Source organism: Sandarakinorhabdus limnophila DSM 17366 (assembly GCF_945882885.1).
Classification (GTDB): domain Bacteria; phylum Pseudomonadota; class Alphaproteobacteria; order Sphingomonadales; family Sphingomonadaceae; genus Sandarakinorhabdus; species Sandarakinorhabdus limnophila_A.
This window is the reverse complement of the sequence record NZ_CAMCWT010000001.1, coordinates 1-56001: the sequence shown is the minus strand read 5'-3', so window position 1 is coordinate 56001 and position 56001 is coordinate 1. Positions and strand designations below refer to the sequence as shown.

The 56001-nt window shown below is 65.1% G+C and carries 55 protein-coding genes (1 of these 55 only partly in view); 24 read left to right on the top strand and 31 right to left on the bottom strand.

All coding sequences use genetic code 11. The features are described from left to right. Window positions 1-350 carry the 5' portion of a GNAT family N-acetyltransferase gene (locus Q7O19_RS00275; RefSeq protein WP_303807911.1) on the bottom strand. Its footprint begins 154 nt before the window's first position, so only the first 350 of its 504 coding nucleotides appear in the window; it begins with the start codon at window positions 348-350; the stop codon falls past the left edge of the window. Between the two features lie 93 nt (window positions 351-443). Here Q7O19_RS00275 and Q7O19_RS00270 point away from each other — a divergent pair, with 93 nt between their 5' ends. After that, window positions 444-968, top strand: coding sequence for a GNAT family N-acetyltransferase (locus Q7O19_RS00270; RefSeq protein ID WP_273435117.1), 525 nt, complete (start codon window positions 444-446; stop codon window positions 966-968). Here Q7O19_RS00270 and Q7O19_RS00265 read toward each other — a convergent pair. The 3 genes from Q7O19_RS00265 to acs all read right to left on the bottom strand — a co-directional run bounded on the left by Q7O19_RS00265 (window position 952) and on the right by acs (window position 5090). Next, on the bottom strand, window positions 952-2787 hold the full coding sequence (locus Q7O19_RS00265) for a TonB-dependent siderophore receptor (RefSeq protein ID WP_303807910.1): 1836 nt from the start codon (window positions 2785-2787) through the stop codon (window positions 952-954). The genes Q7O19_RS00270 and Q7O19_RS00265 overlap by 17 nt on opposite strands. Before the next feature lie 12 nt (window positions 2788-2799). Then, complete coding sequence (locus Q7O19_RS00260; RefSeq protein ID WP_303807909.1) at window positions 2800-3045, bottom strand: hypothetical protein; 246 nt, start codon at window positions 3043-3045, stop codon at window positions 2800-2802. 92 nt (window positions 3046-3137) lie between these two features. After that, window positions 3138-5090, bottom strand: coding sequence for an acetate--CoA ligase (acs, locus tag Q7O19_RS00255; RefSeq protein ID WP_303807908.1), 1953 nt, complete (start codon window positions 5088-5090; stop codon window positions 3138-3140). Between the two features lie 46 nt (window positions 5091-5136). Between acs and Q7O19_RS00250 the strand changes: the two genes are divergently transcribed. Then, the gene (locus Q7O19_RS00250; protein ID WP_303807907.1) at window positions 5137-5592 is read left to right on the top strand and encodes a nucleoside deaminase; all 456 of its coding nucleotides are present in this window, start codon (window positions 5137-5139) and stop codon (window positions 5590-5592) included. Between the two features lie 52 nt (window positions 5593-5644). Next, entirely contained in the window at window positions 5645-6982 is a 1338-nt protein-coding gene (locus tag Q7O19_RS00245) for an APC family permease (RefSeq protein ID WP_303807906.1), read from the top strand. Here the strand turns inward: Q7O19_RS00245 and Q7O19_RS00240 are convergent. From Q7O19_RS00240 to Q7O19_RS00230, 3 genes are all read right to left on the bottom strand, one after another. After that, window positions 6948-8813: a ferrous iron transporter B gene (locus Q7O19_RS00240; RefSeq protein ID WP_303807905.1), complete on the bottom strand. Its 1866-nt coding sequence runs from the start codon at window positions 8811-8813 to the stop codon at window positions 6948-6950. The genes Q7O19_RS00245 and Q7O19_RS00240 overlap by 35 nt on opposite strands. Next, window positions 8810-9064, bottom strand: coding sequence for a FeoA family protein (locus tag Q7O19_RS00235; RefSeq protein ID WP_303807904.1), 255 nt, complete (start codon window positions 9062-9064; stop codon window positions 8810-8812). Before Q7O19_RS00235 ends, Q7O19_RS00240 begins: the two co-directional genes overlap by 4 nt. A gap of 62 nt (window positions 9065-9126) precedes the next feature. Next, entirely contained in the window at window positions 9127-9777 is a 651-nt protein-coding gene (locus Q7O19_RS00230; RefSeq protein ID WP_303807903.1) for a COQ9 family protein, read from the bottom strand. A 198-nt stretch (window positions 9778-9975) separates the two neighbouring features. On the opposite strand from Q7O19_RS00230, the gene rpsU reads away from it, so the two are divergent. Both rpsU and Q7O19_RS00220 read left to right on the top strand, forming a co-directional pair. Beyond that, window positions 9976-10182, top strand: a complete 207-nt coding sequence (rpsU, locus tag Q7O19_RS00225) for a 30S ribosomal protein S21 (RefSeq protein WP_303807902.1) — start codon at window positions 9976-9978, stop codon at window positions 10180-10182. Window positions 10183-10310: 128 nt separating this feature from the next. Beyond that, complete coding sequence (locus Q7O19_RS00220; RefSeq protein WP_303807901.1) at window positions 10311-10829, top strand: FKBP-type peptidyl-prolyl cis-trans isomerase; 519 nt, start codon at window positions 10311-10313, stop codon at window positions 10827-10829. 167 nt (window positions 10830-10996) lie between these two features. Here Q7O19_RS00220 and lepB read toward each other — a convergent pair whose 3' ends face one another. From lepB to rpsD, 7 genes are all read right to left on the bottom strand, one after another. Then, on the bottom strand, window positions 10997-11812 hold the full coding sequence (lepB, locus tag Q7O19_RS00215) for a signal peptidase I (RefSeq protein WP_303807900.1): 816 nt from the start codon (window positions 11810-11812) through the stop codon (window positions 10997-10999). Further along, on the bottom strand, window positions 11809-12228 hold the full coding sequence (gene acpS, locus Q7O19_RS00210) for a holo-ACP synthase (RefSeq protein ID WP_303783918.1): 420 nt from the start codon (window positions 12226-12228) through the stop codon (window positions 11809-11811). The genes lepB and acpS overlap by 4 nt, the downstream gene beginning before the upstream one ends. Window positions 12229-12236: 8 nt before the next feature. Continuing rightward, entirely contained in the window at window positions 12237-12986 is a 750-nt protein-coding gene (locus Q7O19_RS00205) for a pyridoxine 5'-phosphate synthase (RefSeq protein ID WP_303783906.1), read from the bottom strand. Further along, on the bottom strand, window positions 12983-14014 hold the full coding sequence (locus Q7O19_RS00200; RefSeq protein ID WP_303807899.1) for a serine hydrolase: 1032 nt from the start codon (window positions 14012-14014) through the stop codon (window positions 12983-12985). Before Q7O19_RS00200 ends, Q7O19_RS00205 begins: the two co-directional genes overlap by 4 nt. Beyond that, window positions 14011-14592 (bottom strand): orotate phosphoribosyltransferase, encoded by a 582-nt coding sequence (gene pyrE, locus Q7O19_RS00195; protein ID WP_273463469.1) that lies wholly within the window; start codon window positions 14590-14592, stop codon window positions 14011-14013. Before pyrE ends, Q7O19_RS00200 begins: the two co-directional genes overlap by 4 nt. Window positions 14593-14649: 57 nt before the next feature. Then, entirely contained in the window at window positions 14650-16752 is a 2103-nt protein-coding gene (locus Q7O19_RS00190) for a bifunctional (p)ppGpp synthetase/guanosine-3',5'-bis(diphosphate) 3'-pyrophosphohydrolase (protein ID WP_303807896.1), read from the bottom strand. A 128-nt stretch (window positions 16753-16880) separates the two neighbouring features. Beyond that, window positions 16881-17492 carry a 30S ribosomal protein S4 gene (gene rpsD / locus Q7O19_RS00185; RefSeq protein ID WP_273463471.1) on the bottom strand — a complete coding sequence of 204 codons (612 nt, stop codon included), beginning with the start codon at window positions 17490-17492 and terminating at the stop codon, window positions 16881-16883. Window positions 17493-17738: 246 nt separating this feature from the next. Between rpsD and rpoZ the strand changes: the two genes are divergently transcribed. After that, the gene (gene rpoZ / locus Q7O19_RS00180; protein WP_303783914.1) at window positions 17739-18080 is read left to right on the top strand and encodes a DNA-directed RNA polymerase subunit omega; all 342 of its coding nucleotides are present in this window, start codon (window positions 17739-17741) and stop codon (window positions 18078-18080) included. Between the two features lie 188 nt (window positions 18081-18268). Here the strand turns inward: rpoZ and Q7O19_RS00175 are convergent, their stop codons facing one another. Next, window positions 18269-20467: a S9 family peptidase gene (locus Q7O19_RS00175; protein WP_303807895.1), complete on the bottom strand. Its 2199-nt coding sequence runs from the start codon at window positions 20465-20467 to the stop codon at window positions 18269-18271. Between the two features lie 476 nt (window positions 20468-20943). On the opposite strand from Q7O19_RS00175, the gene Q7O19_RS00170 reads away from it, so the two are divergent. From Q7O19_RS00170 to Q7O19_RS00145, 6 genes are all read left to right on the top strand, one after another. Continuing rightward, a complete protein-coding gene (locus Q7O19_RS00170) occupies window positions 20944-23409 on the top strand; it encodes an Rne/Rng family ribonuclease (protein WP_303807894.1) in 2466 nt (821 codons plus the stop codon). A 68-nt stretch (window positions 23410-23477) separates the two neighbouring features. Next, window positions 23478-24248: a uroporphyrinogen-III C-methyltransferase gene (gene cobA, locus Q7O19_RS00165; RefSeq protein WP_303807892.1), complete on the top strand. Its 771-nt coding sequence runs from the start codon at window positions 23478-23480 to the stop codon at window positions 24246-24248. Further along, the gene (locus tag Q7O19_RS00160) at window positions 24233-24520 is read left to right on the top strand and encodes a DUF2849 domain-containing protein (protein ID WP_303807891.1); all 288 of its coding nucleotides are present in this window, start codon (window positions 24233-24235) and stop codon (window positions 24518-24520) included. Before cobA ends, Q7O19_RS00160 begins: the two co-directional genes overlap by 16 nt. Then, complete coding sequence (locus Q7O19_RS00155; RefSeq protein WP_303807890.1) at window positions 24520-26151, top strand: nitrite/sulfite reductase; 1632 nt, start codon at window positions 24520-24522, stop codon at window positions 26149-26151. Before Q7O19_RS00160 ends, Q7O19_RS00155 begins: the two co-directional genes overlap by 1 nt. Continuing rightward, window positions 26144-26572: a DUF934 domain-containing protein gene (locus tag Q7O19_RS00150; RefSeq protein WP_303779000.1), complete on the top strand. Its 429-nt coding sequence runs from the start codon at window positions 26144-26146 to the stop codon at window positions 26570-26572. Before Q7O19_RS00155 ends, Q7O19_RS00150 begins: the two co-directional genes overlap by 8 nt. After that, window positions 26569-27306, top strand: a complete 738-nt coding sequence (locus Q7O19_RS00145) for a phosphoadenylyl-sulfate reductase (protein WP_303807888.1) — start codon at window positions 26569-26571, stop codon at window positions 27304-27306. Before Q7O19_RS00150 ends, Q7O19_RS00145 begins: the two co-directional genes overlap by 4 nt. On the opposite strand, the gene Q7O19_RS00140 is transcribed toward Q7O19_RS00145, so the two are convergent. Together Q7O19_RS00140 and Q7O19_RS00135 are read right to left on the bottom strand one after the other, a co-directional pair. Further along, window positions 27303-29294, bottom strand: coding sequence for a DUF2075 domain-containing protein (locus Q7O19_RS00140; protein WP_303807886.1), 1992 nt, complete (start codon window positions 29292-29294; stop codon window positions 27303-27305). The two genes, Q7O19_RS00145 and Q7O19_RS00140, sit on opposite strands and share 4 nt — an antisense overlap. An 86-nt stretch (window positions 29295-29380) precedes the next feature. Then, window positions 29381-30988 (bottom strand): phosphoenolpyruvate carboxykinase, encoded by a 1608-nt coding sequence (locus tag Q7O19_RS00135; RefSeq protein WP_303807885.1) that lies wholly within the window; start codon window positions 30986-30988, stop codon window positions 29381-29383. 203 nt (window positions 30989-31191) lie between these two features. Here Q7O19_RS00135 and Q7O19_RS00130 point away from each other — a divergent pair, with 203 nt between their 5' ends. From Q7O19_RS00130 to Q7O19_RS00105, 6 genes are read left to right on the top strand one after another with little or no spacing between them, the layout of a single operon-like run. Continuing rightward, the gene (locus tag Q7O19_RS00130) at window positions 31192-31935 is read left to right on the top strand and encodes a response regulator transcription factor (protein WP_303807884.1); all 744 of its coding nucleotides are present in this window, start codon (window positions 31192-31194) and stop codon (window positions 31933-31935) included. 6 nt (window positions 31936-31941) lie between these two features. Beyond that, on the top strand, window positions 31942-33495 hold the full coding sequence (locus Q7O19_RS00125; RefSeq protein ID WP_303807883.1) for a cell wall metabolism sensor histidine kinase WalK: 1554 nt from the start codon (window positions 31942-31944) through the stop codon (window positions 33493-33495). Between the two features lie 3 nt (window positions 33496-33498). Beyond that, the gene (gene rapZ / locus Q7O19_RS00120) at window positions 33499-34857 is read left to right on the top strand and encodes an RNase adapter RapZ (protein ID WP_303807882.1); all 1359 of its coding nucleotides are present in this window, start codon (window positions 33499-33501) and stop codon (window positions 34855-34857) included. Next, a complete protein-coding gene (locus tag Q7O19_RS00115; RefSeq protein ID WP_022680747.1) occupies window positions 34854-35255 on the top strand; it encodes a PTS sugar transporter subunit IIA in 402 nt (133 codons plus the stop codon). Before rapZ ends, Q7O19_RS00115 begins: the two co-directional genes overlap by 4 nt. Then, window positions 35252-35530, top strand: coding sequence for an HPr family phosphocarrier protein (locus Q7O19_RS00110; RefSeq protein ID WP_303782425.1), 279 nt, complete (start codon window positions 35252-35254; stop codon window positions 35528-35530). Before Q7O19_RS00115 ends, Q7O19_RS00110 begins: the two co-directional genes overlap by 4 nt. 31 nt (window positions 35531-35561) lie before the next feature. Next, window positions 35562-37070 (top strand): M28 family peptidase, encoded by a 1509-nt coding sequence (locus tag Q7O19_RS00105; protein WP_303807881.1) that lies wholly within the window; start codon window positions 35562-35564, stop codon window positions 37068-37070. 2 nt (window positions 37071-37072) lie between these two features. Here Q7O19_RS00105 and Q7O19_RS00100 read toward each other — a convergent pair whose 3' ends face one another. From Q7O19_RS00100 to argH, 7 genes are read right to left on the bottom strand one after another with little or no spacing between them, the layout of a single operon-like run. After that, entirely contained in the window at window positions 37073-37405 is a 333-nt protein-coding gene (locus tag Q7O19_RS00100) for a GNAT family N-acetyltransferase (protein ID WP_303807880.1), read from the bottom strand. Window positions 37406-37450: 45 nt separating this feature from the next. Beyond that, window positions 37451-37849 carry a hypothetical protein gene (locus tag Q7O19_RS00095; RefSeq protein ID WP_303807879.1) on the bottom strand — a complete coding sequence of 133 codons (399 nt, stop codon included), beginning with the start codon at window positions 37847-37849 and terminating at the stop codon, window positions 37451-37453. Between the two features lie 26 nt (window positions 37850-37875). Next, a complete protein-coding gene (locus Q7O19_RS00090) occupies window positions 37876-40044 on the bottom strand; it encodes a penicillin acylase family protein (RefSeq protein ID WP_303807878.1) in 2169 nt (722 codons plus the stop codon). Continuing rightward, window positions 40041-41318: an MFS transporter gene (locus tag Q7O19_RS00085; protein ID WP_303807877.1), complete on the bottom strand. Its 1278-nt coding sequence runs from the start codon at window positions 41316-41318 to the stop codon at window positions 40041-40043. The genes Q7O19_RS00090 and Q7O19_RS00085 overlap by 4 nt, the downstream gene beginning before the upstream one ends. Beyond that, window positions 41309-42574 carry a diaminopimelate decarboxylase gene (gene lysA / locus Q7O19_RS00080; protein WP_303807876.1) on the bottom strand — a complete coding sequence of 422 codons (1266 nt, stop codon included), beginning with the start codon at window positions 42572-42574 and terminating at the stop codon, window positions 41309-41311. The genes Q7O19_RS00085 and lysA overlap by 10 nt, the downstream gene beginning before the upstream one ends. Window positions 42575-42577: 3 nt before the next feature. Then, on the bottom strand, window positions 42578-42790 hold the full coding sequence (locus Q7O19_RS00075) for a hypothetical protein (protein ID WP_303807875.1): 213 nt from the start codon (window positions 42788-42790) through the stop codon (window positions 42578-42580). 26 nt (window positions 42791-42816) lie between these two features. Next, window positions 42817-44184, bottom strand: coding sequence for an argininosuccinate lyase (argH, locus tag Q7O19_RS00070; protein WP_303807969.1), 1368 nt, complete (start codon window positions 44182-44184; stop codon window positions 42817-42819). A 219-nt stretch (window positions 44185-44403) separates the two neighbouring features. On the opposite strand from argH, the gene Q7O19_RS00065 reads away from it, so the two are divergent. After that, window positions 44404-44967: a TlpA disulfide reductase family protein gene (locus tag Q7O19_RS00065; protein ID WP_303807874.1), complete on the top strand. Its 564-nt coding sequence runs from the start codon at window positions 44404-44406 to the stop codon at window positions 44965-44967. An 11-nt stretch (window positions 44968-44978) separates the two neighbouring features. On the opposite strand, the gene Q7O19_RS00060 is transcribed toward Q7O19_RS00065, so the two are convergent. The 3 genes from Q7O19_RS00060 to Q7O19_RS00050 all read right to left on the bottom strand — a co-directional run bounded on the left by Q7O19_RS00060 (window position 44979) and on the right by Q7O19_RS00050 (window position 48465). Next, complete coding sequence (locus Q7O19_RS00060) at window positions 44979-46691, bottom strand: amidohydrolase (RefSeq protein WP_303807872.1); 1713 nt, start codon at window positions 46689-46691, stop codon at window positions 44979-44981. A gap of 58 nt (window positions 46692-46749) precedes the next feature. Then, complete coding sequence (rho, locus tag Q7O19_RS00055) at window positions 46750-48006, bottom strand: transcription termination factor Rho (protein ID WP_273434825.1); 1257 nt, start codon at window positions 48004-48006, stop codon at window positions 46750-46752. A 138-nt stretch (window positions 48007-48144) separates the two neighbouring features. Then, on the bottom strand, window positions 48145-48465 hold the full coding sequence (locus tag Q7O19_RS00050; RefSeq protein ID WP_022680736.1) for an alkylphosphonate utilization protein: 321 nt from the start codon (window positions 48463-48465) through the stop codon (window positions 48145-48147). 81 nt (window positions 48466-48546) lie between these two features. Between Q7O19_RS00050 and Q7O19_RS00045 the strand changes: the two genes are divergently transcribed. Further along, window positions 48547-48924, top strand: a complete 378-nt coding sequence (locus tag Q7O19_RS00045) for a histidine triad nucleotide-binding protein (protein ID WP_303807870.1) — start codon at window positions 48547-48549, stop codon at window positions 48922-48924. Here Q7O19_RS00045 and Q7O19_RS00040 read toward each other — a convergent pair. Both Q7O19_RS00040 and Q7O19_RS00035 read right to left on the bottom strand, forming a co-directional pair. After that, on the bottom strand, window positions 48921-50300 hold the full coding sequence (locus Q7O19_RS00040; protein WP_303807868.1) for a protein adenylyltransferase SelO family protein: 1380 nt from the start codon (window positions 50298-50300) through the stop codon (window positions 48921-48923). The two genes, Q7O19_RS00045 and Q7O19_RS00040, sit on opposite strands and share 4 nt — an antisense overlap. 29 nt (window positions 50301-50329) lie before the next feature. Continuing rightward, a complete protein-coding gene (locus Q7O19_RS00035) occupies window positions 50330-51037 on the bottom strand; it encodes a TetR/AcrR family transcriptional regulator (protein WP_303807866.1) in 708 nt (235 codons plus the stop codon). A gap of 69 nt (window positions 51038-51106) precedes the next feature. Between Q7O19_RS00035 and Q7O19_RS00030 the strand changes: the two genes are divergently transcribed. From Q7O19_RS00030 to Q7O19_RS00020, 3 genes are read left to right on the top strand one after another with little or no spacing between them, the layout of a single operon-like run. Next, window positions 51107-52030, top strand: a complete 924-nt coding sequence (locus tag Q7O19_RS00030; RefSeq protein ID WP_303807865.1) for an alpha/beta fold hydrolase — start codon at window positions 51107-51109, stop codon at window positions 52028-52030. Beyond that, window positions 52027-53037, top strand: coding sequence for an NADP-dependent oxidoreductase (locus Q7O19_RS00025; RefSeq protein WP_303807864.1), 1011 nt, complete (start codon window positions 52027-52029; stop codon window positions 53035-53037). The genes Q7O19_RS00030 and Q7O19_RS00025 overlap by 4 nt, the downstream gene beginning before the upstream one ends. After that, window positions 53034-53396, top strand: a complete 363-nt coding sequence (locus tag Q7O19_RS00020) for a hypothetical protein (protein ID WP_303807862.1) — start codon at window positions 53034-53036, stop codon at window positions 53394-53396. The genes Q7O19_RS00025 and Q7O19_RS00020 overlap by 4 nt, the downstream gene beginning before the upstream one ends. Before the next feature lie 6 nt (window positions 53397-53402). On the opposite strand, the gene Q7O19_RS00015 is transcribed toward Q7O19_RS00020, so the two are convergent. Next, entirely contained in the window at window positions 53403-53621 is a 219-nt protein-coding gene (locus Q7O19_RS00015) for a hypothetical protein (RefSeq protein ID WP_303807861.1), read from the bottom strand. 36 nt (window positions 53622-53657) lie between these two features. Beyond that, window positions 53658-53873: a hypothetical protein gene (locus tag Q7O19_RS00010; RefSeq protein ID WP_303807859.1), complete on the bottom strand. Its 216-nt coding sequence runs from the start codon at window positions 53871-53873 to the stop codon at window positions 53658-53660. Window positions 53874-54052: 179 nt separating this feature from the next. On the opposite strand from Q7O19_RS00010, the gene dnaK reads away from it, so the two are divergent. Next, window positions 54053-55966, top strand: a complete 1914-nt coding sequence (gene dnaK / locus Q7O19_RS00005) for a molecular chaperone DnaK (protein ID WP_303807857.1) — start codon at window positions 54053-54055, stop codon at window positions 55964-55966. Window positions 55967-56001: the final 35 nt, after the last annotated feature.

Here is a 56001-nt window from a genome sequence, read left to right as displayed (position 1 = left end):
AGCCAGCGATCGGTGGTGAGTGACAGACGCGCGCAGCGGAGTGCGGGCGCGGCCGCAATCGCGGCCTGGAGCAGGGCTGCGCCCAGCCCGCGGCCTTGGGCATCGCGCGCCACCGACAATTCCTGGATGTGCAGCCAACCCGCAGTGGCAGCGGCCAGCAGGAAGCCACAGGGCTGGGGCGCTGCTGCCACCCAAAGGCTGTGTGCCTCCAACCCCGCCAACAGCGCCTTGGCCGGCGTCGTCGGCCCATCCACCACATGGGCCATGGCGGTGCCGGCAAACAGCGTGGTCGCCGAGACTACGATGGCAGGCAGCAGCGGCAGATCAGTAGGGCGGGCAAGGCGGATCACGTTGTATTGGCTATCACGCTGGCCCCCGCCTGCAACAGCCTGTCATAAAGCGGTTACTGGAAGTTGGCATGGCCTGTGCCTATGCTAAGCGCCATGACCGAACGTCCCGTCCTCTCGTCCGAACGGCTTCTGCTGCGTCCACACCGGCTGGCGGATTTCGAACGGCTGGTCTCACTGTGGTCGCACCCGGTGGTGGTGACGCATTTTGGCGGCAAGCCTTTCAACCGGGAAGACAGCTGGAACCGGCTGCTGCGCTATGCCGGCCACTGGCAGTTGATGGGCTATGGCATGTGGGCCGTGACGCGGCCGGGGGAAGATATTCATCTTGGCGATGTCGGCTTCCTGCACGCTGAGCGCACCGGGGTGGAACCCTTTGGTTGCCCGGAAGCGGCCTGGGCCTTTCATCCCGAAGCGCAGGGACAAGGCTATGCCAGCGAAGCGGTGGCTTGTGCGCTGGAATGGGCCGACACGCGCTTCGATCGCACTGTCGCCATGATCAACCCGGCCAACGCCACCAGCATCTCAGTCGCTCGCCGCTGCGGCTTCAGCATCTTTGGCGAAGCCACCTACAAGGCCGAACCGGTGGGCCTGTGGGAACGCCTCAGAAGTTCGTCCTGATCGTCAGCCTGGCGGTGCGCGGTGTACCGGTGCTGATATTGTTGTCGGTGTGCGCGGTCGGGAAATAGCCTTTGTTGAAGATGTTTTCGACATTGAGCTGCGCGCTCACGTCCTTGGCCAGCGTCACGAACAAGGCGCCATCCACCCGCGTATAGGCCGGCAACCGCACCGCGTTGCTGATGCTGGTGAAGCTGGCGCCCTGGTGCAGGATGCCGACGCTCACGCCCACCGGCTCGGCGATCTGGAAACGTTGCCACAGGCTGGCCTGGAATTCTGGCACCAGCGGCACATGGCGGCCGGCGGGTGCGGCGTTGGTAGTGCTGGTGATGCGGGCGCTCTGCACAGCAAGGCCGGCCTGCACCTGCCGCCATTTGGCAATCTGGCCATCCAGGCCAAGCTCGATGCCGCGGCTGCGCTGGCGGCCGGTAAGTTCGACCGTGCCGGCTACGGCGCCGGGCGCGCGCGTGTTGGTGCGTTCGAGCACATAGGCCGCCACGTTGATGTTGAGCGTGGGCGTGATGTCCCACTTGGCGCCGATTCCGCGGTTGAGGAAGCCTTCCGGTTCCAGCGCGGCCAGGCGGGCATCAAGGCTGGTGAATTGGTCACCCGATTGCGGCAAGAACGAGCGGCTGAAGCTGGCATAGAGCGAGGCGGTGGCCATCGGCTTTACCACCAGGCCCAAGCGGGGCGACCACAAGTAATCAACGCGGGCAAAGCGAGCGCCGGAGAACAGATTGTCCACGGCAAGTTCGAAACGGTCATAACGCAGGCCGCCGAGCAGCTCGACATGATCACCGATCTTCACCTGATCCTGCACGAACAGCGCGGCCACCTCGGCCTGGGCGCGGATGGAGCGGTTGCCCGGCCCGGCGCGGAAGGTCGCCAGCGGCGGGCGGACGCTGTCGGCCAGGGTGACGAAGGCGCGCGTGGCGCCCGGAATGATGCCATCGAAGAAGCCGTTGATGCGCTGGTTGCGCGTCACCTGGCGGCCCAGTTCGAAGCCTGCAAGGATATTGTGCTGGGTGCCGGCGATCGCGGTTTTCCAGTTCAGGTCGGTCTGGCTGAACAGATTGTGGCGGCGCGTGGGGTCGGCATAGGCATCCACCCCGATGCGGCCATCGGCGGCCAGCGGCGTGGCCGCATAGACGTTGCTGTAGACCTTGTCGTAATCGGCCCAGCGCGTGCGGTGGCGCAGGGTGAGGCTGTCGGCCAAGCGGTAATCGGCGGTCAGCGACAGCGCATCGACATCCACACGGCTGCGATTGAGCGCCGGATCGCCCACGACCAGATTGCGCGAGACCGGCGCCGGCCGGCCAGCCTGTGAAGGGATGCCGCGATCGGCCGTGCGATCATCCGCGGCATGTTCATAGCCCAGCACCAGATTGCCGCGACCGCCCAGATCAAGGCCGAGGGTGGGGTTCACTGCCCAGCGCGTCAGGCCATAGAAGTCGCGATGGTTGCTGGCTTCGTCATAAAAGCCATTGAGGCGGGCGGCGATGCCGGTGGCCAGCGGCTGGTTGAGATCGGCGGCGACGCGCCAGCTGCCCCATGTATCGACCGCGGCATCGGCGGCAATCAGCTGGGCGGCAAGATCGGGCGTCTTGATGACGCGGTTGATGACGCCGCCGCCACCACCGCGCCCGAAGATCATGGCGTTGGCACCGCGCAGGATTTCCAACCGATCCAGATTGTAGAAATCGCGGAAATACTGGACGTCGTCGCGCACACCATCGACGAAGAAATCGGCGGTGCTGTTGTTGCCGCGCAGCACGATCTGATCGCGATTGCCTTCGCCCTGTGCGCCGACAGCACCCGGCACGAAGCGCAGCGCCTACTGCACGGACAGAATCGCCTGATCGTCCAGCCGCTGCTTCGTGAACACGGTGACGGCCTGCGGCACATCGAGCAGCGGCGTGTCGGTGCGGGTGGCGGAACTGATGCTGCTGGCACGATACGGGGCTTCCCGCTGGCCGGTGACCACAATGGTGCCGGCGTCATCATCCATCGTTTCGGCCTGTGCGGCACCGGGCAGAGCGAAGAGAAGGGCCGACGACAGCAGCAAAGCGACACGCATCATAAGATACTGCGAATGACCATCAATATCGCTTCTTATTGCGATTGACTCGCAGGAGGCAAGGAAAAAATGCGAATGGTTCGCAACAAACTCCGTTAGCGGTTGAGCCGGCCTTCGACCAACGCATCGACCACCGACGGATCGGCCAGCGTCGACGTGTCACCCAGGCTGCCATGCTCGTTCTCGGCGATCTTGCGCAGGATGCGGCGCATGATCTTGCCGCTGCGGGTCTTGGGCAGGGCCGGCGTCAGGTGGATATGGTCGGGGATGGCAATGCCGCCGATCTCGGCGCGCACAGTGGCTTTCAGGGCGGCCACCAGGTCTGGGCTGGCCTCCACGCCAAGGTTGAGCGTCACATAGGCATAGATGCCCTGGCCCTTCACGTCGTGCGGAAAGCCGACGACGGCGGCTTCGGCCACGTGTGGGTGTGCGACCAGCGCCGATTCGACCTCGGCGGTGCCCATGCGGTGGCCCGACACGTTGATCACGTCGTCCACACGGCCTGTGATCCACCAATAGCCATCGGCATCGCGGCGGGCGCCGTCGCCGGTGAAATAGCGGCCGCGATAGGTGGTGAAATAGGTTTGGGTGAAGCGTTCGTGATCACCGAACACCGTGCGCGCCTGGCCGGGCCAGCTGCGTAGCAACACGAGGTTGCCGCTGATTTCCTGGCCGGGTTGCCATGGGATGATGGTGCCGTCGGCTTCCACCAGCGCCGGCTCGATGCCGAAGAAGGGCCACGATGCGCTGCCGGCCTTCAGCGGCGTGGCGCCGGGCAGCGGAGTGATCAGCGCGCCGCCGGTTTCGGTCTGCCACCAGGTATCGACGATCGGCAGCTTCTCCTTGCCGACGACGCGGTGATACCAGTTCCAGGCTTCCGGGTTGATCGGCTCACCCACCGTGCCGAGCAGCCGCAAGCTGGTCAGGTCGTGGCGGTTCACCGGTTCATCACCGTCGCGCATGATGGCGCGCAGGGCGGTGGGCGCGGTGTAGAAGATGTTGACCTTATGCTTGTCGATCACCTGCCAGAACCGGTCGTTTGCCGGGAAGCTGGGGATGCCTTCGAACATCAGCACGGTCGCCCCGGCCGACAGCGGCCCATAGACGATATAGGAGTGCCCGGTGACCCAGCCGACATCTGCGGTGCACCAGAACACTTCGCCAGCGCGATAATCGAACACGGCTTCAAAAGTGAGATTGGCCCACAAGAGATAGCCGGCAGTGGAGTGGAGCACGCCCTTGGGCTTGCCGGTGGAGCCGCTGGTGTAGAGGATGAACAGCGGATCTTCGGCGTTCATCGGTTCCGGCGTGCAGGAGTATGGCACCTCGGCGCGGATATCGTGCCACCAATGGTCGCGGTCTTCGACCATGGCGATTCGGCCGCCGGTGTGGCGGATGACCAGCATGGCTTCGACGTTGACGCCGGCGACTTCGGCCTTGTCGCAGGCTTGGTCGGCGATGGCTTTCAAGGGAATGGGCTTGCCACCGCGTCGGCCTTCGTCGGCAGTGATGATGAAGCGGCTTTGCGCGTCTTCGATGCGCCCGGCCAGGCTTTCGGCCGAGAAGCCGCCGAACACCACCGAGTGAACGGCGCCGATGCGAGCGCAGGCCAGCATGGCCATCGCGGCTTCCGGGATCATCGGCATGTAGATGGTGACACAGTCGCCCTTGTCGACGCCCAGCGCCACCAGTGCATTGGCCATGCGCGCCACCTCTTCGCGCAACTCGCCATAGCTGATGCGGCGGCCGTCAGCTTTGGGATCGTCGGCTTCCCAGACGATGGCAGTGCGCTTGGGATCGGCTTCGGCCCAGCGATCGAGGCAGTTCCAGCTGGCGTTGATGACGCCATCTTCGAACCACTTGATGTCGACCGGGTCCCATGACCAGTTGCCCATGGTGGTGGGCGCCTTGTACCAATCGAGCCGCCCGATCTGGTTGCGCCAGAAGCCATCGGGATCGGCGAGGCTCTGCGCGTAAAGCGCATGATACTGCTCCGCCGTGGTGCGGGTGATTGCGAGGGCCTCTGGGGTGACGGGGTGCATGCTCATGCGCGCCAGACTAGGCCGCAGCGCCGCTTGCCGCTAGAGGCTGTGCATGGCCTTTCCCCCCTCCAAAGCGATGGCATGCGCGCTGGATGAAGCCCGCGCGGCCGCCGCGCGCGGCGAAGTGCCGGTGGGCACGGTGATCACCGACGCCGCCGGAGGGGTGATCGCACAGGCTGGCAATCGCACCCGCGAGCTCAACGACCCGACGGCCCATGCCGAGATGCTGGCGATCCGCGCCGCCTGTGCGGCGCTGGGAAGCGAGCGGCTGATCGGCTGCACCCTCACCGTCACGTTGGAGCCTTGCGCCATGTGTGCGGCGGCCATCGCGGCGGCGCGGCTGGAGCGGGTGGTGTATGGCGCGTCCGATCCGAAATCCGGCGGGGTGGAGCATGGCGCCCGCGTGTTCAGCCACCCGCAGGCCCATCACCGGCCCGAAGTGGTGGCCGGCGTGGCGGAAGCGGAAAGCGCGGCGCTGTTGAAGGACTTCTTTGCCGGGCGGCGTTGACGGGGCGAACTGCCCCCTTGCCGCCAGCCAACGGCCCGGCCACGCTGCCGGCATGACCACCACCGCTCCCCGCCGTGTCTTAGGGCCGTTCGCCGCCGCCTCCGTTGTCGTCGGCATGGTTGTCGGGGCGGGCATCTTCCGCTCGGCCAGCCTGGTCGCGGCCAATCTGCAGAATGACATGCTGGTGCTGGCCGCATGGGCGCTGGGCGGGCTGTTCGCGCTGTGCGGCGCGCTGGTCTATGCCGAATTGTCCAACGCCTTCCCGCATCCGGGCGGTGATTATCGCTTCCTGAAACTCGCTTATGGCCCGCTGGTGGGCTTCCTCTTCGCCTGGTCGCGTTTTGCGGTGATCTTCTCCGCCTCTGCGGCGATGCTCGCCTTTGTGGCGGCGGATTATCTGGCGGAACTGGTGCCGCTTTCGGGGCTGGCGCGCGGCGGGGTGGCGGGGCTGGCGATTGTCGTGCTCACCGGGTTCAATCTTGCCGGGGTCAAGCGATCGACCAATGGCCAGATCTTGCTGGTCAGCGCCGATGTGCTGGCGCTGCTGGTGCTGGGTATCGCTTCCGCCAGCCTGATCGCGTCCGGCACGCCGCCGCTCACGCCCACGCCGGTGCCGCAGCCGTTTGGCGCTGCGGCTTTCGGACAGGCGATGGTGTTCGTCATGTTGGCCTTTGGCGGCTTCAACGATGCCGCCACCTTGTCCGCCGAGGTGCGCCGCCCGCGCGACATGACGCTGGCGATGGTCGGCGGCATGGGGATGGTGACCGCGCTCTATCTGCTGGCCAATTGGGCCTATCTCACCGGCCTGGGCGGCGCTGGCCTGGCGGCAAGTGCGGCACCAGCGGCGCAACTGATGGCCATCGCCTTCGGGCAGGCCGGGCAGGTGACGATGGTGATCTTCGTCGGCATCGCGGCGCTGGCGATCGTCAATGCGCTGGTGATTGTGGGTGGCCGCACGCTCTATGCCGTGGCCGGCGACGAACCGGCGCTGGGCCGGCTGGCCGCGTGGGACGAGGTGGCCGGGGTGCCGCGCCGGGCGATCTGGGTGCAGTGCGCCGTCTCGCTGTGCCTGGTGGCGTGGGGGTCTCTGTCCACCGGCTTTGCCCAGATGGTGGATTTCCTGTCGCCGGTGTTCTGGCTGTTCCTGTCCCTCACCGGCCCGGCGCTGATCATCCTGCGGCGGCGCCTGCCGCAAGTGGAGCGGCCGTTCCTGGTGCCGCTGTATCCGCTGGTGCCGCTGGTTTTTACCGGCGGCTGCCTGTTCGTGCTGCAAAGCTCGCTGCGCTATGTCGGCTGGACGGGCAGCGCGATCAGTTTCGGGATGCTGGCCTTGGGGTTGGGCGTGCGCCTGTCGCTCAAAGCCCCGCAGCCAGCGCCAGATGGTAAGTGATGCCGGCCGCTACATAGGCTGCGGCGAACAGATAGCTGAACATGAAGATTGGCCAGCGCCAGCTGGCGGTTTCGCGGCGGGTGATGGCCAGCGTTGAAATGCACTGCGGCGCGAACACGAACCATGCCAGGAAGGCCAGCGCCGTGGGCAGTGGCCAGGCGCTGCGCAGCCGCTCGATGAGGCTGCCGGCATTGTCTTCGGACACGTCGTTGAGGGCGTAGACGGTGCCGAGCGCGGAGACGGCCACTTCGCGCGCCGCCATGCCGGGCACCAGCGCGATGACGATTTCCTTGTTGAAGCCAATGGGCGCGAATGCCGGCTCCAGCGCCGCGCCGATCTTGCCGGCGAGGCTGTAATCGATGGCGGGCTTGTTGGCACCAACGGGCGGTTGCGGCCAACTGGCCATGGCCCACAGCACGATGGTGGAGGCGAGGATGATGGTGCCGGCGCGCTGCAGGAAGGCCGTGGCGCGGCCATAGAGGCCAAGGCCAACATCGCGCAGCGCCGGCCACTGATATTTCGGCATCTCCATCAGGAACGGGGGTGCAGCGCCCTTGGTGACAGTGCGGCGCAGGGCGAAGGCGGCAACCAGCGCGCCCAATATGCCGGCCAGATAGAGCGCGAACAACACCAGCCCCTGCAGGCCGAACGGGCCGACATCGCGGGCCGGGATGAAGGCGCCGATCACCACGGCATAAACCGGCAGGCGCGCCGAACAGGTCATCAGCGGCGCGATCAATATGGTGGTGAGCCGGTCGCGCGGCGAATCGATGGTGCGGGAGGCCATGATGCCCGGCACGGCGCAGGCAAAGCTGGAGAGCAGCGGGATGAAGGCGCGGCCATTGAGGCCGACGCGTGCCATCAGCCGGTCCATCAGGAAGGCGGCGCGGGTCATGTAACCGGTCTGTTCCAGCGTGATGATGAACAGGAACAGGATCAGGATCTGCGGGAGGAACACCACCACCGCGCCCACCCCGGCGAGCACGCCATCATTCAGCAGCGACAGGAACCAGCCTTCGGGCAGGGCGGCAGCCAGTTCGGCCTGCAGTGCGGCCACCCCGGCTTCAATCCAGCCCATCGGCGCTTCGGCCCAACTGAACACCGCCTGGAACATGAAGAACAATATGGCGGCGAGCAGCAATGGGCCGGCCAGCGGATGCAGTACCACGGCATCGATGCGCTGCGACCAGGCCCTGGCGCTGCCGGTGCTGGTTTGCACGGTGGCGGCCAGTTGCCGGGCCTGTTTCTGCAGGGCGCGCACGTCGCTGGGGCGCTCCTGCGGCAGGGCGGGCGGCGTATCGCCGATGCGGGCCGCGAGCGCGACGCCGAGTGCTTCGAGGCCGCGGCGGCGAACCGCAACCGTTTCCACCACTGGCAGATCGAGTAGCGCGCCCAGTCGGGCCGAATCGATGCCGATGCCATCGCGCGTGGCAAGATCGATCATGTTCAGCGCCACCACCAGCGGCAGGCCCAGCGCCTTCAGTTCCAGCACGAAACGCAGATGGTTGCGCAAGTTGGTGGCATCCACCACCGCCACGATCGCATCCAGCGGCCGTTCGCCGGCGATGCGGCCGAAGATGGCATCGCGGGTCACGGCTTCATCGGGGGAGCGTGGGGTCAGGCTGTAGGTGCCGGGCAGATCGATCAGTTCAGCGCTGCGGCCATCGGGCAGGGCGAGGCGGCCGGCTTTGCGTTCCACGGTGACGCCAGGATAATTGCCCACTTTCTGCCGGCTGCCGGTCAGCGCGTTGAACAGGCTGGTCTTGCCGGCATTGGGGTTGCCGACCAGCGCCACCACCGGTTGGCGCGTGATGGAGACGGGCGCGTTCATGGTTCCACCTCGATCAGGCGAGCCATGTCGCGGCGCAGCGCCACCACCATGTTGCCCACCCGCACCGCCAGAGGATTGCCGCCGAACGGGGCACGGTGCAGGATTTCGACATCCACGCCTTCATCGAAGCCGAGTTCGCACAGGCGCTGTGCCGTGCCGGGATCCAGCCCGGCGCGATCGATGGCGGCAATCAACGCCACTTCGCCCACGGCCAGCGCGTCGATCGGGCGATGAAGGGCTTCATTGGTCAAACGGATGGTCCGGTCGCGGAAAGTTGCGAACCGTTATCAATCTTGCAGGCGGGGCGCCAGCGTTAAACCGCCGGGTAGCGCAGCCGGCCGAGGAAGCGCGCCGGATCAGGCAGCTTGCCTGCCATGCCGGTGAGCTTGGCCTTGGCCTTTTCAAAGCGCATCACTCCATCGATGCGGCGATCGATGAAGCGCCTCGTGGCGGCGAAATCCTCCGAATCATCCTGTGTCCAGTGCAACAGGGTAGCGGAATAGATGCCGGAAAGGATCAGCCGCTTGGTGTAATGATTATAGTCCGTCGCCGTGTCTCCAGCGGCGCGCCACATGGCATCGGCGGCCTGCCACAGCAGCTTGGCCGACAGCGCGGCGTGCTGCGCTTGGGCGAGCAGGTTCAGCGCCCGGCGCGTCACTTCGCGGTCACCGGTTTCCAGTCTGGTGACCAGTGCCATGCGGATGCGGTCCCGCACCTTCATGTTGTGGCTGGCGGCCATGGCTTCGGCCATGTTCGCATTCACCAAGGTGGTCCAGGCGGTGAGCATCGCTTCGGCATTGGGCAGCGCCAGCGCGGCGATGTCGGCATCGATACCAGCGTCCCGCGCGGCGGCGGCCAGCGCGGTTTCGCTCCAGCCGTCATAGGGCACGTGCGGCAGCATCGCCTGCACCAGGCGGGGGGCCAGTTCGGCCAGCGGGATGTCCTGCGTCATGGCGATCTTCATAGCGTGGCCGGGCGGCGCTTCACAGTCAATATTGCGTCGAGGGGTGAGCCCCGCTTGCTGCCCCGCTTGCAGGCCCATCGGGCATCTGCTATCGGCCACGCCTCTGTCATCGGGGCGACTCGGTGAGCATCTGTATTTCTTGAACAAACCCGAATATGGGGCCGCTGCCCCCGACTGAAAATGGAGTGACGGCACCTCATGCAAATTCTGGTTCGCGATAACAACGTCGATCAGGCCCTTCGCGCCCTGAAGAAGAAGCTGCAGCGCGAAGGCGTTTATCGCGAAATGAAGCTGCGCCGGCATTATGAAAAGCCGTCGGAAAAGCGCGCCCGTGAAAACGCTGCCGCCGTGCGCCGCGCCCGCAAGATGGACCGCAAGCGCATGGAACGTGACGGCGTCAAATAAGACGTCCCACGGTGAATCGCGGCTGAGGGCCGGGCAGGGTTGACCCTCTGCCCGGCCCTCGCCATGTAAGCGCTGCGCACTTGCAAGCGCCACGCAGGCGCCAGCAATTTTTGGGTTTTGAGGCACATATGTCAGGTCAGGCAACCAATAACGCCGGTGGTGTCGGCATCGGCAAGTGGCTGGCGGCAGGCGCCGTCGTGATCGCCGTGGTTGGCGTGCTGGTCTATACCGGCACCCAGAGCCAGGTCGCCGCCGTGCGCACCGCCGATGTGAAGTATATGGCCGCCAACAAGAGCAAGCCCGGCGTGATCACCACCGCATCAGGCCTGCAATATCAGGTGATTCGCGCTGGCCAGGGCCCGAAGCCGGCTGCCAAGGATACGGTGCTGGTGCATTATGAAGGCAAGCTGATTGACGGCACCGTGTTCGATTCGAGCTACCAGCGCGGCCAGCCGGCGGCCTTCCCGCTTGATCAGGTCATTCCGGGCTGGACCGAAGGCGTGCAGCTGATGACGGTTGGTTCCAAATATCACTTCGTGGTGCCGCCGCAGTTTGCCTATGGCAGCCAGGGCGCCGGCGGCGTGATTCCGCCGGGCGCAGTGCTGGAATTCGATATCGAACTGCTGGCGGTAAAGCCGGCGCAGTAAAGTCCGCAGGATCAGGTAGACGTGCCTTCGGCGGCCAGGGCCTGAGGCCCTGGACCCACTTTCGTTTGGCGCGCGTCTGGCGACAAGCACAGAGCATTGGATCGTAAAAAACGGGTGCAGGCCTCAGGCCTGCCCGCCGGAGGCCCTCTTTTCTAGCGGTTCAAAGCTCAGTTGTCGCGCAGCGACAGGAACCAGCGGTCACGCAAGGCGGTCACCCAGGTCACCGGGTTCAGGCTTGTCGAACCATCCAGGCTGAAGGTGGTGAATTCGGCGCGGCCAACGATATTTTCCACCGGCAACAGGCCCAGCCCGCCCACTTCGGCGGGGAAGCGGCTGTCTTCGCTGTTGTCGCGATTGTCGCCCATCAGGAACACATGGCCTTCTGGGACGATCACCGGTTCGGTGTTGTCCTGCGGCAGGTTGGCGAGATCGAGCACGGTGTAAGTGCGGCCGCCCGGCAGGGTCTCGCGATAGGTCGGCAGGTGGCATTCGGTGGTGCCATCGGGCGTGATCACCCGATATTGCGCGTCGATCATGGTGGCGCAGTCGCTGTTGGGCGTCACCTTCATCACCGTATCGGCCAGCTTCAGCTTGGGCACGGCCACGCCGTTCAGCCACAACCGACCATCCTTCATCTGCACCGTGTCGCGGGGCAGGCCGATTACCCGCTTGATCCAGTCATCCTGGGCGATGGGCGATTTCAGCACCACGATATCGCCGCGTTCCGGAAGGCTGCCGAACAGCCGGCCATCCATCTTGGGCAGCACGTTTAGCGACGGCGACAGATAGGAATAGCCATAGGGATATTTCGACACGATCAGCCGATCGCCAACCAGCAGGCCGGGCAGCATTGATCCGGACGGGATGTAGAAGGGCTTGGCCACCGCCGTGTGGACGGCGAGCACGGCCAGCGCCAGCAGGAACAACTGCCAGGCTTCCTCCGCCCAGTTGATCTTCTTCTTGGTCGCCACGGCTTCGGTCATTCCACACCAACTGTAATGAGCACGATGGCCTGCGCCCACGGATGGTCGTCAGTCATCGTCAGATGAATCGCCGCCTTATGCCCGCTGGGCGTGATTTGTGCCAGCCTTGCCGCCGCGCCGCCCGAAAGCTGCAGGGTGGGCTGGCCGCTGGGCAGGTTGACGACGCCCATGTCGCGCCAGAACACGCCCTGGCGAAAGCCGGTGCCCAGCGCCTTGGCACAGGCTTCCTTGGCGGCAAATCGCTTGGCGAAGGTGGCGGCGCGGGTGAGTTCGCGTCGGTTCGCCTTGGCCTGTTCGATATCGGTGAAGATGCGGTTGATGAAGCGGTCGCCAAAGCGATCGATGCTGCTGGCGATGCGCTCGATATTGCACAGATCGGAACCGAGGCCGATCAGCGCCAGGCCGGATGGCACCATCAGGCCGCTCAAGCGCGTGCCTCATCCATCAGGCCACGCATCCGGCGGATGGCGGCATCAAGACCAACGAACACCGCTTCCCCGATCAGGAAATGGCCGATGTTGAGTTCGGCCAGCTGCGGCAGCGCCGCGACGGGCAAGACATTATCATAGGTGAGGCCATGGCCGGCGTGCATTTCAAGGCCGAGTGCCACACCGGCTTCCGCCGCGCGGGTCAGGCGGGCGAGTTCGCACTCGATCTCATCTGGCGTTTCCGCATGCGCATAAGGCCCGGTGTGCAGCTCCACCACCGGCACGCCCAGCCGGGCAGCCGCTTCGAGTTGACGCGCATCGGGCGCGATGAACAGCGAGACGCGAATGCCGGCATCCTGCAGCCGCGCCACGATCGGCTGCAGCGTGTTGTGCTGGCCGGCAGCATCCAGCCCGCCTTCGGTGGTGCGTTCGGCGCGGCGTTCCGGAACGATGCAGGCGGCGTGGGGCTTGTGGGCCAGCGCGATGGCCAGCATTTCATCGGTCGCCGCCATTTCGAGGTTGATCGGCAACGAGATGGCGCCGCTCAGCCGGATCAAATCAGCATCGGTGATGTGGCGGCGATCTTCGCGCAGATGGATGGTGATGCCGTCGGCGCCGGCGGCGGCCGCCACGTCCGCGGCGCGCAAGGGGCAGGGATGCAGGCCGCCACGCGCGTTGCGGATGGTGGCGACATGATCGATGTTGACGCCAAGGCGCAGGTGGTTGGGGCGGAGGTGAGTCGTCATGCGTCGATGGCCTTGCAGGCGGCCGCGCTGAGCAGTTCATAGCCCAAGCCGGCGCTCTGCCACAATTCGCCGAAGTCAGTCTTGTCGCGGTTGGTCATGGCAATCAGCACGATGTTGCGTTCGGGCAGGATATAGTTACGCACCTGCGCACCGCCAATGGCCCCGCGCCGTTCGATGATGCGCTGCGCAGCGTCGCACCCGCGCAGCTTCACATCATAAGCCCATTGGCCGAGCGCAGCGTAGCCATATTGCGGGCGGCCCTCCCACATCTTGGCGCGGGCAGCGGCCGGCAGCAGCTTGCCATTGATCAGCGCCTGATCGAAACGCCACAGATCGCGGATGGTGCCGGTGATGGCGCCGGCCGCGCCATAGGCCGCCAGATTCACCGGCGCTTCGCCCAGCCCGGCGACATGCGGCCCGGCGATGCGCACGCTGGTCATGCCCAGCGGTTTCGTGATGCGTTCGGTGAGCAAATGGGCATAGGGCTTGCGGTTCGCGGCTTCGAGCACGCGGCCGGCGATGATGTAATCGCAATTGTCGTAGTTGAAGCTTTTGCCCGGCTGGTCGCGCACCGCGCCGGCGCAGACGGTTGCGGGCAGCACCCGGGCGTCAGGCCGGAAGGCGGCGCCGTCGTCAGCATTGCTGTCGGGCAGGCCCGATGTATGGCCGAGCAGCATACCGACCGTGATGCGTTTGCCGGTCGGTCCCTTGAAGGCTGGCAGATAGCGGATGATCGGCGCATCCAGATCAAGCCGGCCGGCCGCGACATCCTGCATCGCGATGGTGGCGGTGATCTGCTTGGTTACCGATGCCCAGCGCCAGCTGTCGCTTGGCAGGAAATCGGATGGCGTGCGGGCGCGGACCATGCGCTGTGGCACCTTGGTGCCAAAGCCTTTTTCCAGCGTGACCTGGCCGCTTTCCGACAACAGCACGATGCCAGCGAAACCGGCCATATCCGCCGTTTCGGCGACCCTGCCGGCTGGTTCTGGTCCATAGAAGGCCGCGATCATGGCGATCAGCGGAATCATGCCGCGCGGCTGCCCGGCTTGATGGCGGGAATGGCCTCAAGCTCGGGCGGCAGCGCGTCGGGCTGGTAGCTCGGCACATCCAGCCGGATCAGCGGTGTGAACGGCACGCCCAGATCGGCTTTGCCGTTTGAACGATCCACCAGCGAGGCCGCATGGATCACCTCGCCACCAGCGGCCGTGATGGCAGCGATGGCTTCGCGGCTCGACAGCCCGGTGGTGACGACATCTTCCATCAGCAGCACCTGCTGCCCTGGCTCCAGCCGGAACCCGCGACGCAGTTCGAACGTGCCGGTCGGCCGTTCGACGAACATTGAATCCACGCCCAATGCGCGGGCCAGTTCATAGCCGCAGATCAGGCCGCCCATGGCCGGGGCGATCACGGCGGTGACGCGCGCCTTCACATCGGCCGGGATCTTCGCGGCCAGCGCCTGCGCCAGCCGCTCGGCCCGCGCCGGGCTCATCAACACGCGCGCGCATTGCAGGTAACGCGGGCTGCGCAGGCCCGATGACAGGATGAAATGCCCTTCCAGCAGCGCTTCGGCCGCGCGGAATTCGGCCAATACGTCATCATCGGTCATCGTTTTCACTCCGGTCGCGCTCGCATTGGCAGTGCGCCGATGCGGGCGCAAGCGGTCTTACAACCGCACCCTGTCGGCCGATACCACTGCCTTTACCTGGCGCAGGGCTGCCAGGATGGTGGCGAGATGGCCCACGCTTTCAACTTCGATATCAACGATGTCGGTGTGGAATTCGCGATCCCTGTGTTTCAGTGCCAGCCCGACGATATTGGCATTGTGGGCCGCGATGCTGGCGGCCAGACTGGCCAGCGCGCCCGGCTGGTTGTGCACCACAACCGCAATGCGCGCCGCGGCGCCGGCGGTTTCGGCGCCCCATCTCACATCCAGCCACTCGCCGCTTTCATCGGCCAGATGGTCGCAATCGATCACATGCACCGAAATCGGCCCATCGGGGGTGCGCACGCCAACGATGCGATCGCCCGGCACCGGCCTGCAATGATCGCACAGCAGGAAGCCGACACCCGGGGTCAACCCTTCGATGGAGATGCTCGCCGCCGCCTTGGCTCTGGCGCCGCGCGGCCGGCTGGGGCGGGCACCAGGCACCAGGGCTTCGGCGACCTGATCGTCGGACAGCCGGTTTTCCGCCATCGCCAGCTGCAGGGCGGGCCGATCATGCAGCTTCAGCCGGCCCAGGGCCGGCCCCGTGATCTCGTCGTTCAAGGTCACGTTCAGCCGGCCCGCCACCGCATCCAACAGCTTGGACCCCATCGCCAGCAATTCCTCGCGGCGCTTGTGGCGCACATGGCGGCGGATGGCGGCGCGGGCCTTGGCGCTGGCCACAAATGCCTCCCACGCCGGATCAGGTGAATTCACCTTGCCCTTCAGGATCTCCACCTGATCGCCGTTCACCAGCCTCGTGCGCAGCGGCACGGCGCGGCCATTCACCTTGGCCCCCACGCAGCGGTCCCCCAAATCGCTGTGCACCGCATAGGCGAAATCCACCGGGGTGGAATCGCCGGGCAGTTGGTACAGCTCGCCCTTGGGCGTGAACACGAACACCTGATCCTGGAACATCGCCAGCCGGGCGTTTTCCAGCAGTTCTTCCGGGCTCGCCGCATCCTGCAGCACGTCGAGCAGATCTTCGATCCACGGATAGGCTTCGCGCGCTGGAGCGCCATCGGCACCTAGCTTGTAGGCCCAGTGCGCGGCAACGCCATATTCGGCTTCCTCGTGCATCAGGCGGGTGCGGATCTGCACCTCGATGCGCGCCGCTTCGCCGCCCAGCAGCACCGAGGTGTGCAAGGACCGATAACCATTGGATTTGGGTGTGGAGATGAAATCCTTGAAGCGGCCGGGCACCATCGGCCAGCGGCTGTGAACGATGCCGAGCGCGCGATAGCAGTCGCTTTCATCATCCAGAATCACCCGGAACGCCATCACGTCGGATAGCTGTTCGAAGCTCATCTGCCGCGCCGCCATCTTGCGCCAGATGCTGTAGGGGCGCTTTTCACGCCCGCTCACGCTGGCGGCGATACCTTTGGATTTCAGCACCCTTTCCATCGCCCCGGTGATGCGGTGGACGTTGGCGCCGCTGGTGTCGCGCAAACGCGCCATGCGCTGGCTGATCATCTGGCTGGCTTCCGGCTCGAGATGGCTGAACGCCAGTTCCTGCATCTCCTCCATGAAGCCATACATGCCGATCCGCTCGGCCAGCGGGGCATAGATGTCCATCGTCTCGCGGGCGATGCGGCGGCGCTTCTCTTCCTTGGCGATGTGGTGCAGCGTGCGCATGTTGTGCAGCCGGTCTGCCAGCTTCACCAGCAGCACGCGGATATCGGTGGACATCGCCAGCAGGAACTTGCGCAGATTTTCGGCCTGGCGCGCGCTTTCGGTCTGCGTTTCGATCTTCGACAACTTGGTGACGCCATCGACCAGCCGGGCCACATCTGCCCCGAACAGCCGCTCGATCTGTTCCTGCGTTGCCACCGTGTCCTCGATGGTGTCGTGAAGGATCGCGGTGGCGATCGTCTTGTCGTCCAGTTTCAGGTCAGTGAGGATGCCGGCAACCTCGACTGGGTGGCTGAAATAGGGGTCACCACTGGCGCGCAGCTGGCTGCCATGCGCTTTCACCGAAAACACATAGGCGCGGTTGAGGAGGTCCTCATCCGCGTCGGGATCATAGGCCTTAACCCGTTCCACCAATTCATACTGGCGCAGCATAGCCGATTATCTTGGGGGGGATTGGGGGTGAGGGCAAGGGTGCAGGGGCGCTGTGTGCAGGACTTTGCTGCGCAAATGAAAAGGGCGGCCCGATGGGCCGCCCTTTTGCATGCAAGCCGGCTGAGCGATCAGCGGCTGTAGAATTCGACGACCAGGTTCGGTTCCATCTTCACCGGGTACGGCACTTCGTCCAGAGTCGGCACGCGCACATAGCTGGCCTTGTTGCCTTCGACCGACACATATTCCGGCACGTCACGCTCCGAAAGGCTCTGGGCTTCCAGCACCAGCGCCATTTCGCGGGCCTTCGGGCCCAGTTCGAGCACATCGCCCGGCTTCACGCGAGCCGAACCGATGTTGCAGCGCACGCCGTTCAGCCAGATGTGGCCATGGTTGACGATCTGGCGGGCGGCGAACACGGTCGGTGCCCACTTGGCGCGATAGATCACCATGTCGAGGCGCTGTTCGAGCAGGCCGATCAGGTTCTGCGAGGTATCGCCCTTCATGCGGACGGCTTCGGCATAGACCTTGCGGAACTGCTTTTCGGTCACGTCGCCGTAATAGCCCTTCAGCTTCTGCTTGGCGCGCAGCTGGATGCCGAAATCGCTGACCTTGCCCTTGCGGCGCTGCCCGTGCTGGCCGGGGCCATATTCACGCTTGTTGACCGGGCTCTTCGGACGGCCCCAAATATTCTCGCCCATGCGGCGATCGAGCTTGTACTTGGCGTTGCTACGCTTTGACATTGTTCACCTCAGCTTTGACGACCTGCCGGGATTGGCGGGTCTACCCGGTCTCGCCACAAAAGCCTGTTGCCAGAGTGGGCCGCCGCTTCACCGGGGTGTGGGGCCAGATGCGAAACGGGTGGGTTAGGGGGGTGCGCCCCCAGAGTCAAGACGCGCCACCATCGTGAAAGGCCAAATTTCCTTGACTTTGCGCCCCCGAATCGTCAGAGGGACCCATTCCCGCCAATTCAAAACCGGAGCCACTTAATGGCACGCGTGACTGTTGAAGATTGCGTCGACAAGGTTTCCAACCGGTTCGACCTCGTGCTGCTGGCCGCGCATCGCGCCCGTAACATCTCGTCCGGCGCAGAGCTGACCATTGATCGCGACCGCGACAAAAACCCGGTCGTGGCCCTGCGTGAGATCGCCGAAGAGACGGTCCGCCCGGCTGATCTGAAGGAAACCATGGTGCAGGGCATGCAGCGTGTGCAGGCTGAAGATGATGACACGCCCGATGTGATCGGTTCGCTGTCGGCGTCGGCCGAAGCCCTGCGGATCACCGCTGCGCAGCCGCCGCGGAACCAGAACATGGGTGGTGATTACGAATGAGCCGGCTGCAAACAACGCACATCGTTGTTTGCAGACGCGGCGAATTCCGACCGGCGACCAAAAAAGGCGACCTTCGGGTCGCCTTTTTTGTGTGTCGTCCGACGGCGCGGCTCCGCCACGCTCTTTCGTCCTTCCTCCTCCACCTCAGCGGACTCGGCGGCTCCGCCGCCGGCCGCGCCCTCCTTCCCTCAATACCCTGTCGGCGCCACCGTCCGCCCCAGGAACTTCAGCCGCGTGATCCACGTGTGCACTTCGAGGCCCGGCGTGGCGTGGGTGGCGCCGGGATAGACCATCAGATCAAACGGCGTCTTCGCCCGTTGCAGTGCCGTCATCAGCGAGGTGGAATTCTCGAACACCACATTGTCATCCGCCATGCCGTGGATCAGCAGCAGCGGGTCCTTAATCTTGCCGGCATCACCCAGCGCGCCTGATCTTGCATAGACGGCAGGTTCCGTGACCGGATTGCCGAGATAACGCTCGGTATAGGCGGTGTCGTACAGTTCCCAGCGCGTCACCGGCGCGCCGGCGATGCCCGCCGCAAACCCGCCCGGCGCGCCTTCCAGCAGCTTCAGCACCATGTATCCACCGTAGGACCAGCCATTGACCGCCACCTTGCCGGCCCAGGGTTGCGCTTTGATCCATTGCAACGCCTGCACCTGGTCCTGCACCTCGACGCCGCCCATGGCGCGGAAGATCGGCGCCTCAAACGCCATGCCGCGGTTGTTGCTGCCGCGATTGTCGAGCTGGAACACCGCCCAGCCCTTGGCGACCAGATACTGCTCGATCGGCGCAGTGAAGCGCTTGTGGACATTGTGCGCATGCGGGCCGCCATAGACCTGCATCAGCACCGGGAACGGGCCGGGGCCAGCGGGTTTCAGCAGGCGCCAGTCCATCGCCTGGCCATCGGCGGCAGTGAGCGTGCCGAATTGCGGCACCACATGGCTGGCGAGATAGGGCGCATAGGGGTGATTGGCATTGAGGCGGTTTTCCTCGATCCACGCCAGCCGCTTGCCGGCCCCGTCACCCAACCACACCTGCGCTGGCTGGCTGGGGGTGGAACTGGTGAAGATCAGGCGCTGACCGGCATCATCCATCACGGCTTCGTGCCAGCCGCCCGGCGCCGTAAGTCGCTGCGGTTTGGCGCCGGCCTTGCGGAAATCGAGCGCATAGACCTGTTTTTCCAGCGTGGAATCGGCAAAGCCGGTGAACCACAAGCGCCCGCGCTTTTCATCAACGCCCACCAGTTCATCCATCACCCAGCGCCCGCTGGTCACTTGCTGCGCTGTGCCGCCGGCAAGGCGATAGAGGTGGCGATAGCCGTCGCGCTCGCTGGCCCACAGGATGCTGCCGTCCTTCAGCGGGCGGAAATTGTCGTGGACATTGACCCAGGTCTTTGCGGTCTCGCTGGCCAGCACCCGCGACGAACCGGTGACCGGATCAACGGCAAGGATATCGAGCCGCTGCTGATCGCGGGTGAGGCGCTGGACATACAGCGTCTTGCCATCCACGGCCCAGGCGACACGGGCGACATAGATGTCGGTCGACGGGCCAAGATCGACCTTGGTCTTGCCCGTTCCATCCGGGTTCACCAGCCACAGCGATACGTCGGCATTGGCGGTGCCGGCCGCCGGATAGGCCTGGGTGAACAGGCGGGTGCCATCGGCACCGATGGCGGCGCGTGTCACCTGCTTCACCGGGGATTCGTCGACGCGCGCCACGGCGATGCGGCTGTCGTCAGGTGCCCACCAGTGACCGTCGAACCGGTCCAGCTCTTCCTGCGCGATGAACTCGGCAACGCCCCAGCTCACCTTCGGCGTGTTTTCCCCGGCCACTTCGCGCGCGTCGCCGCCGGCCAAGGCTTGCACGAACAAATGGCCGTCGCGCACGAAGCTGGCAAAGCCGCCCTTGGGGCTCAGCTTGGCATCTGTCTCGGTTTCCGGCGTCTGGGTCAGGCGGGTGACGCTGCCATCGAGGGCGGCCACCCACAGATCGCCGTCCACCGGCACCAGCAGGCGTTTCGCATCGGGTGCCCAGGCATAATCGGTGATGCCCTTGACGTCGGCAATGCGCCGGCGTTCGCGGTTCATGCGTTCGGCTTCGGACAGCGCAGCGCCACTGGACAGCTTTTCCCAATCGACCAGCATCCGGCTTTGACCGGTCGCGGTGTCCACCGCCCACAGGTCGAACCGGTCCTTGTCGCTTGGCCGGCTTTTCAGCAGCGTCGCCAGCCGGCCATCGGGGGCCAGTTTCAGCACACGCGGGCGCGGGCCCCCCAGCGAAGGTGAGGCATAGACGCGCTCAAGCGTCAGTGGCTGTGCCTGCGGTGTCTGCTGGGCCATCACGGGCACACCAACCAGCAGAGCCGAGGCCAACAACGCAAGCTTCATTCCCATTCCCCCAATTTCACGCCCGGCCCGGCATTTCCGTTTGGCCGGGATATATCACAATCGTGCGTCATTGCCGCACCCTTGCTGCTGCGCCAAGTGGCTGCTAGCAAGAAGCAGGCTACAGCTTGTCTGTTGCTATTTCCGCGCTCCTTCGCGCTGCCGCCGCATCTGCTGGCCGGTGTTTCGCGATTGGGCCTGGGACTTTGGTGGTTACAGCCTTGCACCGTGCAGGAACAGCTGGCCACCCTTGATGACTTGAAGGACGCGGATGAATGGATTGATCGAACTGGCGAAAGGACTGCGCTTCATGCGCCGTCTGGCCAGCGGTCAGGCCGCCGCGCCTGCTGATTTCACCCGCATTTCCCGCATCTGCCGGCGCCATCATTCCGATGTCGTCGGCCTTTTCACATCGCGTCGCCCTGTTGCCGCCCGCTTGTCGGGTGTCGAGGCCTGGGTTGGCGTCACGGAGACCATCAATGTCCAATCACATGCTTATCGACGCCCGCCACCCGGAAGAAACACGGGTGGCCGTGATCAACGGCCAGCGCATCGAGGAATTTGATTTCGAAGCGGCTGATAAGCGTCAGCTCAAAGGCAATATCTATCTCGCCAAGGTGACCCGGGTTGAACCGTCGCTGCAGGCGGCGTTCGTGGAATACGGCGGCAACCGCCACGGCTTCCTGGCATTTTCCGAAATCCACCCCGATTATTATCAGATCCCCAAGGAAGATCGCGACGCCCTGCTGCGCGAGGAAGCCGAACTGTCCGCCGACGATCATGGCCACGACGGCGAAGAGGGTGATGAATCCGATGATGTGCTGGAAACCGGGGGCCATCATGATGAACCGTCGGATGCGCTGCGTCGCAAGCGCATGGCGCTGCGCCGCCGTTACAAGATCCAGGAAGTCATGCGCCGCCGCCAGGTGATGCTGATCCAGGTGGTGAAGGAAGAGCGCGGCTCCAAGGGCGCAGCGCTCACCACCTATCTCAGCCTCGCCGGTCGCTACTGCGTGCTGATGCCCAACACCGCGCACGGTGGCGGCATTTCCCGCAAGATTTCCAACCCGGCCGATCGCAAGCGCCTGAAGCAGGTGATGGCCGATCTGCACCTGCCGAACGGCATGGGCGCCATCGTGCGCACCGCCGGCCTGAAGCGCAGCGCCGCCGATATCCGCCGCGATTTCGATTATCTTACCCGCCTCTGGGACGAGATCCGCGAGAAGACCCTGGCCAGCCAAGCCCCGGCGCTGATTCATGAAGATTCGGGTCTCATCAAGCGCGCCATCCGCGACGTCTATAACCGCGAGATCGATCAGGTGCTGGTGGAAGGCCGCGGCGGTTTCGAGGCCGCGCACCGCTTCATGTCGATGCTGATGCCCAGCCACGCCGCCAAGGTGGTGGAATATGAAGGCAGCGTGCCATTGTTCCAGCGCTTCGGTGTCGAGGATCAGCTGGAAGCCATGTACCAGCCGGTCGTCCAGCTGAAATCGGGTGGTTATCTGGTCATCAACCCGACCGAGGCTTTGGTGTCGATCGACATCAACTCCGGGCGCTCGACCCGCGAATATGGCATCGAGGAAACCGCCACCAAGACCAACCTGGAAGCCGCCGACGAGATCGGCCGCCAGTTGCGTTTGCGCGACATGGCCGGCCTGGTGGTGATCGATTTCATCGACATGGAAAATGGTTCCAACGTCCGCAAGGTCGAAAAGGCCATGAAGGAGGCGCTGAAAAATGATCGCGCCCGCGTGCAGATCGGCCGTATTTCCAGCTTTGGCCTGATGGAAATGAGCCGGCAGCGCCTGCGCACCGGTATCCTGGAAGCCTCCACCCATATCTGCCCGATGTGCGAAGGCACCGGCATGGTGCGTTCGGTGTCGTCGTCGGCGCTGGCCGCCCTGCGCGCGCTGGAAGCCGAAGCCCTGCGCGGTCGCCACAGCGATCTGGTGCTGCGCGCCAGCGAGGAAGTGGCGGTCTATCTGCTAAACCGCAAGCGCATCGAACTGGCCGAGCTGGAAGAACTCTATGGCGTGACCATCATCACCCGCCCGGATGATTCGCTGATCGGCCCCAATTTCGAGATCGATGCCGGCGGTCCGCCGCCGTCGAAGAAGGTGGAGATGGTGGCGCTGCCGCCGCTGGTGAAGATCGTCGAGGACGGCGATGCCGACGAAGCCGAAGACGATGACGGCGAAGAGGGTGAAGAGCGCGGCGAGGATGGCCGCCGTGGGCGGGGCCGTGGTCGCCGTCGCCGTCGCCGTGACGGCCGTGGCCGCGACAAGGGTGAAGAGTGCAGTGACGATCAGGCCGACGCGCATGACGACGATCATGGCGATGAGCATCACAACGATGGCGCGGACGACGCGGCCGATGAGGTTGAAGGCGACGGCGCCGAGGCCACCGACAATGGTGAAACCGGCGAGAATGGCGGTCGCCGCAAGCGCCGCCGGCGTGGCCGTCGCGGCCGCCGCGGCGGTGCCGAACGCACCAACGATGCGGCAACGGATGAGGCCGCTGAAGCCGCACCGGCCGCGCCGGAACCGGTGGCTGAAGAAGTTGCCGCCAAGCCCAAGCGCAGCCGCCGCAAGAAGGCCGATGACGCGCCGGGGAGCGAAGCAGCACCGGAAGCAGTTGTCGAAATTGTGCCTGAGCCGGTGGCCGATGAGCCGGCCGCCAAGCCCAAGCGCATTCGCCGCAAGAAGGACGATGCTGCGCCCGAGAGCGTTGCCGCGCCGGAGCCGGTTGTTGAACCAGCACCGGAACCGGTTGCCGAAGAACCCGCGGCCAAGTCCAAGCGCAGCCGCAAGAAACCGGCGGCTGAGGCCGTGGCCGAACCTGTCGCTGCTGCGGCCGAAGAACCGGTTGCCGAAGCCGCTGAGCCCACCGCCCCAGCCGCTCCGGCCCGCAAGGGCTGGTGGCAGCGTACCTTCGGGAACGACTGACAAGTCGGCCTAGGCCGCACACAAGAAAGCCTTTCTCCCCCCTTGCCGCGCGATGCGGCAAGGGGGGCATGGATTTTCACCCCCAATCTGGTCGCATCTTCCTGGTTGGCGCTGGCCCCGGCGCCGCTGATCTGCTCACCCTGCGTGCCGTCCGCGCGTTGGCTGCCGCCGATGTCGTGGTGCACGACGGCCTGGTGGGTGACGAAGTGATGGCGCTGATCCCCGCCCACGCCCGCCGGATTTCGGTCGCCAAACGCCGCGCCCGCCACACGCTGGCCCAGGATGAAATCGGCGATCTGCTGGTTGCCGAAGCCCGCGCTGGCCACACCGTGGTGCGGCTGAAAGGCGGCGACCCGTTCATTTTTGGCAGGGGCGGCGAAGAAGTGGATGCTGCACTCGCCGCTGGTGTGCCCGTTGTTGTGATTCCCGGCATATCGGCCGCCAATGGCGCGGCCGCCTCCACCTTGATGCCGCTCACTCACCGCGATCATGCCTCGATGGTCAGCTTTGTCGCTGGCGAATGCCGCGGCCTCGCCGAACAGAATTGGGCCGGCCTGGCCGGTAAGGGCCGCACCCTGGTAATCTACATGGGCCTGGCCGGTGCCGCGCCGATCGCCGAGAAATTGATGGCCGATGGCCTGGCACCCGATACGCCGGTTGCCGTTGTCGAACGCGCCACCCAGGCCAATGAACGCCTCGTCACCTCGCTGCTCGCCGATCTGGCCGGGCTGGTGGCGCGCGAGGCCATCGCTTCCCCTGCTCTCATCATCGTTGGCGATGTGGCGGCGCTGCCCGCTGCTCGTGCCAAAGCAAAGGAAACCGCATGCCTTGTTTGCTGACCGGAAACCGCCTCGAAACCGGCGATGTGTTGTGGTGGGCTGGTTACGATTGGAGTCTCCATTTGAGAGATGCCGTGGCCGTGGACGACCACGGTGAGGCGCTGATTGCCCGCCTGTTGCCCCAGGAACGCATCAACGATCTCGTTCTGATCGACGTGGATGCCACGCCTGATGGCTGGCGCCCGCGCTCCACCCGGGAACGCGTGCGCGCCGTCGGCCCCAGCGTGCGCCCCGATTTTGCCCTGCCCTCCCTGCCTGTGGACGCCATCTGATGTACCGTTACGACGAATATGATCAGGCGATTGTCGATGCCCGCGTCGCCGAATTCCGCGACCAGGTCGAACGCCGGCTGAAGAACGAAATCAGCGAAGAAGCCTTCAAGCCGCTGCGGCTGATGAACGGCCTTTATCTGCAGCTGCACGCCTATATGCTGCGCGTCGCCATACCGTACGGCACGGTGGATTCGCGTCAGATGCGCATGCTGGCCCACATCGCCCGCCGTTATGATCGCGGCTATGGCCATTTCACCACGCGCCAGAACATCCAGTACAATTGGATGAAGCTGGAAGAGATGCCGGACCTGCTCACCGATCTGGCCAGCGTGGAAATGCATGCCTTCCAGACCAGCGGCAACTGCATCCGCAACATCAGTTCCGATCAGTTCGCGGCGGCCGCCGCCGACGAGATCGCCGATCCGCGCCCCTATGCCGAGCTGCTGCGGCAATGGTCGACGCTGCACCCGGAATTCTCGTTCCTGCCGCGCAAGTTCAAGATCGCGGTCACCGGCAGCACGATCGATCGTGCCGCCATCAAGCTGCACGATATCGGCCTTGAACTGGTGCAGAATGACGCTGGCGAGATCGGCCTGAAAGTGCTGGTCGGTGGCGGCATGGGCCGCACGCCGATGCTGGGCCATGTGATCCGCGAATGGCTGCCGGTGGCGGATTATCTCAGCTACATGGAAGCGATCTTGCGGGTCTATAACCGCCACGGCCGCCGCGACAACATCTACAAGGCGCGCATCAAGATCCTGGTCAACGATCTCGGCGCCGCCGAATTCGCCCGCCAGGTCGAGGAAGAATGGGCGCTGGTGAAGCCGCTCGGCCTCGATCCGCCGCCGTCCGAATTGGCCCGTATCGCCGCGCACTTCGCGCCGCCGGTGCTTGATGCCAACGCGCCTGTCGAGATCGACCAGTCCAACCCGGATTTCGCCAACTGGGTGACGGTGAACACGCATCCCCACAAGGCGCCCGGCTATGCCATCGTCACCATCAGCCTGAAGGCACCGGGCGAAACCCCCGGCGACGCGTCGGCCGATCAGATGGATATCATCGCCGATCTGGCCCAGCGTTACGCCGGCGACGAAATCCGCGTGACCCACACGCAGAATCTGGTGCTGCCGCATGTGCGCCGCGCCGATCTGTTCGATCTGTGGCAGGTGCTGGTTTCGGCCGGGCTGGCCACCGCCAACCTGGATCGCGCGTCGGACATCATTTCCTGCCCCGGCCTTGATTATTGCACCTTGGCCAATGCCCGCTCCATCCCCATCGCCCAGAAACTGGCGGTGAAGCTGGCGCCGCAAGAAGCGGATCTGGGTGAGCTGAAGATCAAGGTTTCCGGCTGCATCAACGGCTGTGGGCACCACCACGCCGGCCACATCGGCATCCTGGGCGTCGATCGCAAGGGCGAGGAAAATTACCAGCTCCTCCTCGGCGGCTCCGGCGCCGAAGATGCGACTTTGGCCAAGACCCTCGGCCCCGGTTTCGACGAAAATGGCATCGTGACGGCGGTGGAAAAGGTCATCGACCGTTACAAGACGCTGCGCGCCGATCCGGCCGAACGTTTCCTCGACACCTATCGCCGCGTCGGCGCCGAACCCTTCAAGGAGGCCGTGTATGGCTGAAGTCTATCGTTTGCGCGCCGATCCGGAACACACGGCGCCGGCCGTGCCGTTGGCTGACTATCAGCCCGGCGGCACTGCCGTGTGGCTGGAGGCGGGCGATGATGCCCGTCTGCTCGTCCCGCATCTGGGCGCCCTGCGCCGCATCGACATCGCCTTCCCGAAGTTCCGCGAAGGCCGCGGTTACAGCAGTGCCCGCATCCTGCGGGAAGCCGGCTTCACGGGCGAAATCCGTGCAGTTGGCGTGCTCTATGTCGATCAGCTGATGTTTCTCACCCGCGCCGGATTCGATGCCGTGCTGCCTGAAACGCCGATTGATCCGGCGGTGGCGGAGCGCACGCTGGCGCGCTTCCCCAATGTCTACATGAAAGCGGCCGACAGCCTGCAACCGATCTGGGCGCTTCGCGAACAGTCCAACGCATGAGCGAGGCGGCGCGCCTGCCAGATGTGATTGACACCGCGCCGGCCTTCACGGCCGAGCAGGTGGCGGCGCTGAACGCCCGTTTTGCCGGCCGGCCAACGGCGGAGATGCTGGCCGAACTTCTCACCGGCGAGCTGAAAGGCCGCATCGCCGTCGTCTCCTCGTTCGGGGCGGAATCGGCGATGCTGCTCGATCTGGTCGCCGCGGTCGACCGCAGCGTGCCGCTGATCTTCATCAACACCCAGAAGATGTTCGGCGAAACGCCAGCCTATCGCGACAGCCTGGCCGAAAGTCTGGGCTTCACCGATCTGCGCGTCTATCGCCCCGACCCGTATGAGATTGCTCGTCGCGACGACAAGTCCCTGCGCTGGGCTTATGATCCCGATGGCTGCTGCGATCTGCGCAAGGTTGAACCGCTCCGCCGCGCGCTGGCCGGTTTCGACGCGTGGATCTCTGGTCGAAAGGGCTTCCAGTCCGGCCGCGCCGGTCTGCCGCGCTTCGAGCTTGATGAAAACCGCCTGAAAATCAACCCGCTCGCCGATTGGGACAAGGCCGCCATGGACGCGCAGTTTACGCTGCGTGAGCTACCCCGCCACCCGCTCGAAGCCTCCGGCTATCCCTCCATCGGCTGCCAGCCCTGCACCAGCCAGGTCCAGCCCGGCGAAGACCCCCGCGCCGGCCGCTGGCGCCACTGGGACAAGACCGAATGCGGAATTCACAATCAGCCGGCATTCTAGGCTGAGGGCAGCGCCGGAATCCCACACCCGGACAGCCATTCGGCAACAGCATCATAATCGGCGGGCGGCCGCGTCGCATCGGTCGCGTCACCCCTCGGCACATAGATCACCATTCCCTGCCGCGAGCGCGAGAGCAGCACGCGATAGGCGTTACGGACATATTCGGCGCGGCCGATGCCGCTCTGCGTGGCGCCGATCTGCTGCCAGTTGGTGCCTCTGAACTGGCGGGCCTGCCAGCCATTTTCCGTGCGGCGATAATTCAAGTCCCAGGCGACGCCCGCCCAATCGAGCTCGAGCCCCTGGACGTCGAACTCGGTCGCGGCATCTTCCAGCGCGTTGGAGGAGCGCACATCGTCGTTGCCGTTCAGGAACCAGTGGCAGACATCGACCGGAGCCTTGACGTGAAGGCCTTCCGGCTTGAGCCGCAGCGCATTAGAACTGGCGAGCAGGCCGGCGCGTTCGCCGGCCCGGCGCTGCGTTCGCAGCCACTGCCGGGCCGCCGCTAGATCGCGCATGTAGCAGACAGGAAACTGATCAAGGCCTCTGATCAAGGCGCTGGCCGCGCCCGCATCCTCGGCCAGAAGTGCCGCCACGAATGCCGACACGCCTTCGGCGCGAAACGACCGCACCGACACCGCCAGGTGCAGGCCTGCATCGGGAACCGCGCCGCGGTGCGCCAGATGCCACCGCATCGCCCCGTCAATTGTACCGCCCTCGGCCATGAGGTGCGGCGGCAGGAATAGCTGCCAGTGGGGCAGCCCGGCTTGCAGCGCATTCAGCCACTCGGCGACACCGGCTTCCCCACGGTTGATTTCCTGCCCTTCGCCGATCAGGCAGACGACGACACACCAATCTGGCCGGCGGTCCATCACCGAAAGCAGGAAGCCGGGCTCTGACTGGTCAAACGCCGGCTGGCCCTTCTTGCGGCGCATGAAATCACTGGTCATGGCACGATCCCAGGCGCGCTGGGCCTCGTCGAAAATCACCACATGCTCGGTCGGAACGCGATCGGGCGCCAGATACTCGTCGCGAAAATGGTGGACGTTCTGGATGAAGGCATCGGGCTCGCGGGCTTGCAGTATGCGGGCCTCAGGCAAATCGGGCAGGGCGCGCTTGCGCTTGCCGTCGCGGCGCAGTGCCTCCTGCAGCACCTGCACCAGCGGGCCGTTGCCTGACAGGAACACGGCGTGTTCTTCCGGGTGGTCGGGATGGCGCTGGCAGGCGAGGTTGAGGCCGGCGAGCGTCTTGCCGGCGCCGGGTACGCCGGTAACGAAGCAGATGGCCTTGCCGCCCTCCGTCCGCATCCGCGCCACCACCGCCGCAATGGCGTTGGCCGTGCGCGACAGATTTTCGGCGCCCGCCTCAGAGCGGGAGATGGCCGTGACGTCGTGGCCGGCATAGAGCGCTTCGGCCGCCTCGATGATGCTGGGGGTGGGGCGATAGGCGCCCTCAGCCCATGCGTCGGCGTCGATGACCGGTCCGTCACAGCTGGCGAGCAGGCGGCGCAGCGTGGGCAGCACGTCATCGGGGCTGAGGCAAAGCGGACTGTGCACCCGGTCTTCCGCCCAGAAGCCAAAGCCAAGCTGCTGCGGCGGCGCCTCGCTGGCGATCAGGATCGGGATGATGGCCTTGTCGTGGCTGGTGACATGGAAATTCTTGAGGTCGAGCGCATAGCCATGGGCTTGCTCAATGGCATGGCGGGCAAAGGCGCGCTCGCCAACTTTGTATTCAAGCACCAGGATCAGCGGCCCTGCCACGATCACGGCATCCGCGCGTCGTCCCATGCGGGGGATGGCAAATTCCATGAAGAAGTGGGCATCGGGCAGCGCAGCCGCCAATTGCTTGAGATGGGTGATCGTGAATTGCCATGCACTGATTTGTGCCAACTCAGCCGGAAATTGGGTTGCTTCGGTGAGATAGCCCAGGATCAATTGCGGCGTCGCGTTGGCCAGCATTTCGGCTGGATAATCAAACCAGGCGCGCTTCATTGCGCCAGGCTGCCAGGTGATGCGTTGAGCTGCAACGAAAAAGGGCGGCCCTTGCAGGCCGCCCCTCTTGTTGTTGGTCTGCCCGTTCAGGCGGCTTTTGGTGCCGAATCCCGCACTCTGGCGTCCACATGGGCTTCGAACTGGGCGAAATTGGCGATGAACATGCCAACCAGCGCCTTGGCCTTGGCGTCATAGGCGGCCTTGTCGGCCCAGGTTTCGCGCGGGTTGAGGATGGTGGGTTCGACGCCCGGAACCGAGACCGGCACGGCGAAGCCGAAATTGTCGTCGGTGCGGAACTCGGCAGTCTTCAGGCTGCCATCGAGCGCGGCGTTGAGCAGGGCGCGCGTCACCTTGATTGGCATGCGGGTGCCTGTGCCGCCGGTGCCGGCTCCGCCGCCAGTCCATCCGGTGTTGACCAGCCACACGTCCACGCCGCCCTTGGCGATCCGTTCCTTCAGCAGATTGCCATACACCGACGGGTGGCGCGGCATGAACGGCGCGCCAAAGCAGGTGGAGAAGGTGGCATCCGGCTCGGTCACGCCGATTTCGGTGCCGGCCACGCGCGCGGTGTAGCCGGACAGGAAGTGGTACATGGCCTGATCCGGGGTCAGCTTGGCGATCGGCGGCAGGATGCCGAACGCATCGGCCGTGAGCATGATGATGTTGCGCGGTACCGGGCCCATATTGTCGGCACTGGCGTTCGGGATGAAATCAATCGGATAGGAACCGCGGCTGTTTTCGGCCAGGCTGTTGTCATCCAGATCGATCACGCGCGTATCGGGATCCATCACGACATTTTCCAGCACCGTGCCGAAACGGCGGGTGGTGGCGTAAATCTCGGGTTCGGCTTCGGCGGAAAGCCGGATCATCTTGGCATAGCAGCCGCCTTCGAAGTTGAAGACGGCGGTATCGGACCAGCCATGTTCATCATCGCCGATCAGCGTGCGGCTGGCGTCGGCAGAAAGCGTGGTCTTCCCGGTGCCAGACAGGCCGAAGAAGATCGCGGTATCGCCGTCTGCGCCAATATTGGCCGAGCAGTGCATCGGCATCACGCCCTTCAGCGGCAGCAGATAGTTGAGGATGGAGAAGACGCTCTTCTTCATCTCGCCAGCGTACGCCGTGCCGCCGATCAGGATGGTCTTGCCTTCGAAATCCACCGCCACGATGGTTTCGCTGCGGCAGCCGTGGCGGGCCGGATCGGCCTTGAAGCTGGGCAGATCGATGATGGTATATTCCGGCACGAAGGCGGCCAGATCGGCCAGTTCCGGGCGCACCAGCAGGGTGCGGATGAACAGGCTGTGCCAGGCAAATTCGGTGATGACGCGCACCTTCACGCGGTGTTCGGGCTGGCTGCCGCCAAAAAGATCCTGCACGAACAGGTCGCTCTTGCCCTTCAGTGCGGTTTCGAAATCAGCCTTGATGGCTGCTAACTGCTCGGGCGTGATGCTCTTGTTCTTGTCCCACCAGATGCTGCCATCGGTGGCGGCATCACGCACGATGAACTTGTCGTTGGCGCTGCGGCCGGTGTGCTTGCCGGTTTTCACCACGAGCGCGCCGTGTTCCGACAGCAGGCCCTCGCCGCGCTGTACGGCGAGTTCCACCAGCGGGCCGGTCAGCAGGTTCCAGTGCAGGGCGGCGGGCGTGGCGAGACCCTGTTGAACAAGGCCATGGGCGGGCACAACGGTGGACGGCACGGTGAATACTCCCTCATCGCTGGGTCAGCCTTGTTGACCGATCTTGCATGACCGCATAATCCACGTATACGTATTCGTCAAAGAAGCGGGGCGTGTTGCGGGCGCAGGCCAGCAATGTTCTGTCGCAACCGTGAGGCTGGGCGAGAGGGCCATCGGCGGCGCGCTCTTGCCACCGGCCGGCCAAGGTTCCAAAAGGCCAGTCGATGGATATCGAAAACCCGACATCCCCCACCATTGCCCTGGTTGATGATGATCGCAACATCCTCACCTCGGTGTCGATTGCGCTGCAGGCCGAAGGCTTTGCGGTGCGGCTCTATTCCGATGGCGACAGCGCCTTGAAGGCGCTGATCGAAAATCCGCCCGATCTGGTGGTGCTCGATATCAAGATGCCGCGCATGGACGGGATGGAAGTGCTGCGCCGCCTGCGCGAAAAAGTGCAGGTGCCGGTGATCTTCCTCACCAGCAAGGACACCGAGATCGACGAGGCTTTGGGCCTGGCCATGGGCGCCGACGATTATATCGGCAAGCCGTTCAGCCAGCGCCTGCTGATCGAACGAATCCGCGCCGTGCTGCGCCGCACCGCCAACCGCCGCGTGGCTCCCGATGCGGAAAACGAAGCGCCGGCCGTCGATCCGATCGTGCGCGGCCGGTTGACCATGGATCCGGCCCGCCACCGCGTGTTTTGGGATGCCGGCGAAGGCCGGCGCGGGGATGTCGCGCTCACGGTTACCGAGTTCATGATCCTGGAAACGCTGGCGGCCCGCCCCGGCTTCGTGAAGTCCCGCGATCAGCTGATGGACGCAGCGTACAGCCACGATGTCTATGTGGATGATCGCACCATCGACAGCCACATCAAGCGCCTGCGCAAGAAATTCCGCGCGGTTGATCACCAGTTCAAGGCGATCGAGACGCTGTACGGCGTCGGCTACCGCTTCAACGAGGAGTAGGCCCAGGTGAAGGCCGAAGAGGCCGTGCAGGAATGGCGCCGCGGCCTTGGCTTTGGCTCGCTGCGCGCCCGCATCTTTGCGGTGAACCTGCTCGCCGTGATCGTGCTGGCGATCATGCTGCTCTATCTGGATACGGTGCGATCGCGCCTGCTGGGTGAGCGAACCGCCAGCCTGGCCAGTGAAGCCATCACCGTCTCGCGGCTGGTGACCGATCTGCCGCCAACGGCGCGGGCCGGCAGCATCCTGCGGCTTGGCATGGAACGCGGCACCCGCGTGCGGCTGTATGCGGGCAGCGGCGAGCGTCTTGCCGACAATTGGCTGAATCCGAAGACCCCGCGTTTCGTGATTGAAAACCCGGCCGCCTATGACTGGCGGCGTTCATCGGCCAAGGCCATCGATCGGGCGCTGGATGCAGTGCTGGGGTTTCGTACTCTGTCGCCTTATGTGGAACCGGCGGTAGACACGGCCAGCTTGTGGCCGGAACTGGCGCGCAGCACCGCCGCCGCCCAGCCGGTTACCGATCTGCGCCGCGCCAATGATGGCAGCCTAATCGTCACGGCCGCGGCACCGGTGCCGGGGTTGGGCCATGTGCTGCTCACCGATTCGGCGGACGATCTGGCCAGCATCCTGCGCCGCGAGCGCCTCACCTCGGCCTGGCTGCTGCTCAGTGTCATTGCGCTCACCCTGGGCCTGTCGCTCTATCTCGCGCGCACCATCGTGCGGCCCTTGCGCATGCTGGCGATTGCTGCGCACCGGGTCCGGCTGGGGCGCAGCCGCGAAGTGGTGGTGCCGCGCCTGCCCGACCGCAGTGACGAGATTGGCGCCCTGGCCCGCGCCATTTCCGATATGTCCACCGCATTGCGGCGCCAGATTGACGCGACCGAGGCCTTTGCCGCCGATGTGGCGCACGAACTCAAGAACCCGCTGGCCTCCCTACGCTCTGCCGTGGAAGTGCTGGACCGCGTGGAGAAGCCCGAACTGCGCGCGCAATTGCTGGCGGTGATCCGCGACGATGTTGGCCGCATCGATCGGCTGATCACCGATATCGCCGATGCCAGCCGGCTGGATGCCGAACTGTCGCGCACCGGCTTTCAACCCATCGACGTCGCCGCGCTCGCCGATGGCCTGGTGGCGGCCTATGGGGTTGCGGCCACCGCCTCCAACCGGTCGCGCACGGTCAGTGTCGAGCGCGCCGGCTTGGCCGGGCCGGTGCTGATCGAAGGGGACGCCAACCGCTTGGCGCAGGTGCTGCGCAACCTGATCGACAACGCCATCAGCTTTTCCCCCGATGGCGGCCGGGTGACGCTGGCGCTGGCCAGCCGTGGCGATCAGGTCGAGCTGGCGGTGAGTGATCAGGGCCCGGGCGTGCCGGCCGCCAACCGCCGCGACATTTTCCGCCGTTTCTATTCCGAACGCCCGGAAGGCGAGGATTTTGGCCGCCATTCCGGCCTGGGCCTGTCCATCGCCGGCGCCATTGTGGTCGCGCACGGCGGCCAGATCACCGTGGAGGATGCGCCCGGCGGCGGCGCGGCCTTCCGTGTGCTGCTGCCGGCGGCCTGAGCCGTGGAGACGCTTCACGCCACTGCCGTTGCCCTTGATGGCCGGGCTGTGCTGCTGCTGGGCCCGTCGGGCAGCGGCAAATCCGATCTGGCGCTGCGGCTGGTGGCGGCCGGTTGGCGGCTGGTGGCGGATGACCGGGTGGTTGTCACGCCTGAGGGTGATCGCATCATTGCCAGCGCGCCGCCGCGCCTGGCCGGCCTGCTGGAAGTGCGCGGAGTGGGCATCGTGCCCGAACCGACCGCGCCGGCCCCGGTTGCGCTGGCGCTTGATCTGGCGGCCACAGCTGATCGCCTGCCCGATTCCGAGCATCTGGTGCTGGCCGGGCAGACAGTGCCGCGGCTTGCGTTTGATCCGTTCGGGGAATCTGCGCCGCAACGTGCGGCCCGGGCTCTGGAAGTGCATGGCTTGGCAATGCACGGCCTTCCCGGCACAGATGGCGCGATGAATCCGCCGATTCTGATCATCTCTGGCCTGTCCGGTGCCGGCAAATCGACCGTGCTGCGTGCGCTCGAAGATGCCGGTCATGAAGTGGTGGACAATCTGCCGCTATCGTTATTCGACGCGCTGATCGCTGGCGCCACCAGCCGCCCGCTGGCACTCGGCATCGACAGCCGCACCCGCGCCTTCGATGCCGCCGCCTTGGGCCAGCGCGTCGCTGCCCTGCGTGATTCGGGCCGCGATGCCCGGCTCATCACGTTGGAATGCAGCGATGATGTGCTGATCCGGCGCTTTTCCGAAACCCGCCGGCGCCATCCGCTGGCACTGGATCGTCCGGCTATCGATGGCATCCGCGCCGAACGCGAATTGCTCAGCCCCCTGCAACGCTGGGCCGATCTGGTGATCGACACCACCGAATTGTCGGTCACCGGTCTGCGCGCCCGTATCGCCGAACGTTTTGGCGGCGGCTTCTCGCCTGGCCTCACCGTCACCGTGCTCAGCTTCGGTTTCTCTGCCGGCCTGCCGCGCGATGCCGATCTGGTGTTCGACATGCGGTTCCTCAGCAATCCGCACTGGGACATCACGCTGCGCCCGCTGACCGGCGAGGACAGCCAAGTGGCGGCGCATGTTGCGGCCGATCCGCTGTATGCTCCTACGCTCGACAAGATCGATGATCTGGTGACCAGCTTGCTTCCCGGCTATACCCGCGAGGGCAAGGCCTATCTCACCATCGCCATCGGCTGCACCGGCGGCCGCCATCGCAGCGTGGCCGTGGCCCGCGCACTGGCCGCGCGGCTGCAAGCGGCTGGCCAGAATGTGGCCCTGGTGCATCGCGATGTCGCTAAACAGGCAGGCGATGCGGCCGTGGTCGCAGGCGACCCATTGACAGAATCGGCAAAAAGGCGTGACGGCGGCCGGCAATGATTGGACTTGTGTTGGTAACGCATGGGCGTCTCGCGGCTGAGTTTGTCGCGGCGATGGAGCACGTCGTCGGCGCGCAGGACCGCGTCGAACCGATCTGCATCGCCGCTGATGACGACATGGAACTGCGCCGCGCCGATATCGCCGCCGCCGTCGCCCGCTGCAACGCCGGCCAGGGCGTCATCATTCTCACCGACATGTTTGGCGGCACGCCGTCCAATCTCGCCATCTCGCTGCTCGGGCCGCAGGTGGAAGTGATCGCCGGCGTGAACCTGCCGATGCTGATCAAGCTGGCCAGCGTGCGCAAGACCGGCACGGTGGAAGCCGCCGTGCAGGCCGCGCAGGATGCCGGGCGCAAATATATCGCGGTGGCCAGCCGTATGCTGGGCGAGGCCGCTTGAGCGAGACGGCTGGTCCTGTCGAGGTCCCGATCACCAACCGGCGCGGGCTGCACGCACGCGCCAGTGCCAAGTTCGTCACCATGGCCTCCAGCTTCGATGCCGAAGTGATGGTGAGCCACGACGGTTCGTCGGTCACCGGGACCTCGATCATGGGCCTGATGATGCTTGCGGCCGCCTTGGGCGACAGCATCACCATCAGCGCCACCGGCCCGGAAGCCGAAGCCGCTGTGTCCAAGCTGGCCGGGCTGGTGCTCGACAAGTTCGGCGAGGATTGACCGACTACGCGTTCGGGTCTCTTCTGCCCCAATGCGCTACATCCTCCTCGCCGCCGCCGTCCTTTCCGCCCCGGCGCTCGCCAAACCTGACGCTGATACCAAGGCGTGGCTGGCCCACACTGCCGAACTGAGCAGTGATGCGATGGAAGGCCGCGATGCCGGCAGCCCCGGCCATGCGCGCGCGATCGATCTGGTGGAACGCTGGTTCAAAGCGGCGAAACTGCAACCGGCGGGGGAGAACGGCACCTATCGCCAGACGGTGCCGCTGCACGAAGTGACGGTGACGGCCGCCTGCATGCGCGTAGTGGCGCCCGATGGCAGCGCCGCGCCGCTCAAATTCCTGCACGACATCACGCCCCGCCCCGCCACTGATCTGCCTGCCACGCTGTCTGGTCCGATGCGCTTCGCCGGTTACTGCAGCACGGCCGAGGCTGGCCCGGAACTGAAGGGCAAGATCGCCGTCTGTTACGGCAGCCGCCGCGCCGGCCGGGCGAATGCGGCCGAACGGCTGGCGGCGGTGACGGCGGCGGGCGCCGTGGCGCTGCTCGCCATCGATGACGTGGGTTTTACCGTGGAGGCGCCGCGCTGGCCCGATGCCTATGCCCGCGCGGTGGCGCATGAAGGCACGGCGCTACCAGGCGATGTTCCCGGCGGCCTGCCGCAATTCCGGTTGAACGGGGCAGCGCTGGAACGGCTGATGGCCGGCACCGGGCGACTGGCCGCCACCCTGCTGACCGAAGCGACCTATCACCGCGATTTGGAGGCTTTTGATCTTCCTGGCCGCTTCGCGGCAAAGCTGACCACTGTGCAGCGCCGCTTCACCAGCCAGCAGGTGATCGGCCTGCTGCCCGGCACCGACAAGAGCAAGGCCGGCGAGGTGATGCTGCTCGGCGCCCATATCGATGGCTATGGCTTTGGCGAACCGGTGAACGGCGATGGGCTGTATAATGGCACGCTCGATGATGCCGGCTATGTCGCACTGCTCGCGCGGCTGGCGGAACGGCGGCGCGGCAAGGGCTTTGCCCGACCGGTGCTGTTCGCCGCGTGGACGGCGGAGGAAAAGGGCCTGCTCGGCGCGCGCTGGTGGCTGCAGCACCCAACGCTGCCCAAGGAGCAACTGGTGGGCGTGATCAATCTCGATCAACTGCGACCGCTGTTCCCGCTGAAGGCGCTCACCCTGCACGGGCTGGGCCAGAACACGCTGGCGGATACGGCGAAATCGGTGGCGGAGAGCCTGAAAATCGAGATCCGCCCCGATCGCGAGCCGGAACGCAACTTGATCCGCCGGGTCGACTCATGGCCGTTCATGGAGGTCGGCATCCCGGCGGTGAACTTCGTCTTCGCCTATAACCCGCGCACCGAGGAAGAGCGCATCTACCGTGACTGGTACCAGCGCCGTTACCACCGCCCGCAGGATGATATTTCGACGCCGATGGACCTCGACGCGGCGCGGGATTTCAACCGGTTTTTCTATATGCTGGTAGAAACGTCGGCGAACGGGGCGGCGAAGCCCGTAATGAAGGCGCCAACAGCGCCGTAAGTTCAGTTGCCGAACGTGTAGATCGCAAGTTCCGCGCCGTCGGCAAAGCCCATCGCATTGTAAACAGGGCGGCCGGCGGCGGTGGCGTGGAGCCAGATGCGGCGACTGCCGCCCGCCGCCTGGGCTTCGGCGATGGCGCGGCGCATGGCGGCTTCGGCATAGCCGCGGCCATGCAGACCGGGCAGCGTTGCCACCATCGCGATGTAGATCATCTCGCCAGTCACGAAGCTCAGCGTGCTGGTGACAGCCGTGTTGCCATCATAACCTACGATGCCGTAGGCCTGCCCCGACCAGTTGGGAATCGCGCCGGTGAGGGCCAGGAATTCGGGTGGCATCCCGTATGCGGCGGCATTGACGACACCCACATCCAGACCCGTCGCCTAGTCGGCGGCCAACCGGAAATCCAGCGCCGGCGGGCTGCGCCGGGGTGGCAGCAGTTGATCGGCGCACATCCCCCACATGTTCATGAAGTGCACCATTCTGTGATCAGCCAACACGGCTTCGGCACCATCAGGCAGCCATTCCGGGCAGACCACCACCATCGAATCGTGCGGACATTGCGCGTCCTGGCGGCGGGCTTCGGCGAACACGCCGTGCAGTTCGGCGGCGCTATCGATCGGGCGATCGACAACCAGCATGTTGAAGAACGAGCAGTTGGTTTGCGACAATGAAACGGCGAGGCCTGGGGTGCGGGCATGAAGATGGCCGGGATATTGCCCGGTCATATAGTCCCACGCGTCAACAAAGCTGCTGACCACATCCTTGGTTGCCAGTGTCATGTTCGTCTCCCCCCTGCAGCGACCGGTCACTCCCCGGGTCGATATGTCTTCTCCACATGCCCCTGCAATTGCGCATCGGTCAAATAGACGCTGCGGAAATCATGCGTCCGATATCGCTCCGCCTGGTCGCGGAAGTGAGGGCTGGCGGGGTTGCTGTTCAGGCCGCCGGCGTGAACAGCGCGGGCTTCCGGGCCGTCCTTGCCGAAGCGGACGACGGCGACAAAGCTGTTGCCATAGCTGCCATACCAGCGTTTCGTGCCCACGCCGGGCCCAGCGCCAAAGCTGGCGAGGCTGCCCCAGTTGCCGCTGGCAAAGCCGATCGGGGTTGAGGGCAATTTGTCGTCGTAGCTGCCGGCGATGGCGCCGTTCAGCCGCTGGAAGCGGTTGATGTGGCCCCACGGTGTGTCCCAGCCGCCGAAATCGCCGGCAAGACGGGCAATGGCGGTATCGAGCGCGGCCAGGCGATCGGCATCCGGAACGCTGGCGCTGGCCAGATACGGCACGATGGCTTCCTCATCCAGCTTGGCGATGGGGCCAAAGCGCTTGATCATCTCGTCGCCCCAGAACACGGCAAGGCTGGTCGGCACCGAGGCTTCGCCGGTGCGATAATCCCAGGACTTCAGCGCGGCGATGGGCGCTGCGAGCCGGTCTTTCTGCGCGCCGGCCGGCAGGGCATCCCAGGCCTTCACCAGCGGCGGGATCGTATCGGCAAAGCCCTGCAGGAAGGGATCATATGCGGTGGTGAGCAAGGCGGGCAGATCGAACTTCTTGTCACCGCTCAGCAGGCGCAGCGCGTTGGGGCCGCGCGGGTTTTCGCCAGCATAGTCCATATAGCGCGGGAAGGCGGCCTGTTTCGGGCTGTCCTTGCCGGCGGCGGTCCACGGCCAGTTGTTGACGTTGAACACAAAGCCGGTGCCCGGATTGGCGACGCTGGGCAGTTGATCGAGGCTGTGTTCGCCCTGCCAATCAGTGGCAGGATCGCTGCCGTCGACCGGCTTCTTCCAGTTGAACTTTGCGTCGCGCACCGGCACGAATTGCGGGTGGAGATAGGCGATCTCGCCCTTGGAACTGGCAAACAGCGTGGCGTTGGACGAGTTGGCGCGGCGGGAGGCGACCTGCAGATAGCTGGCCAGATCATGGGTCTTGGTGCGCAGGAAGCTTTGTTCTAGCGCCGCCACGGGCCGGTGCATCAGCGAAACCGCGATCCACTTGCCATTCTCCGCCCGGATGATCGGGCCGTGGTGCGAGCGATAGGTGGTGAAATTGCGCGTCTGCAACGTGCCATCGGCGGCCTTGTAGGGCACGCTGATGCGCTTTTCGGCCAACGGCTTCCAGGTCGTCCCGTGCAGATAATACCACTTGCCGCCCTTCCGCTCCACGGTGAGCGCAAATTCATCGATATTGTCGACGCCCGACGAGGTGTGCATCCAGCCGACATGGCGGTTGAAGCCCTGATAGACGAAGAACTGCCCCCAGGTGCTGGCGCCATAGGCATCGAGGCCCTGGCCACTTTCGACCTTGGCTTCACTGCGGAAATAGAAGCTGGTGTGCGGGTTGATCAGCAGCAGCGCATCGCCCGATGTGCTGCGCGCCGGCGCCAGCGCCATGCCGTTGGAGCCGAGCGGCTCGGCCAGTTCGCTGCCCAGATCGAGCGCAGTCAATTTGGCCGGCTGGCCGGTGTGCAGCGCTTCCAGGTTGGCGAGGTTGATGCTCTCGATATCGCCGCCGATGCTGCCTTCGGAAAAGCTGAGCGCCATCCAGGGTTCGAAATGGGTGATAACGCGGGGTTTCACTGCGGGGTGCGTGGCGAGGTAATAGTTCAGCGCGTCGGCCCAGGCGGTGGACAGCGATTTCAGCCAGGCGGGGCTGGCGGCATATTGCGCCTTCAGCTCGGCCGGATCGATGAACAGCTTCATGCGCAGGTCGCGCCAGATCGCACTTTGGCCTTCGGTTTCGGCGAGACGGCCTTGCGCGTTGATGAAGTTGGTTTCCACCCGGTTGAAGTCGTCTTCGGCCTGGGCATAGATCATGCCGAACACGGCGTCGGCGTCGGTCTTGCCCTTGATGTGCGGAATGCCGAAATCATCGCGGGTGATGGTAACGGCGGCCCTGTGCTTGTCCCAGCGGGTGCTGTCAGGGGCGGCCAGGGCCGAAGTTGAGACGAGGGCGGCGAGGAGGGTGAAGCGCAGGATCATGCGCCAACGCTAGAACCCGCATCTTCCTTCGGCAAGAGCGCCAAGCCTATCACAGAGACCAGCGCCGCGCCGGCCAGATACCAGCCGACCGCGCCGATGCCATAGCGCGCCGAGAGTGCTGCGCCGATAACGGGTGTGAGGCCGCCGCCGATGATGCCGCCCAGATTGAAGGCGACCGACGCGCCAGTGTAGCGCGCGCGCGCCGGAAACAGACCGGGCAGGAAGGCACCCAGCGGGCCATAGACAAAGCCCATCACGAACAGGCCCAGCGACAGGAAGGCGAACACGCCGCCGGTGCCGGCCTGCATGAGCGGGCCCATGGTGGCGCCGAGCACAACGCTGGACAGGCTGCCCAGCATCAGCACGCGCTGCGGGCTGGTGCGGTCAGAAAGCCAGCCGGCAATGAGAGTGCCGGCGGCGAGAAACAATATGGCGCCCAGTTGCAGTTGCAGGAAGGCTTCGCGGCTGTAGCCCAAAGCGGTGGTGCCATAGCCGAGCGCGAAAGCGGTCGCGATGTAGAAGATGGCAAAGCAGGTGACGGCCGTCGCGATGCCGCAAATGGTGGCGCGACCATGATCGCGCACCAGTTCGGCCAGCGGCACGGCCGGCGGCTTTTCATGGGCGAGCATGGCGGCGAAGGCCGGGGTTTCGAGGATGGTCAGCCGCACCCACAGGCCGATGCCCACCAGCAGGATCGAGCCGGCAAACGGCAGCCGCCAGCCCCAGTTCAGGAATTCGCCATCGTCCAGCCACAGACCGAGTGCGAGGAACAGGCCATTGGCGGCGATGAAACCGACCGGCGCACCCAATTGCGGGAACATGCCATAACGGCCGCGCCAGCCGGGCGGGGCGTTCTCCACCGCCAGCAGCGCCGCGCCGCCCCATTCGCCGCCCAGGCCAAAGCCCTGGCCGAAGCGGAGCAGGCACAGGATTGCCGGCGCGGCGACGCCGATGGCGGCATAGGTGGGCAGGAAGGTGATGGCGAAGGTGGAGCCGCCCATCAGCAGCAGCGAAGCGACGAGCGTGGATTTGCGGCCCAGCCGGTCGCCATAATGGCCGAACACCAGCGCCCCGATCGGCCGGGCGACGAAGGCGACGGCAAAGCTGGCGAAGCTCAAGAGCAATTGCAGGTCTGCATTGTCGGACGGGAAAAACAGCGGCCCGAACACCAGCGCGGCGGCAGTGGCGTAGATGTAGAAATCATAGAATTCCACCGCCGTGCCGACGAGGCTGGCGGTGAGGATGCGGCTGGCGGAGGGTGGGCCTACAGCCACGGTGCTTTCGCATCCAGCGCCAGCATCGCGGCGGGCTGGTTGCGCTGGGAAACGATGGCCCATTCATCGCCCTTCACCATCACTTCGGGCACCAGCGGCCGGGAATTGTAGGTGCTGGCCATGGTGGCGCCATAGGCACCGGCGGTCATGAAGGCGACCAGATCGCCGGCCTGCACATCCTCGATCTCGCGGTCTTCGGCGAAAGTGTCGCCGGTCTCGCAGATCGGGCCCACAACCGTGGCGACGGTGCGCGCATCCTTGGGCTGCACGGCCAGGATATCGTGCCAGGCGCCGTAAAGCGACGGTCGCAGCAGATCGTTCATCGCGGCATCCACCACGACGAAATGCTTGGACGCACCGTCCTTGGTGAGGATCACTTCGCTTACCAGCACGCCGGCATTGCCCACGATCATGCGGCCGGGTTCGAACATCAACTGCCACGGCCAACCGGCGGTGGCGCGGGCGACCATGGCGGCATAATCGGTGGGACTGGGCGGTGCCGGCTGGTCACGGCGATAGGGCACGCCCAGGCCGCCGCCGACATCGACGCGCTTGATCTTGTGGCCCTGCGCTTCCAGTTCGCGGGCCAGGTCGCCCAATTTGCGGATAGCGTCTTCCACCGGCCCCAGATCGGTCAACTGGCTGCCAATGTGAGCGGCCAGGCCAACTGGGCGCAGATTGGGATGGGCGGCGGCCTGCGCGAAGGCGGCGGGCAGGCGTTCCCATGGGATGCCGAACTTGGCGTCGGCGCCGCCGGTGCTGATCTTTCCGTGTGTCTTGGGATCGACCGCCGGATTGATGCGGATGGCGATCTCGACGGTCGCGCTTTTGGCGGCAGCGACTTGCGCCAGCATGTCGATCTCGGCTTCGGATTCGACATTGAACTGCAGGATGCCGGCCTCGATACCGGCGGCCAGTTCGGCGCGGGTCTTGCCCACACCGGAAAACACGATGCGATTGGCCGGCACTCCGGCGGCCAGTGCGCGGGCGAGCTCACCGCCCGAAACGACATCGGCGCCCGCACCCAGCCGCGCCAGTGTCGCCAGAACGGCGAGGTTGGGATTGGCCTTCACCGCAAACGCGACCAGCGGATTGCCATTCCCAAGGCCAGCAACGGCATCGCGGAACACGGTGAAGTGCCGCTCCATGGTGGCGCTGCTATAGCAATAGAAGGGCGTGCCGACCGTGGCGGCCAGCGTTTCAAGGCTGACGCCTTCGGCGTGCATGACGCCGTCCTTGAACTGGAAGTGGTCCATTCGTCAGTTCCTGGGGGGCGGCAGGTTGAACGGATCGTTGCCGCGTTCGGGAAGCGGGCCCTGGTTGTCGTCCACCCGCGTCGGCACGGCCTGCGGATCGAGCTTCAGCATTTCCTGCGGGGTGGCGGCGCGGGTCTGCGTTTCACTGCGCACCGGTGCGGGGCGGCCGGCTCTTGGCTCCAGCGCGCCCTGCTTGCCGCATGCAGCGAGCAGCAACAGCGCCACCAAGGCCGCCGCGTTTCTCACAGCGCCTTGCCCGCTGCCGTGATGGCGGCGTGCACATTGGCCGGGGCGGTGCCGCCAAAGCTGGTGCGGCTGGCAACGCTGGCTTCGACGGAGAGCACGTCGCGCACTGCCTTGGTGATGCGCTTGTCGATGGCGCTCAATTCCGCGTCGGTCAGGCCATTCAGATCAGTGCCCTTGGCCTCGGCGGCCTTCACGCATTTGCCGGTGATTTCATGGGCTTCGCGGAACGGCACACCGCCGGCGCGCACCAGCCAATCGGCCAGATCGGTGGCGGTGGAGAAACCGCTGTTGGCCGCGGCGCGCATCTTCGCCTTGTTGAAGGTGATGGTCTGCACCATGCCCATCATGCTGGCCAGGCACAGGCCCAGATCGTCATGGGCGGCAAACACCGTCACCTTGTCGTCCTGCATGTCCTTGGAATAGGCCAGCGGGAGCCCCTTCATCACCACCGAAAGCCGGGTGAACGCCGCCAGGAACTGCCCGGCCTTGGCGCGCACCAGTTCGGCGGCATCCGGGTTGCGCTTTTGCGGCATGATGCTGCTGCCGGTGGACCAGGCATCGGGCAGGGTGATGAAGCCGAAGGGCTGGCTGGCCCAGATGATCATTTCCTCGGCCAGACGCGACAAATGGAGCCCGGTCATGTGGGTGGCAGCCAGATACTCCAGCGCGAAATCGCGATCCGACACGCTGTCGAGGCTGTTGCGCGTCGGCCCGCCGGCAAAGCCCAGCGCCTTGGCGGTCATCTGGCGGTCAATGGGGAAACTGGTGCCTGCCAGCGCAGCGGCGCCCAGTGGGCATTCGTCCATGCGGCGCATCGCGTCGGCAAAGCGACTGCGATCGCGGCCCAGCATCTCGACATAGGCCATCAGGTGATGGCCCAGCGTGACGGGCTGCGCCACCTGCAGATGGGTGAAGCCCGGCATGATCGTATCGGCATGTTCCTCGGCGCGGGCCAGCAGCGCGGTGATCAGGCCCTTCAACGCCAGATCTGCTTCGGCACAGGCAGCCTTCACCCACAGGCGGAAATCCACCGCCACCTGATCGTTGCGGCTGCGCGCAGTGTGCAGGCGGCCGGCGGCCGGGCCGATGATTTCCTTCAGCCGGGTTTCGACATGGAGGTGGATATCCTCTAGCGCCAGATTCTCGACCAGCTTGCCGGCCTCATATTCGGCGGCAATCTGCTGAAGGCCCTTGTCGATGGCGGCGACATCCTCGGCCGAAACGATGCCCTGCTTGCCCAGCATGGCGACGTGGGCGCGGCTGCCCTGGATGTCCTGGCGCCACAGCCGTTTGTCGACGCCAATGGAGGCGTTGATTTCCTGCATGATCGCCGACGGACCGGCGCCGAAGCGGCCGCCCCACAGGCTGTTTGCGGTGCCAGCTGGCGTTGTCGGGTCGCTGCTCATGGTGGTGGCCGATAGTGGATTGCTGCCGCCCCCGCAACCAGCCGCGACCGCGCCGCCCAATGCTGCCAGTTTGATCGCGTCGCGCCGAGAAACCTTCATCGTCTTGTCCCCTTTGCGGGGCTTGGTGCCACAGTGGGTTGGCAGTCGCCACTGCGCTGTTTATCGGGGCGACAACGAATGAAGGACTTTGACATGCGCAAGACCCTGCTGCTGCTTACCACGCTGGCGCTGGCCGGCTGCAACCAGGCCGCCCCCACGGCGCCCGAAAAGCCAGCGGCCCCCGCCGCGAAGGCTGGCGAAGCGCCGATCAACACCATCGATCGCAGCCACGCCGGTGAACCCGGCCCGGCGGCGGTGACCTGGGAAATGAAGGGCGGCACCAAGCAGAAGCTGGCCGACCATCAGGGCATGAAGATGCTGGTCAATCTGTGGGCGACCTGGTGCGCGCCGTGCATTGCGGAGATGCCGGCTTTGGACAAGCTGGCCGGGGAAGTGCCAGTGATGGTGCTGCCGATTTCCGAAGACATGGAAGGCTGGCAGGCGGTCGACAAATTCTGGGGTACGGACAAATTCAAGAACATCGAATCTGGCCTGGATCAGCCGGGCAGCTATGCCGAGGCGATCAAGGCCAAGGGGCTGCCGGTGACGATCCTCTATGATGAAGAGGGCAAGGAGATCTGGCGGGTGTCAGGGACGCTGGATTGGGGGTCGCCTGAGGTGCGGAAAGCGATTACTGGCTGATCGCGCCCCGCCTACCAGGCAAAACGCGGCTTCCCGTCAACCAGTTCATACATGGCCTTGCCGGCCAAATAGGTTGCAAGCACGCTGATTTGGCTGATGTCTTCAGGCGAAACGGCGGCCGGATCGGCTGCCAGCAAAACGAAATCGGCGCGTTTTCCTATGGTGATGGAGCCGCGTTCGGCCTCCTCGAACTGCAGATAGGCGCTGCCCATGGTGAAGGCGCGCAACGCCTCGTCAGCGGTAAGGCGCTGGCTGGCGCCATAGACGCGGCCGTTGCCGCTGGCCTTGCGAGTCACCAGGCTCTGGATGCGCTCCAGCACCACCGGCGGGCTGACCGGATGATCGGAATTGCCGCCGATGCAGACGCCGGCATCCAGCGCGTGGCGGTTGGGCTCGATCCAGTCGAAGCGCTGGGTGCCATAGGCATCGAGCTTGGCGCCATGGTTGAGAATATAGGAGTGGGGCGCAAAACAGACATTGAGCGCCTTGGCTCGCGCGATGATGGCCGGATTGGTGATGCTGGCATGTTCGATCCGCAGCCGCGCATCGGGGCGCGGCACATCCCGCGCGGCCAGTGCATAAGCCTCGAGTACACGGTCGATCTCCTTGTCACCATTGGCATGGGTCGCGACCTGCAGCCCGCCGGCCTGCGCCTTGCGCACCAGCCCCTGCAGAACGGCCGGCTGGATTTTCGGTTCTAGCCCAAAATAGCGCGGATCGTCGGCATAGGGGCCATACAGCAGCGCTGTGTGGCCGCTGAGCGAATTGCCGGCATAGATCTTCACCGTCCGCATGGTCAGGCCGGGCACCTGCCATTCCGGCTTTTCACGATTGGCCAGCAGCCAGTCGAGATGATCAACCGACAGCATGGCAAAGATGCTGACCGGAAGGCCCTGCGCCAGCAGCCGGCGATACAGTGCCGCCTTGCCGGGCGAAATGCCGGCATCGCCCACCCCGGTGATGCCGTAGGACAGGAAATTGCGGAACTCCTGCATGAAGCCGGCTTCTTCCACGGCGGCGGGGATGGCACGCGGTGATGGCCCGGTGCCCCGCACCCCGGCAAACAGGCTTTGCGCCGTTTCCAGCACCCGGCCAGTGAAACCACCTTGCGCATCGCGTTCAAGCTGGCCACCCACCGGATCGCGCGTTGTGGCGCTGATGCCGGCCTCGGCAAAGGCAGCGCTGTTGGCGACCATGCGGTGGCCGCTGGAATGCACGATGATGACTGGGTGATCGGGCACCACGGCGTCGAGCTCGGCCCGAGTCGGATGGCCGTCGATGAGATCGTCGCCATAGCCGTGGCCGATGATCAGGCTGCCGGCCGGCAGGCGGCTGGCCTTGGCCTTCAGCTTGGCAGTGAAATCGGCGCGGCTGCGGGCTCCGCCTTCCGCCGCCATGTTGAGCGTGCCGTAGGGCGACATTTCATCGATGGCTGGCCGCGGGTGCATGTGCGAATCGATGAAGCCGGGCAGCAGCGTGTGGCCATTGGCATCCACCGTCCGGGTGGCCGGGCCCTGCAGGGCGGCCATGCTGGCCGTGCTGCCCACCGCGATGATCCGACCAGCCCGCACCGCCACCGCCTCGGCCGTTGGCGCGGCGGCGTCCATCGTCTTGATGCGGGCATTGATGATCAGCAGATCGGCCGGTGACAGCTGCGCCGCTGCCCCCATTTCGCTCCCGGCCACGAGCATCGCCGCTGCCAACCACGCCTTCACCGTCATCATCACGCCCTCCTGTCAGGCGGGCAGCGCTAGCAGGCGGAAAGGACGATACTGTGACAGGCTATTTGTTCATCGCATTGAAGAAATCCGCGTTGGTCACCGAATCCTTCATCTTGTCCATCAGGAACTCGATCGCATCGGTCGAGCCCATCTGCATCAGGATGCGGCGCAGCACCCACATCTTGGACAGCGTTTCCTTGTCCACCAGCAGCTCTTCCTTGCGGGTGCCGCTCTTGCCGATGTCGATGGCCGGGAACACGCGCTTGTCGGCAATCTTGCGGTCCAGCACGATTTCGGCGTTGCCGGTGCCCTTGAACTCTTCGAAGATCACTTCATCCATGCGGCTGCCGGTATCGATCAGCGCGGTGGAGATGATGGTGAGGCTGCCGCCTTCCTCGATGTTGCGCGCGGCGCCGAAAAAGCGCTTGGGGCGCTGCAGGGCGTTGGCGTCCACACCGCCGGTCAGCACCTTGCCGGAGCTGGGGACGACCGTGTTGTAGGCGCGGCCCAGGCGGGTGATGTTGTCGAGCAGGATGACCACGTCGCGCTTGTGTTCCACCAGGCGCTTGGCCTTTTCGATCGCCATTTCGGCCACCTGCACGTGGCGCGTTGCCGGTTCGTCGAAGGTGGAGGAGATGACCTCGCCCTTCACCGTGCGCTGCATGTCGGTGACTTCTTCGGGGCGTTCGTCGATCAGCAGTACCATCAGGAAACATTCCGGATGGTTGGCGCTGATCGCCTTGGCAATATTCTGCATCATGATCGTCTTGCCGACGCGCGGCGGGGCGACGATCAGGCAGCGCTGGCCCTTGCCCAGCGGCGCGACAATGTCGATCACCCGGCCGGTCTTGTCCTTGGATGTGGGGTCGCCGAGCTCGAGATTGAGCTTCTCATCCGGGTACAGCGGGGTGAGGTTGTCGAAATTGACCCGGTGGCGCACGGCTTCGGGATCGTCGAAATTGATCGCGGTCACCTTGTTGAGGCCGAAATAACGTTCGCCGTTCTTGGGCGAGCTGATTTCGCCTTCCACCGTGTCGCCGGTGCGCAGGCCATAACGGCGCACGATCTGCGGGTTCACGTAGATGTCGTCGGGGCCGGCGAGATAGCTGGCATCGGCCGAGCGCATGAAGCCGAAGCCATCGGGCATCACTTCGATGGTGCCGGCGCCCATCACTTCGGTGCCGGCTTCGGCAGCGGCCTTCAGGATGCCGAAGATGATGTCCTGCTTGCGCAGGGTGGAAGCGTTCTCGACGCCCATTTCCTCAGCCATGGCAACGAGTTCGGCGGGCGGCGTTTTCTTGAGTTCTTGGAGGTGCATGTTGGTCTTTCGGCTTCGCGGCGACGAGCGCGTGGCTCAGATACGCGGCGAGATGCAAGTGAAGCCTGCCGCACGCCAGGACGGGTGCGAACACGGGGTAAATAAGCCCGCAGCTGCGCGGACGCAAGAAATCTCTGATCAGCGCTTCTTGACGAACTCGGCGCGCAGCACGAGGCCCTTGATGCCGTCGAACTTGCAGTCGATTTCCTGGGGATCGCCGGTGAGGCGGATCGACTTGATCAGCGTGCCGCGGCGCAGTGTCTGGCCGGCGCCCTTAACGTCGAGGTCCTTGATCAAGGTCACCTGGTCGCCATCGGCGAGCAGATTGCCGACGGAATCGCGAACTTCCACCACGTCGGGATCGGCCGCCGGCGCCCGTGCCCGCAGTTCGGCGGCGGGCAGCCATTCGCCGCTGACCTCGTCATAGACATAATCTTCGTCGCTGGAATCGGCAGACATGGTGTTGATCCTTGCAGGCAGGTCTTGCCGGTTGCGGCAGTGGTGATACGAACAGGCGAAAATCGCGTGGGAGCCTTTAACATGCCGGTCGATGCCTTGGGCAGTTATGATGACAATAACATCTTCGCCCGCATCCTGCGCGGCGAGATCCCGTGCAAGCGCGTCCACGAAACGCCCCACGCGCTGGCCTTTCACGACATCAACCCGCAGGCGCCCATCCATGTGCTGGTGATCCCCAAGGGGCCGTATCGCAGCTGGGCGGATTTTTCGGCCACCGCTAGCGAGGCGGAAATGGCCGGGTTCGTGCGCGCGGTGGGGGAAGTGGCCAAGCTGTTGGGGCTGGAAGAGCCGGGCTATCGCCTGCTCGCCAACGCCGGGGTGAATGCCCACCAGGAAGTGCCGCATCTGCATGTGCACATCTTCGGCGGCAAGGCGCTGGGCCCAATGCTGGCGCGCTAACCCTGCGCGTGCGCCTCGCCCATGCGCCTGATCGCGGCGATCTTGGTGTGGAGCGGTGCCCAGTCGTCACGCTCGGCGATGGGTGCCCAAAGGGCTTCCACCTCGTCGATCAGCATGGTGCACGGCGCTTCGTCTGACCAGTAAGTGTGTGACGGCGCGCCCACGGCGAAATCGGGGATCAGCGCCAGGAAATCCGTGAAGGCGTCGTGGCTGTAATGCGGATCGGCGACCGAAGCCCCGCGCCGCACGCCGCCGCGCCAATCGAAGAAGAAGCGATCCGGGTCCATCTGCGTTTTGACCAGTGCCTTCTGGATGGCTTCCACCAGCACTTCGTCCTCGCTCGGCCCCAGCCGCTTGACGCCGAGCCGGCCCAGCACCGCGTCCGACAGCGCCGCGCGATAGCGCAGCGGATAGGTTTCGAGCGGGCCTTTCAGCTCGTCGGTCTCGGCGATCAGCCGCAACGCGCTGCCCAGTTGGTACAGGTTCCATTGCAGGGCTTCGGCCTGGCGACCAAAGGCATAAAGGCCGGAATGATCGAAATAGGCGGCGGTGAAGCCGGCATCCCAGGCCGGGGCAAAGCGCCAGGGGCCGTAATCGAAGCTTTCGCCCGTGATGTTGATATTGTCAGTGTTGAGAACGCCATGGACAAAGCCGGCGGCCATAAACTGCGCCGCCATCCGCGCCGCGCCCTTGACTGCATGATCAACCAGCGCCGCGACCGGCGTGGGGCCGGTTGCGTCCGGGGCGAGGTGGGTGAGGCCGTAATCGACCAGTTTCGTCAGCCCGTCGCGGTTCTGGTGGAAGGCCTGACGCTGGAAGCTGCCATAGCGCACGTGGCTGTGATTGAGGCGCACCAGTACGGCGGCGCGGGTGGGCGAGGGTTCATCGCTGCGGATCAGCTTCTCACCCGTTTCGATCACGCTGAACGTGCGGCTGGTGGCGACGCCCAGCGCCTCCAGCATTTCGGTAGCAAGGATTTCGCGCATGGCACCTTTCAGGGTCAGGCGGCCATCGCCCATCCGGCTCCACGGCGTGGTACCGCTGCCCTTGGTGCCAAAGTCCATCAGGCGGCCGCGATCATCCCGGCATTGTGCGAACAGGAACCCGCGGCCGTCGCCAAGATCGGGGTTGTAGGTGCGGAACTGGTGGCCGTGATAGCGCAGCGCCAGCGGCCCGGTCAGGCTGCCGGGCAGGGGGGCGAAGCGGCCGAAATGCTGCAGCCACTGGTCATCACTCAAGCCATCGAGCCCCACCTGAGCGGCGGCCCGGTCGTTGCGGAAACGCAGGATGGTCTGGGGAAACGGCGCGGCTTCGACCGGATCGAAAAACTCTGCGCCCAGTTCGAGGATGGTGGTTTTAGGGGTGAATTCGGCCATGGCGCAAATCTATGGCCGCAGCCGGCACCTCAATCCAGTGGATATCCGCTGGCGGCGCGGATGTAGCGAACGGTCTCGCGCTCGACGCGGTCCGCCTCTTCCGGGGAAGCAGCGCACAGCCAGCGATCGATGGCATCGCCAACGACATGGTGAGTGAAGCTGGCGGCGATCTCGATGTCCACACCGGTCACGCCGCGCTTGCCCAAGGCGGCCTGCATGTGGCGCTTGATCCAGTCGGTCGTGACCGCCTTGGCGGCATGATAGAAGGGTTCGGCATCGGGGTTGGAGGCCATCGCTGCCTTTGGCCCACAATCGGCGCATTCGGCTTCCGCGCCTTCCCAGATCATGTTGTCGCGCACGAAACGCAACACGCGCGGGACGGTGATGCCAGGTTCCAGATCTTCGAGTGTGTAGCCCTCTTCCATCGCGGCGATCATCGCTTCGCCATGGCGTCGGCCCAATTCCTGGAGCAACGCCTTCTTGGAGCCGAAATGATAGAAGATCGAGCCTTCCGAAACATCCGCTTCGCGGGCGATATCGGCGGTGCCGGTGGCGGCAAAGCCCTGGCGCGAAAACAGCATGTGGGCTGCGGCCAGCACCCGCGCCTTGGTTTCGGTCGGGTCATACCGGCGGGCCCGCATGTCGGCCACGCCCGAAGCGGCACGCGGGGCAGCGCGGCCGCTGGTGCGGGCCGTGCTGGCATTGGAACCACGAGAATCGAGTGCGCGCGTTGCCACTTTTGTTGTTCTTTCTTACCCCCACGGTAATGGCTTCCTATAACAAGAGAGTTGAGTCAGAGTCAAAATATGGCCGTCGTCCCCCTCTCTGCCCCGGCTTCGCGGCCCGAACCGGCGCCCGGCTGGCAGAAAGGCTATGCGTTCACCGGCGATAGCGTGCGGCTATGCTGGCATGAACATCATGATCCTCGCGTTCCGCCCGATCGCCCGGCGCTGCTGTGCTTGGCCGGTCTCACCCGCAACGGTGCCGATTTTGCCCCGCTCGCCGAATCGCTGGGAGCCGATTGGCGCCTGATCGCGCCCGATCTGCGCGGCCGCGGCGAATCGGGCTGGGCGCGCGATTCGCTCACCTATGTCTCGCTCACCTATCTGCGCGATCTGTCGCTGGTGCTGGATGCGGCCGGGGTGGATCGCTTCGTGGTGATCGGCGCCTCGATGGGCGGGCTGCTCGCCTTGCGGATGACGACCGCACACCGCGCCCGCATGGCCGGCGTGGTGCTGAACGATATCGGCCCGGCCATCGAGCCGGCGGGCCTCAAGCGCTTGCAGGCCAATGTGGGGCGCGGCGGCAACTGGATGACCTGGGTGCATGCCGCCCGCGAACTGGGGGTGCGCAACGCGGCCATCCACCCCGATTGGGGGCTGCATCAGTGGCTGGCCTTTGCCAAGCGCCTGTGCCGGGTGGGGCCGCAGGGCCGCATCATCTTCGATTATGATCCACGCATCGCCGAACCGTTCCGGTTGCCGCACGGCGATGCCGGCGCCGATGATTGGGCCGCGTTCGACAGTCTCAATGGCCTGCCGGTATTGTCCTTGCGCGCCGAATTGTCGGACGTGTTTTCGGCGGCGACACAAGTCCAGATGCAGCGCCGCCTGCCCGGTTTGACGGCGGTGACGGTGCCGGGCGTCGGCCATGCGCCCACGCTGATGGAGCCGGTGGCGGCCGCCGCACTGCGGGATTTTCTGGACGACATCAAACGGGGAGAGGCATGATGATACGCAAGGTGTGGAAACTGGCGCGCCGGCCGGTGGGCGATATCGCCGACAGCGATCTGGAACTGGTGAACGAAGCTCTTCCGGAGTTGGCCGATGGCCAGTTCCTGCTTGCCGTCATCTACATGTCGCTCGATCCCACCAACCGAATCTGGATGAGCGATCAAGAGCAGTACATGCCGCCTGTGGAGCTGGGCGCCCCGATGCGCGCCGGCGTGTGCGGGCGGGTGGTCTCCAGCCGCAAGGCCGGGGTCGAGCCCGGCCAGATCATGGCGGGCCTGGGCGAATGGGCCGATCACATCATTTCCGATGGCAGCTTCATGTCGCCACTGCCGCAATTGCCGGGCGTGCCGCTGGCGGCCAGTTACGGCACGTTGGCGCTGGTTGGCCCCACGGCCTATTTCGGCCTGCTCGATATTGGCCAGCCCAAGCCGGGCGAGACGCTGGTCGTTTCCGCTGCGGCTGGCGGCGTCGGCCAGATTGTTGGCCAGATCGGCAAGATCAAGGGCTGCCGCGTCATCGGCATCGCCGGTGGCAAGGCCAAGTGCGATTATGTGGTGAACGAACTCGGCTTTGATGCCTGCATCGATTACAAGAACGAAGATGTCGGCGCCGCGCTCGATCGGCTCTGCCCAAGCGGCATCGACATCAATTTCGAACAGGTTGGCGGGCCGATCATGGTCGAAGTGATGAAGCGCATGAAGCTGTTTGGCCGCATCGCGCTGTGCGGGATGATCTCCAGTTACAACGATGTGACGCCGAATGAGCCGCCGGGTTTCTGGACCATGATCCTGATGCGGCGTTTGCTGATCCGCGGCTTCATTGTCACCGATTTCGCGCCGCGCTTTGGCGAAAGCGGCATGGCGCTGGCCGGCTGGATGCTGGGCGGCCAGTTAAAAACGCGTCAGGACATTCGCCCTGGCCTCGAAAACGCCGTAAGCGCGGTGAAAGAGCTCTACACTGGCGGCAATTTCGGCAAGCTGCTCATCGAGGTATCGAAACCATGACGATCAATCGCACCCTGGACGAGGCCGAACTGGCCGTCGCCCGCACCCTGTTGGCCGAGTTCAGGGCGCGCATTGACGAAGCGGCGGGAGAGGATGAGCGGCTGCGCTTTGCCCTTAACCGCAAGATCTACAAGGAATTGACCTATGACGAGCGCGGCAAGCCCAACGCCCGCCAATCATTGAAGGCGCGCACGGCCAAGGCGCAGAACGGCCAGTGCGCCAAATGCGCCAAGCCGCTGCCAGAGCACGACACCGTGCTTGACCGTCTGGCCGCCGAGAAGGGCGATGTTGATGGCAATGTGCGGGTGCTGTGCCGGCCGTGCGACCTGACCATCCAGCGCGAGCGCGGCTACGCCTGACCGGCTCTATCCCCAGCCGGGAAAGGGCAGGATCGGCGCGAGCCGCGCCAGCGTTTCGGCGTCGTTCCTGGCCCGCGCCCGGAAGGCATGTTCAACGATGCAGGCCTGTTGTTCGATGCCGTAGCGGTGGAACGGCTTGCCCGGCGTGATCGCATAGCCATAGCGCGCAAAGGGCGGCCGGCGCAGCGCCAGGTGCCCGCCGGTCTGAACCTGCCAGACATGCACCAGTTCGTGGATGAGATGCGCCTGGGCCGAAACCGGCTAGGCTGCATAATCGGCTGCCCAGTTGAAACCATTGGGATGGCACCAGACATGGCCATCGGGCGCCATCGTCACCCACCACGGGTGCAGCGCCCAGAACTTGGCGCGCCGCACAGTGACCGCAGCCACATCCAGCGTCGGCCCGAACACGCTGGCGGCCAGTTCAATCTCGGCGCTGGTCAGCGCGCGGATGGTCGCAGGGTGGGGCTTCGACATCACCTGTGCAGTTAATCGCATCGCCGCCGTCTTGCAGCCCCGGAATCGCTTCCTATATCGCCGTTACGACATTCATCGGCCGGGGCACCGGCCAACAGCATCAACCGGGGACGGACCGTGCCGCGCTGCCTTCATGGGGCGCTTGGGGTTCGGGCCCACAGAACAGGAAGTGACAGACCATGGCGAAAGTTATCGGGATCGATTTGGGCACCACAAACAGCTGCGTGGCCGTGATGGAAGGCTCTGCGCCGAAGGTGATCGAAAATGCCGAAGGCGCGCGCACCACGCCGTCGCAGGTCGCGTTCACCAAGGATGGTGAGCGCCTTGTTGGCCAGCCGGCCAAGCGCCAGGCCGTCACCAACCCGTCCAACACCGTCTTCGCCGTGAAGCGTCTGATCGGCCGCCGCTTTGACGATCCGCTGACCACCAAGGATTCTGGCCTGGTGCCCTACACCATCGCGCGTGGCACCAATGGCGATGCCTGGGTGAATGCCGGCGGCCAGGATTACAGCCCGTCGCAGATTTCCGCCTTCATCCTGCAGAAGATGAAGGAAACGGCTGAAGCCTATCTGGGCGAAACCGTGACCCAGGCCGTGATCACCGTGCCGGCCTATTTCAACGACGCCCAGCGCCAGGCCACCAAGGACGCCGGCAAGATCGCCGGCCTTGAAGTGCTGCGCATCATCAACGAGCCGACCGCCGCTGCGCTGGCCTATGGCCTCGACAAGAAGAGCGACGCCAAGACCATCGCTGTTTACGATCTTGGCGGCGGTACCTTCGATATCTCCGTCCTCGAACTGGGCGATGGCGTGTTCGAAGTGAAGTCGACCTCCGGTGACACCTTCCTGGGCGGCGAAGACTTTGACGCCAAGCTGGTGGAATTCCTGTCGGCCGATTTCAAGAAGGCCGAAGGCATTGATCTGACCAAGGACAAGCTGGCCCTGCAGCGCCTGAAGGAAGCCGCGGAAAAGGCCAAGATCGAGCTGTCGTCCTCGGCCGCGACCGAAGTGAACCTGCCCTTCATCACCGCCGATCAGAACGGGCCGAAGCACCTCGTCAAGAACATCACCCGCACCGATCTGGAAAAGCTGGTGCTCGACCTGATCGAGCGCACCCGCAAGCCGTGCCTGGATGCCATCAAGGAAGCCGGCGTGAAGGCCGGTGATCTGGATGAAGTCATCCTGGTGGGCGGCATGACTCGCATGCCGCGCGTGCGCCAGTTCGTGAAGGACTTGTTCGGCAAGGAGCCGAACACCAGCGTCAACCCGGATGAAGTGGTGGCCATGGGCGCCGCCATCCAGGCCGGCGTGCTGCAGGGCGACGTGAAGGATGTGCTGCTGCTCGATGTGACTCCGCTGTCGCTGGGCATCGAAACGCTGGGCGGCGTGTTCACCCGCATGATCGATCGCAACACCACGATCCCGACCAAGAAGAGCCAGGTCTATTCCACCGCTGACGACAACCAGTCGGCCGTGACCATCCGGGTGTTCCAGGGTGAGCGCGAAATGGCGGCGGACAACAAGATCCTGGGCCAGTTCGATCTGGTTGGCATCCCGCCGGCCCCGCGCGGTGTGCCGCAGATCGAAGTGACCTTCGACATCGACGCCAACGGCCTTGTTTCGGTCAACGCCAAGGACAAGGGCACCGGCAAGGAACAGCAGATCCGTATTCAGCCGTCGGGCGGCCTTTCCAAGGACGATATCGACAAGATGGTGCGTGATGCCGAGGCCTTTGCCGAGGAAGACAAGAAGCGCCGCGCCGCCGCTGAAGCCCGCAACCAGGCCGACAGCCTGGTGCACTCTACGGAACGCCAGCTGGTCGAGCATGGCGACAAGGTTGGCCCGGATGTGAAGGCCAGCATCGAAGCCGCCGTCGCTGATGTGAAGGCGGTGCTGGGTTCGGGCGATGCCGATGCCATCAATGCCAAGGTGCAGGCACTGGGCCAAGTCGCCATGAAGTTGGGCGAGGCCGTGTATCAGGCGGAGCAGGAGAAGGCCAACTCTGGGGCCGACGCCGCCGGCAGCGAAGCCAAGCCGTCCAGCGACGACGTGGTGGACGCTGAGTTCACCGACGTGGACGAGAACAAGAAGTAAGTCAGTCGCCGGAGTGCGCCCGCAGCGATGCGGGC

Excerpts from the sequence above, each read along its gene's own strand:
- Q7O19_RS00270 (WP_273435117.1), top strand. The coding sequence starts at position 444 with ATGACCGAACGTCCCGTCCTCTCGTCCGAACGGCTTCTGCTGCGTCCA.
- Q7O19_RS00260 (WP_303807909.1), bottom strand. The coding sequence starts at position 3,045 with ATGATGCGTGTCGCTTTGCTGCTGTCGTCGGCCCTTCTCTTCGCTCTG.
- acs (WP_303807908.1), bottom strand. The coding sequence starts at position 5,090 with ATGAGCATGCACCCCGTCACCCCAGAGGCCCTCGCAATCACCCGCACC.
- Q7O19_RS00250 (WP_303807907.1), top strand. The coding sequence starts at position 5,137 with ATGGCCTTTCCCCCCTCCAAAGCGATGGCATGCGCGCTGGATGAAGCC.
- Q7O19_RS00245 (WP_303807906.1), top strand. The coding sequence starts at position 5,645 with ATGACCACCACCGCTCCCCGCCGTGTCTTAGGGCCGTTCGCCGCCGCC.
- Q7O19_RS00240 (WP_303807905.1), bottom strand. The coding sequence starts at position 8,813 with ATGAACGCGCCCGTCTCCATCACGCGCCAACCGGTGGTGGCGCTGGTC.
- Q7O19_RS00230 (WP_303807903.1), bottom strand. The coding sequence starts at position 9,777 with ATGAAGATCGCCATGACGCAGGACATCCCGCTGGCCGAACTGGCCCCC.
- rpsU (WP_303807902.1), top strand. The coding sequence starts at position 9,976 with ATGCAAATTCTGGTTCGCGATAACAACGTCGATCAGGCCCTTCGCGCC.
- Q7O19_RS00220 (WP_303807901.1), top strand. The coding sequence starts at position 10,311 with ATGTCAGGTCAGGCAACCAATAACGCCGGTGGTGTCGGCATCGGCAAG.
- lepB (WP_303807900.1), bottom strand. The coding sequence starts at position 11,812 with ATGACCGAAGCCGTGGCGACCAAGAAGAAGATCAACTGGGCGGAGGAA.
- acpS (WP_303783918.1), bottom strand. The coding sequence starts at position 12,228 with ATGGTGCCATCCGGCCTGGCGCTGATCGGCCTCGGTTCCGATCTGTGC.
- Q7O19_RS00205 (WP_303783906.1), bottom strand. The coding sequence starts at position 12,986 with ATGACGACTCACCTCCGCCCCAACCACCTGCGCCTTGGCGTCAACATC.
- Q7O19_RS00200 (WP_303807899.1), bottom strand. The coding sequence starts at position 14,014 with ATGATTCCGCTGATCGCCATGATCGCGGCCTTCTATGGACCAGAACCA.
- pyrE (WP_273463469.1), bottom strand. The coding sequence starts at position 14,592 with ATGACCGATGATGACGTATTGGCCGAATTCCGCGCGGCCGAAGCGCTG.
- Q7O19_RS00190 (WP_303807896.1), bottom strand. The coding sequence starts at position 16,752 with ATGCTGCGCCAGTATGAATTGGTGGAACGGGTTAAGGCCTATGATCCC.
- rpsD (WP_273463471.1), bottom strand. The coding sequence starts at position 17,492 with ATGTCAAAGCGTAGCAACGCCAAGTACAAGCTCGATCGCCGCATGGGC.
- rpoZ (WP_303783914.1), top strand. The coding sequence starts at position 17,739 with ATGGCACGCGTGACTGTTGAAGATTGCGTCGACAAGGTTTCCAACCGG.
- Q7O19_RS00175 (WP_303807895.1), bottom strand. The coding sequence starts at position 20,467 with ATGAAGCTTGCGTTGTTGGCCTCGGCTCTGCTGGTTGGTGTGCCCGTG.
- Q7O19_RS00170 (WP_303807894.1), top strand. The coding sequence starts at position 20,944 with ATGTCCAATCACATGCTTATCGACGCCCGCCACCCGGAAGAAACACGG.
- cobA (WP_303807892.1), top strand. The coding sequence starts at position 23,478 with ATGGATTTTCACCCCCAATCTGGTCGCATCTTCCTGGTTGGCGCTGGC.
- Q7O19_RS00160 (WP_303807891.1), top strand. The coding sequence starts at position 24,233 with ATGCCTTGTTTGCTGACCGGAAACCGCCTCGAAACCGGCGATGTGTTG.
- Q7O19_RS00155 (WP_303807890.1), top strand. The coding sequence starts at position 24,520 with ATGTACCGTTACGACGAATATGATCAGGCGATTGTCGATGCCCGCGTC.
- Q7O19_RS00150 (WP_303779000.1), top strand. The coding sequence starts at position 26,144 with ATGGCTGAAGTCTATCGTTTGCGCGCCGATCCGGAACACACGGCGCCG.
- Q7O19_RS00145 (WP_303807888.1), top strand. The coding sequence starts at position 26,569 with ATGAGCGAGGCGGCGCGCCTGCCAGATGTGATTGACACCGCGCCGGCC.
- Q7O19_RS00140 (WP_303807886.1), bottom strand. The coding sequence starts at position 29,294 with ATGAAGCGCGCCTGGTTTGATTATCCAGCCGAAATGCTGGCCAACGCG.
- Q7O19_RS00130 (WP_303807884.1), top strand. The coding sequence starts at position 31,192 with ATGGATATCGAAAACCCGACATCCCCCACCATTGCCCTGGTTGATGAT.
- Q7O19_RS00115 (WP_022680747.1), top strand. The coding sequence starts at position 34,854 with ATGATTGGACTTGTGTTGGTAACGCATGGGCGTCTCGCGGCTGAGTTT.
- Q7O19_RS00105 (WP_303807881.1), top strand. The coding sequence starts at position 35,562 with ATGCGCTACATCCTCCTCGCCGCCGCCGTCCTTTCCGCCCCGGCGCTC.
- Q7O19_RS00100 (WP_303807880.1), bottom strand. The coding sequence starts at position 37,405 with ATGCCACCCGAATTCCTGGCCCTCACCGGCGCGATTCCCAACTGGTCG.
- Q7O19_RS00095 (WP_303807879.1), bottom strand. The coding sequence starts at position 37,849 with ATGACACTGGCAACCAAGGATGTGGTCAGCAGCTTTGTTGACGCGTGG.
- Q7O19_RS00090 (WP_303807878.1), bottom strand. The coding sequence starts at position 40,044 with ATGATCCTGCGCTTCACCCTCCTCGCCGCCCTCGTCTCAACTTCGGCC.
- lysA (WP_303807876.1), bottom strand. The coding sequence starts at position 42,574 with ATGGACCACTTCCAGTTCAAGGACGGCGTCATGCACGCCGAAGGCGTC.
- Q7O19_RS00065 (WP_303807874.1), top strand. The coding sequence starts at position 44,404 with ATGAAGGACTTTGACATGCGCAAGACCCTGCTGCTGCTTACCACGCTG.
- Q7O19_RS00060 (WP_303807872.1), bottom strand. The coding sequence starts at position 46,691 with ATGATGACGGTGAAGGCGTGGTTGGCAGCGGCGATGCTCGTGGCCGGG.
- rho (WP_273434825.1), bottom strand. The coding sequence starts at position 48,006 with ATGCACCTCCAAGAACTCAAGAAAACGCCGCCCGCCGAACTCGTTGCC.
- Q7O19_RS00050 (WP_022680736.1), bottom strand. The coding sequence starts at position 48,465 with ATGTCTGCCGATTCCAGCGACGAAGATTATGTCTATGACGAGGTCAGC.
- Q7O19_RS00045 (WP_303807870.1), top strand. The coding sequence starts at position 48,547 with ATGCCGGTCGATGCCTTGGGCAGTTATGATGACAATAACATCTTCGCC.
- Q7O19_RS00040 (WP_303807868.1), bottom strand. The coding sequence starts at position 50,300 with ATGGCCGAATTCACCCCTAAAACCACCATCCTCGAACTGGGCGCAGAG.
- Q7O19_RS00030 (WP_303807865.1), top strand. The coding sequence starts at position 51,107 with ATGGCCGTCGTCCCCCTCTCTGCCCCGGCTTCGCGGCCCGAACCGGCG.
- Q7O19_RS00025 (WP_303807864.1), top strand. The coding sequence starts at position 52,027 with ATGATGATACGCAAGGTGTGGAAACTGGCGCGCCGGCCGGTGGGCGAT.
- Q7O19_RS00020 (WP_303807862.1), top strand. The coding sequence starts at position 53,034 with ATGACGATCAATCGCACCCTGGACGAGGCCGAACTGGCCGTCGCCCGC.
- Q7O19_RS00010 (WP_303807859.1), bottom strand. The coding sequence starts at position 53,873 with ATGTCGAAGCCCCACCCTGCGACCATCCGCGCGCTGACCAGCGCCGAG.
- dnaK (WP_303807857.1), top strand. The coding sequence starts at position 54,053 with ATGGCGAAAGTTATCGGGATCGATTTGGGCACCACAAACAGCTGCGTG.